44 protein-coding genes are annotated in these 47,559 nt (G+C 62.9%); 29 read left to right on the top strand and 15 right to left on the bottom strand.

Translation table 11 applies throughout. The features are described from left to right. The 3 genes from leuC to GOEFS_RS09405 form a co-directional block, all read left to right on the top strand. A partial coding sequence (leuC, locus tag GOEFS_RS09395) for a 3-isopropylmalate dehydratase large subunit (RefSeq protein ID WP_007317665.1) occupies positions 1 to 1,324 on the top strand: 1,324 nt, incomplete at its 5' end. A gap of 42 nt (positions 1,325 to 1,366) precedes the next feature. Then, positions 1,367 to 1,969 (top strand): 3-isopropylmalate dehydratase small subunit, encoded by a 603-nt coding sequence (gene leuD, locus GOEFS_RS09400; protein ID WP_007317666.1) that lies wholly within the window; start codon positions 1,367 to 1,369, stop codon positions 1,967 to 1,969. 168 nt (positions 1,970 to 2,137) lie between these two features. After that, entirely contained in the window at positions 2,138 to 2,788 is a 651-nt protein-coding gene (locus GOEFS_RS09405; RefSeq protein WP_007317667.1) for an HU family DNA-binding protein, read from the top strand. Between the two features lie 95 nt (positions 2,789 to 2,883). Here the strand turns inward: GOEFS_RS09405 and GOEFS_RS09410 are convergent, their stop codons facing one another. Genes GOEFS_RS09410 through cofC form a run of 3 tightly spaced genes read right to left on the bottom strand, consistent with a single transcriptional unit; the run spans position 2,884 to position 6,729 of the window. Further along, positions 2,884 to 3,807: an NUDIX hydrolase gene (locus GOEFS_RS09410; protein ID WP_007317668.1), complete on the bottom strand. Its 924-nt coding sequence runs from the start codon at positions 3,805 to 3,807 to the stop codon at positions 2,884 to 2,886. 26 nt (positions 3,808 to 3,833) lie between these two features. Next, a complete protein-coding gene (locus GOEFS_RS09415) occupies positions 3,834 to 6,032 on the bottom strand; it encodes an RNA degradosome polyphosphate kinase (RefSeq protein WP_007317669.1) in 2,199 nt (732 codons plus the stop codon). Positions 6,033 to 6,039: 7 nt separating this feature from the next. Then, entirely contained in the window at positions 6,040 to 6,729 is a 690-nt protein-coding gene (gene cofC / locus GOEFS_RS09420) for a 2-phospho-L-lactate guanylyltransferase (RefSeq protein WP_007317670.1), read from the bottom strand. Between the two features lie 154 nt (positions 6,730 to 6,883). Here cofC and GOEFS_RS09425 point away from each other — a divergent pair, with 154 nt between their 5' ends. After that, entirely contained in the window at positions 6,884 to 7,894 is a 1,011-nt protein-coding gene (locus GOEFS_RS09425; protein ID WP_040524845.1) for an NAD(P)H-dependent glycerol-3-phosphate dehydrogenase, read from the top strand. A gap of 73 nt (positions 7,895 to 7,967) precedes the next feature. Here GOEFS_RS09425 and GOEFS_RS09430 read toward each other — a convergent pair whose 3' ends face one another. After that, a complete protein-coding gene (locus GOEFS_RS09430; protein ID WP_040524838.1) occupies positions 7,968 to 8,942 on the bottom strand; it encodes an acyl-ACP desaturase in 975 nt (324 codons plus the stop codon). A 149-nt stretch (positions 8,943 to 9,091) separates the two neighbouring features. Then, positions 9,092 to 9,670, bottom strand: coding sequence for a DUF3515 domain-containing protein (locus GOEFS_RS09435; RefSeq protein ID WP_007317673.1), 579 nt, complete (start codon positions 9,668 to 9,670; stop codon positions 9,092 to 9,094). Positions 9,671 to 9,729: 59 nt separating this feature from the next. Between GOEFS_RS09435 and thiL the strand changes: the two genes are divergently transcribed. Then, positions 9,730 to 10,743: a thiamine-phosphate kinase gene (gene thiL / locus GOEFS_RS09440; RefSeq protein WP_245549809.1), complete on the top strand. Its 1,014-nt coding sequence runs from the start codon at positions 9,730 to 9,732 to the stop codon at positions 10,741 to 10,743. An 86-nt stretch (positions 10,744 to 10,829) separates the two neighbouring features. Here thiL and GOEFS_RS09445 read toward each other — a convergent pair whose 3' ends face one another. Continuing rightward, the gene (locus GOEFS_RS09445; protein WP_040524840.1) at positions 10,830 to 11,684 is read right to left on the bottom strand and encodes a TetR-type transcription factor C-terminal domain-containing protein; all 855 of its coding nucleotides are present in this window, start codon (positions 11,682 to 11,684) and stop codon (positions 10,830 to 10,832) included. Positions 11,685 to 11,837: 153 nt separating this feature from the next. Here GOEFS_RS09445 and GOEFS_RS09450 point away from each other — a divergent pair, with 153 nt between their 5' ends. The 3 genes from GOEFS_RS09450 to GOEFS_RS09460 are packed head-to-tail and all read left to right on the top strand — an operon-like array spanning position 11,838 to position 13,966. Continuing rightward, entirely contained in the window at positions 11,838 to 12,683 is an 846-nt protein-coding gene (locus GOEFS_RS09450) for an SDR family oxidoreductase (protein WP_007317676.1), read from the top strand. A gap of 57 nt (positions 12,684 to 12,740) precedes the next feature. Further along, positions 12,741 to 13,280 carry a gamma carbonic anhydrase family protein gene (locus GOEFS_RS09455; protein ID WP_007317677.1) on the top strand — a complete coding sequence of 180 codons (540 nt, stop codon included), beginning with the start codon at positions 12,741 to 12,743 and terminating at the stop codon, positions 13,278 to 13,280. After that, the gene (locus GOEFS_RS09460; RefSeq protein WP_007317678.1) at positions 13,277 to 13,966 is read left to right on the top strand and encodes a uracil-DNA glycosylase; all 690 of its coding nucleotides are present in this window, start codon (positions 13,277 to 13,279) and stop codon (positions 13,964 to 13,966) included. Before GOEFS_RS09455 ends, GOEFS_RS09460 begins: the two co-directional genes overlap by 4 nt. Positions 13,967 to 14,048: 82 nt before the next feature. Here the strand turns inward: GOEFS_RS09460 and GOEFS_RS09465 are convergent, their stop codons facing one another. Together GOEFS_RS09465 and rpmB are read right to left on the bottom strand one after the other, a co-directional pair. After that, positions 14,049 to 14,825, bottom strand: a complete 777-nt coding sequence (locus tag GOEFS_RS09465; protein ID WP_007317679.1) for an enoyl-CoA hydratase/isomerase family protein — start codon at positions 14,823 to 14,825, stop codon at positions 14,049 to 14,051. An 87-nt stretch (positions 14,826 to 14,912) separates the two neighbouring features. After that, positions 14,913 to 15,107 carry a 50S ribosomal protein L28 gene (gene rpmB / locus GOEFS_RS09470; RefSeq protein WP_007317680.1) on the bottom strand — a complete coding sequence of 65 codons (195 nt, stop codon included), beginning with the start codon at positions 15,105 to 15,107 and terminating at the stop codon, positions 14,913 to 14,915. A 241-nt stretch (positions 15,108 to 15,348) separates the two neighbouring features. Here rpmB and fakA point away from each other — a divergent pair, with 241 nt between their 5' ends. The 8 genes from fakA to GOEFS_RS09510 all read left to right on the top strand — a co-directional run bounded on the left by fakA (position 15,349) and on the right by GOEFS_RS09510 (position 25,663). Further along, the gene (gene fakA / locus GOEFS_RS09475; protein WP_007317681.1) at positions 15,349 to 16,998 is read left to right on the top strand and encodes a DAK2 domain-containing protein; all 1,650 of its coding nucleotides are present in this window, start codon (positions 15,349 to 15,351) and stop codon (positions 16,996 to 16,998) included. Then, positions 16,999 to 19,263, top strand: coding sequence for an ATP-dependent DNA helicase RecG (gene recG / locus GOEFS_RS09480; protein WP_007317682.1), 2,265 nt, complete (start codon positions 16,999 to 17,001; stop codon positions 19,261 to 19,263). A gap of 235 nt (positions 19,264 to 19,498) precedes the next feature. After that, positions 19,499 to 20,191: an HNH endonuclease family protein gene (locus GOEFS_RS09485; RefSeq protein WP_007317683.1), complete on the top strand. Its 693-nt coding sequence runs from the start codon at positions 19,499 to 19,501 to the stop codon at positions 20,189 to 20,191. Between the two features lie 47 nt (positions 20,192 to 20,238). After that, positions 20,239 to 20,889, top strand: coding sequence for a HEAT repeat domain-containing protein (locus GOEFS_RS09490; RefSeq protein WP_007317684.1), 651 nt, complete (start codon positions 20,239 to 20,241; stop codon positions 20,887 to 20,889). A gap of 2 nt (positions 20,890 to 20,891) precedes the next feature. Then, positions 20,892 to 21,887, top strand: coding sequence for a MerR family transcriptional regulator (locus GOEFS_RS09495; protein WP_007317685.1), 996 nt, complete (start codon positions 20,892 to 20,894; stop codon positions 21,885 to 21,887). Positions 21,888 to 21,989: 102 nt separating this feature from the next. After that, positions 21,990 to 23,318, top strand: coding sequence for a glutamate-5-semialdehyde dehydrogenase (locus tag GOEFS_RS09500; RefSeq protein ID WP_007317686.1), 1,329 nt, complete (start codon positions 21,990 to 21,992; stop codon positions 23,316 to 23,318). Continuing rightward, the gene (locus tag GOEFS_RS09505) at positions 23,318 to 24,244 is read left to right on the top strand and encodes an AAA family ATPase (RefSeq protein WP_007317687.1); all 927 of its coding nucleotides are present in this window, start codon (positions 23,318 to 23,320) and stop codon (positions 24,242 to 24,244) included. Before GOEFS_RS09500 ends, GOEFS_RS09505 begins: the two co-directional genes overlap by 1 nt. A 6-nt stretch (positions 24,245 to 24,250) precedes the next feature. Next, entirely contained in the window at positions 24,251 to 25,663 is a 1,413-nt protein-coding gene (locus GOEFS_RS09510) for a vWA domain-containing protein (RefSeq protein ID WP_007317688.1), read from the top strand. 5 nt (positions 25,664 to 25,668) lie between these two features. Here GOEFS_RS09510 and GOEFS_RS09515 read toward each other — a convergent pair whose 3' ends face one another. Next, positions 25,669 to 26,658, bottom strand: a complete 990-nt coding sequence (locus GOEFS_RS09515) for a glycerophosphodiester phosphodiesterase family protein (RefSeq protein ID WP_040524849.1) — start codon at positions 26,656 to 26,658, stop codon at positions 25,669 to 25,671. A gap of 232 nt (positions 26,659 to 26,890) precedes the next feature. Here GOEFS_RS09515 and nadD point away from each other — a divergent pair, with 232 nt between their 5' ends. From nadD to holA, 8 genes are all read left to right on the top strand, one after another. Further along, the gene (gene nadD, locus GOEFS_RS09520) at positions 26,891 to 27,562 is read left to right on the top strand and encodes a nicotinate-nucleotide adenylyltransferase (protein WP_040524841.1); all 672 of its coding nucleotides are present in this window, start codon (positions 26,891 to 26,893) and stop codon (positions 27,560 to 27,562) included. Positions 27,563 to 27,610: 48 nt separating this feature from the next. Next, complete coding sequence (rsfS, locus tag GOEFS_RS09525) at positions 27,611 to 28,009, top strand: ribosome silencing factor (protein ID WP_007317691.1); 399 nt, start codon at positions 27,611 to 27,613, stop codon at positions 28,007 to 28,009. Beyond that, positions 28,006 to 28,704: a histidine phosphatase family protein gene (locus GOEFS_RS09530; protein WP_007317692.1), complete on the top strand. Its 699-nt coding sequence runs from the start codon at positions 28,006 to 28,008 to the stop codon at positions 28,702 to 28,704. Before rsfS ends, GOEFS_RS09530 begins: the two co-directional genes overlap by 4 nt. Positions 28,705 to 28,752: 48 nt before the next feature. After that, positions 28,753 to 29,523, top strand: coding sequence for a diglucosylglycerate octanoyltransferase (octT, locus tag GOEFS_RS09535; protein WP_050949852.1), 771 nt, complete (start codon positions 28,753 to 28,755; stop codon positions 29,521 to 29,523). A gap of 21 nt (positions 29,524 to 29,544) precedes the next feature. Further along, complete coding sequence (locus tag GOEFS_RS09540) at positions 29,545 to 30,399, top strand: DegV family protein (protein ID WP_007317694.1); 855 nt, start codon at positions 29,545 to 29,547, stop codon at positions 30,397 to 30,399. Positions 30,400 to 30,503: 104 nt separating this feature from the next. Next, complete coding sequence (locus GOEFS_RS09545) at positions 30,504 to 31,466, top strand: ComEA family DNA-binding protein (protein ID WP_085949516.1); 963 nt, start codon at positions 30,504 to 30,506, stop codon at positions 31,464 to 31,466. Further along, on the top strand, positions 31,463 to 33,118 hold the full coding sequence (locus tag GOEFS_RS22835; RefSeq protein ID WP_007317696.1) for a ComEC/Rec2 family competence protein: 1,656 nt from the start codon (positions 31,463 to 31,465) through the stop codon (positions 33,116 to 33,118). Before GOEFS_RS09545 ends, GOEFS_RS22835 begins: the two co-directional genes overlap by 4 nt. After that, positions 33,000 to 33,956 carry a DNA polymerase III subunit delta gene (gene holA / locus GOEFS_RS09555; RefSeq protein ID WP_245549811.1) on the top strand — a complete coding sequence of 319 codons (957 nt, stop codon included), beginning with the start codon at positions 33,000 to 33,002 and terminating at the stop codon, positions 33,954 to 33,956. The genes GOEFS_RS22835 and holA overlap by 119 nt, the downstream gene beginning before the upstream one ends. Positions 33,957 to 34,135: 179 nt before the next feature. On the opposite strand, the gene rpsT is transcribed toward holA, so the two are convergent. Next, on the bottom strand, positions 34,136 to 34,396 hold the full coding sequence (gene rpsT / locus GOEFS_RS09560; protein WP_007317698.1) for a 30S ribosomal protein S20: 261 nt from the start codon (positions 34,394 to 34,396) through the stop codon (positions 34,136 to 34,138). A 180-nt stretch (positions 34,397 to 34,576) separates the two neighbouring features. On the opposite strand from rpsT, the gene GOEFS_RS09565 reads away from it, so the two are divergent. The 4 genes from GOEFS_RS09565 (at position 34,577) to GOEFS_RS09580 (ending at position 39,382) form a co-directional block, all read left to right on the top strand. Further along, complete coding sequence (locus GOEFS_RS09565; protein WP_040524852.1) at positions 34,577 to 35,719, top strand: hypothetical protein; 1,143 nt, start codon at positions 34,577 to 34,579, stop codon at positions 35,717 to 35,719. Positions 35,720 to 35,854: 135 nt separating this feature from the next. Then, positions 35,855 to 37,582 carry a circularly permuted type 2 ATP-grasp protein gene (locus GOEFS_RS09570; RefSeq protein WP_007317700.1) on the top strand — a complete coding sequence of 576 codons (1,728 nt, stop codon included), beginning with the start codon at positions 35,855 to 35,857 and terminating at the stop codon, positions 37,580 to 37,582. Continuing rightward, complete coding sequence (locus GOEFS_RS09575) at positions 37,569 to 38,537, top strand: alpha-E domain-containing protein (RefSeq protein ID WP_007317701.1); 969 nt, start codon at positions 37,569 to 37,571, stop codon at positions 38,535 to 38,537. The genes GOEFS_RS09570 and GOEFS_RS09575 overlap by 14 nt, the downstream gene beginning before the upstream one ends. After that, positions 38,534 to 39,382: a transglutaminase family protein gene (locus GOEFS_RS09580; RefSeq protein ID WP_007317702.1), complete on the top strand. Its 849-nt coding sequence runs from the start codon at positions 38,534 to 38,536 to the stop codon at positions 39,380 to 39,382. The genes GOEFS_RS09575 and GOEFS_RS09580 overlap by 4 nt, the downstream gene beginning before the upstream one ends. A 169-nt stretch (positions 39,383 to 39,551) precedes the next feature. On the opposite strand, the gene GOEFS_RS09585 is transcribed toward GOEFS_RS09580, so the two are convergent. The 5 genes from GOEFS_RS09585 to GOEFS_RS09605 all read right to left on the bottom strand — a co-directional run bounded on the left by GOEFS_RS09585 (position 39,552) and on the right by GOEFS_RS09605 (position 45,977). Beyond that, the gene (locus GOEFS_RS09585) at positions 39,552 to 41,129 is read right to left on the bottom strand and encodes a GMC family oxidoreductase (RefSeq protein WP_007317703.1); all 1,578 of its coding nucleotides are present in this window, start codon (positions 41,127 to 41,129) and stop codon (positions 39,552 to 39,554) included. A gap of 2 nt (positions 41,130 to 41,131) precedes the next feature. Further along, the gene (locus GOEFS_RS09590; protein WP_007317704.1) at positions 41,132 to 42,646 is read right to left on the bottom strand and encodes an aldehyde dehydrogenase family protein; all 1,515 of its coding nucleotides are present in this window, start codon (positions 42,644 to 42,646) and stop codon (positions 41,132 to 41,134) included. After that, positions 42,643 to 44,772 carry a choline BCCT transporter BetT gene (gene betT / locus GOEFS_RS09595; RefSeq protein WP_007317705.1) on the bottom strand — a complete coding sequence of 710 codons (2,130 nt, stop codon included), beginning with the start codon at positions 44,770 to 44,772 and terminating at the stop codon, positions 42,643 to 42,645. The genes GOEFS_RS09590 and betT overlap by 4 nt, the downstream gene beginning before the upstream one ends. A 128-nt stretch (positions 44,773 to 44,900) precedes the next feature. Beyond that, positions 44,901 to 45,278 carry a DUF4189 domain-containing protein gene (locus GOEFS_RS09600; RefSeq protein ID WP_040524843.1) on the bottom strand — a complete coding sequence of 126 codons (378 nt, stop codon included), beginning with the start codon at positions 45,276 to 45,278 and terminating at the stop codon, positions 44,901 to 44,903. Positions 45,279 to 45,335: 57 nt separating this feature from the next. Next, the gene (locus GOEFS_RS09605; RefSeq protein ID WP_007317707.1) at positions 45,336 to 45,977 is read right to left on the bottom strand and encodes an alpha/beta hydrolase family protein; all 642 of its coding nucleotides are present in this window, start codon (positions 45,975 to 45,977) and stop codon (positions 45,336 to 45,338) included. 43 nt (positions 45,978 to 46,020) lie between these two features. On the opposite strand from GOEFS_RS09605, the gene lepA reads away from it, so the two are divergent. Next, the coding region (gene lepA, locus GOEFS_RS09610) for a translation elongation factor 4 (protein WP_007317708.1) at positions 46,021 to 47,559 on the top strand (1,539 nt) is incomplete at its 3' end.

Below are 47,559 nucleotides of genomic sequence, written 5' to 3' on the forward strand. Positions count from 1 at the left end.
CATCGACCTTCACCTCGTCCACGAGGTGACGAGCCCGCAGGCGTTCGAAGGGCTGCGAATGGCAGGGCGGCCGGTGCGTCGCACTGACTTGACGATCGCGACCGAGGATCACAATGTCCCGACGGTTGATATCGACAAGCCGATCGCCGATCTGACCTCCCGCACTCAAGTCGAGACCTTGCGTCGCAACTGTGCGGAATTCGGGGTTCGGCTGCATCCGATGGGCGATGCCGAACAAGGCATCGTGCACGTGGTTGGCCCACAGCTCGGTCTGACTCAACCGGGTATGACGGTTGTTTGCGGCGACAGCCATACGTCGACGCATGGGGCATTCGGCGCCCTGGCGATGGGAATCGGCACATCCGAAGTTGAGCATGTTCTTGCCACGCAGACTCTTTCGTTGCGTCCCTTCAAAACTATGGCGATCAACGTCGACGGTGAGTTGCCGCCCGGTGTATCTAGTAAAGACCTGATTCTCGCCGTAATCGCGAAGATCGGTACCGGCGGCGGGCAGGGATATGTACTCGAATATCGCGGCAAAGCGATCGAGAAGCTGTCGATGGAAGCGCGAATGACCATGTGCAACATGTCCATCGAGGCTGGCGCGCGAGCCGGGATGATCGCTCCCGACCAGATAACCTACGACTTCTTGCGGGACCGCCCGCATGCGCCACAGGGACCCGAATGGGATGCCGCGGTGGCCTATTGGGACGGTCTGCGAACCGATGACGGTGCGCCATTCGACGCCGAGGTGCATATCGACGCGTCCTCGCTCACCCCCTTTGTCACCTGGGGCACCAACCCCGGGCAAGGGGCGCCGCTGGGCTCGTCGGTCCCAGATCCGGAAAAAATGGTCGATGCCAGTAATGCGTTGGCCGCCCGGAAGGCGTTGGAATATATGGATTTGACGCCGGGCGTGCCACTGCGCGACGTCGAGGTGAATACGGTGTTTGTCGGCTCTTGCACCAACGGCCGCATCGAGGACCTTCGCGTTGTCGCCGACGTGCTCAAGGGCCGCAAGGTATCTGACGATGTACGGATGCTGATCGTGCCAGGGTCGATGCGAGTGCGCGCTCAGGCAGAAGCAGAAGGGCTCGGCGAGATCTTCACGGCCGCTGGCGCGCAGTGGCGGCAGGCCGGATGCTCGATGTGTCTGGGCATGAACCCCGATCAGCTCGCTCCCGGAGATCGATGCGCATCGACGTCCAACCGCAACTTCGAGGGCAGGCAAGGAAAGGGCGGGCGAACGCATCTGGTGTCGCCGGCGGTGGCGGCCGCTACGGCGATACGCGGAAAGCTTTCCGCCCCTGCTGATCTCGGCTAACGAATTATTGACACGGTTTTCCACTCACTTCAAGGACTAATTATGGAACCCTTCGAGACTCATCAGGGCATCGGTGTTCCGCTGCGTCGCAGCAATGTCGACACCGATCAAATCATCCCGGCCGTATACCTGAAACGTGTTGCACGGACTGGATTTGAGGACGGACTGTTCGCCGGTTGGCGCTCAGATCCGGAGTTCATTCTCAACAACGAGCCGTGGAATGCGGGCTCGGTTTTGGTCGCCGGACCGGATTTCGGCACCGGGTCGTCGCGCGAACACGCCGTATGGGCGTTGATGGACTTCGGTTTTCGCGTCGTGATCTCGTCACGCTTCGCCGACATCTTTCGCGGCAACGCCGGCAAGGCTGGATTGTTAGCGGCGCAAGTAGATCAATCCGACGTCGAACTGCTATGGAAGCGGTTGGATGCCGAGCCGGGACTCGAGGTATCGGTGAGCCTCACCGATAAAACGGTCTCGGCCGGAGATCTGTTGGTGCCCTTCATGATTGACGACTACACCCGGTGGCGTCTGCTCGAAGGACTTGACGATATCGGCCTCACTTTGCGTGAGGTCGAAGCGATCTCGGAGTTCGAATCCGCGCGCCCCAAATACAAGCCGACTACCGTCGCTGAGCCCCGAATTTAGGCTCTGTCAAAGGCTTCCGGCACGCCATGCCGTAACCGCGTGGCGCGTCGGCGATTTCGACGCGGCGCGCTCTAATTGGCGTGGAAGATGGACGTTTTCAAATTTGGCGTTTACCGTGTTGTGGTAGCGAACCCAACCGCTGGGTTGCTGGAAGCTTGCGGAGGTCTCATGAACAAGGCAGAGCTCATTGATGAGCTGACCAAAAAGCTCGACACGGATCGCAAAAATGCGACCGATGCCGTCGAGCATGTCATCGACACCATCGTCCGGGCTGTGCACCGCGGCGACACGGTGACGTTGACCGGCTTTGGTGTATTCGAAAAACGTAAGCGCGCACCGCGTGTCGCCCGCAACCCGCGGACCGGCGAAACCGTGAAGGTGCGTGCCACGTCTGTACCCGCGTTCCGACCGGGTGCTCAGTTCAAGGCTGTCGTGGCCGGTAAGCAGAAGCTCACCGCCTCGGGGCCCGCGGTACGTCGCGGTGGAACCGCTGCTGCCGCACCGGCTAAGAAGGCCGCAGCGAAGAAGACTGCGGCTAAGAAGGCGGCACCGGCCAAGAAGGCGGCGCCGGCGAAGAAGACGGCTGCTAAGAAGGCCACACCGGCCAAGAAGGTAACCGCGGCTAAGAAGGCGGCACCGGCCAAGAAGGCCACGCCGGCGAAGAAGACGGCTGCTAAGAAGGCCACACCGGCCAAGAAGGTAACCGCGGCAAAGAAGGTCGCGCCAGCCAAGAAGACGGCTGCTAAGAAGGCCACACCGGCCAAGAAAGCACCCGCGAAGAAGACTGCTGCCAAGAAGGCCACTAAGCGTTCTCGGTAGTCATTCAGCCCATTCGGCCCCGACGGTCTTCCCCCGTCGGGGCCGAATTGTGTTGTCTGCGAACCTTCTGTGGATATCCGCCCGCACCAAACGACTCAGTCGGTGACCGTCGGAAGGGGAGAAGCGATATGGTCGGCGGCTACCATCGCATCGTCGGTCATCGAAACCACCCAGACGCTGCCTTTGCGATTGCGATTGGGTGCCAGGCGAACGCCGTCACGTTGTGCCCACCACTGCATGGTGGGCGGTATTACTTTGCCTTGGCTGCATACGGCGCGCACATACGAAGTGTCACAGGCCAGTTCGGTAAAGCGGTCGTGAGTCGCCGAGGGATCGGACCGATAGGCTTCTTCGGTGAGTAACTGCTCGATCGCGATCTCGGTACCGACCCGCTGCGCGAACGGCGCGACGGTTTGGATACAGCGCACGCGATCTGCCGCGTGAACCCGCTGCGCGCCAAAGGCTTCCAGGACATCAACGAGCGCCAGTGCTTGGGCGCGGCCGTTCTTGTCCAGCGGACGCAAGCGGTCGTCACCCCGATACTGTGAGCGGCGGCCGGCCTTGGCGTGCCGGATGAGCAGAAACGTATGCAGGTCAGCGGGCAAACTCGTGAACTGTGCCAAGATCTTTCGGTCTAGTCGATAGGTTAAGCGGCGCTGTGCCTTGGCTACGTCGAACCAATCGAATTCGTCCACCTCGTGGTTTGGGACGAAGTCGCCGCCTGTCGCGCGCGCCGACCAATAGTGCACTCGTTTGTTTGTGTGGTCGTTGAGCGCATACGACGCCGTCGATAGGTGACGACCGAGAACGCTGGAAAAGCCGGTCTCTTCGGCGATCTCGCGAACCGCGGTAGTGAAGATCGACTCACCGGGTTCGGCCTTGCCTTTGGGCAGTGTCCAGTCGTCGTAGCGGGGGCGGTGCACTAGGCCGATTTGAAGGCTAGAGCCGGTGATACGCCACAGCACACCACCGGCGGCCCATACGATTCGCCGTCCATCGGGGGATGTTTTCGTCGTCATCGCTGCGCGAGTCTACGGCGGCAAGGTTACGAGTTTCCAACGGCGTGGCGGCGATGGCGTGCCATCAGTTCTCGCTGATGGTCGCGAACCTCCTCGCCTTCGGCCGGCGACGCGGTCCAGTTGCCATCGGCGTTCAGAACCCAGCACCGGGTACGCGGATCCAACGCGGAGGCAAAGACATCCGAGAGTTCGGCGGTGAGGCGCTCGTCGCGCACCTGCACCATGACCTCGACTCGACGATCGAGATTGCGGTGCATCATGTCGGCAGAACCGATCCAATACTCGTTCTGCGCGCCGAAGTGCATGACCCGAGAGTGCTCCAAAAACTGCCCGAGGATGGAACGTACGGCGATATTCTCACTGACTCCGGGCATGCCTGGCCGCAGGGCACAGATACCGCGGACGACGACCTCGACCGGAACACCGTTCTGGGATGCCCGATACAACGCATCGATTACTCCTTCGTCGACAAGAGCGTTGGCCTTCAACTGAACTCGGGCGCGGTTGTCCCCGGCCCGGAATCTTTCGATCTCGGTGTTGATCCGGCTGACGATGCCTGCCCGGATGCCGGCCGGCGCGACCAGCAGGTTGCGGTATTCCTGCTTGCGTGAATAGCCGGTGAGTGTGTTGAACAGGTCGGTGAGGTCCGCGCCGATTTCTGGAGCAGCGGTGAATAGGCCGACATCTTCGTAGAGGCGCGCCGTCTTGGGATTGTAGTTACCGGTGCCGATATGGCAGTAGCGGCGGATCGTCGAACCCTCACGACGGACGACAAGGCATGTCTTGCAATGGGTTTTGAGTCCGACGAGACCGTAGACCACGTGGACACCGGCCTGTTCGAGCTGACGGGCCCACTTGATGTTGGCCTGTTCGTCGAACCGGGCCTTGATCTCGACCAGTGCGACAACCTGTTTACCGGCTCCGGCGGCGTCGACGAGTGCGTCGACGATCGGGGAGTCGCCCGACGTGCGGTAGAGAGTCTGCTTGATGGCGAGTACTTGCGGGTCCGCCGCGGCCTGTTCGATGAAGCGCTGCACACTCGTGGAGAACGAGTCATAGGGATGATGTACCAAGACATCACCCTCGCGCAGCGTCGAGAACACACTCTTAGGTGTTTCGCGTTCACCGAACGCGGGGTGGGTGACGGGCACGAACGGACGTTCTTTGAGCGCGGGGCGGTCGACCGCGTAGATCTCGAAGAGCGACGAGAGATCAAGGAGCCCAGGCACTTCGATGACGTCGCCGGGATCGACGTCGAGTTCGCGCAGCAGTAGATCGAGCATATGTTCGCTCATGTCGTCGGCGACTTCCAAGCGCACCGGCGAACCGAATCTGCGCCGCGCGAGTTCACGTTCAAGGGCCTGCAACAGGTCCTCGTCGCGGTCCTCTTCAACCTCGAAGTCGGCGTTACGGGTGATCCTGAAGGCATGGTGCTCAACGATTTCCATACCCGGGAACAGGTGCGACAGATTGGCCGCGATCAACTCTTCGAGCGGTAGGAACAGTGCCGGACGCATCGAAGCCGGGGTTTCTTCGCCCGGCAGCGTCGGGAACTCCGACGGCACAAGCTTATCGACCCGAACATAGCGTGGCATATTGTCGGGCACCTTGACTCGGGCGAAATGTTCGCCCGATTCATCCGAATCCCTAACTGTCACAGCCATATTCAGGGACAGTCCGCTGATATACGGGAATGGGTGGGCTGGGTCGACGGCTAGCGGCGTCAAGACCGGGAAGACCTGTTCGGTGAAATGCTGGACGAGCCGATTCTGCTGTGTCGAGTTGAGGTCTCCCCAGGCGACGACGTGAACGTTGTTGTCGGCCAACGCCGGTTTGACGGAGTCAAGGAAAACTCGGGCGTGGCGATTGGCGACTGTCTGCACGCGCCCGGCGATCCGGAGTAGTTGCTCACGCGGAGACAAGCCGTCCGCCGACCGTACTGACAGCCCGGTTTCGTCGCGGCGTTTGAGGCCGGCCACTCGCACCATGAAGAACTCGTCGAGGTTCGAGGAAAAGATGGCTAGGAACTTCGCGCGTTCGAGCAACGGCATCGAAGTGTCCTCGGCCAGGGCCAGCACGCGTGAATTGAAGTCCAGCCAACTCAACTCGCGATTGAGGTAGCGGTCTTCGGGAAGATCCGCGGACGCGTCGGGCAGCGGAGTCGCGGCGGGGGGAGCCCCGGGGATCGAATCGGTAGGGCGGATAGCGGTATCGTCGGGGCTCACCGGTTAATCATGACGCATCGCGTGCCCGGGCGACAGCAGAGCGTCGAGCTTGTATCCACTTCGAGGTGTGCTCACCCACACCGAGTTCAGCTGCCGCGGCCAGATCCGCGAGGGTATCCACGTCGGTTCGCAGGCCGGGCCAGTTCTGGCCGAGTGGGTCCAGGTCGACCGCGCCAGCGTTACGGTGCGCTGCTGCCGAGCCCGGACCGAATGAACTGTCCTCGGTGATGTGAGCTTGCCGCACCAGCATTGTGGTGCCGGTGCCGTCGCGGTCGGCGACGACTGCACGTGGATACGGTCGTGCCGCGGCGATCGCCGCGGCGAATTCGGCTGGGCGCACGGCGGGAATGTCGGCTTGCAGCAGCACGATCGACACGAGTTGTCGATCAGTGGTTCGGGCGGCGTCGGCGCCCAGTGCGAACGCGGCGTTGAGGGAGGAGTCACGTTCGGCGTCGGAAATATGGATTAGCCGGTGATGTCGCGCCCACGCCGCGACGTCGGCGTCGGGACTGACGACGACGACATGCTCAACACCGGCGGCGCGCACAGCATCGACGGTGTCGGCGAACATCGCGAGAACCAGTTTCTCGCGGTCGGGTACTGCATCGGTCAGCCGTGTCTTGGCGTTGGCCAGTTCTTTGACCGCCAGAACAACGGCGATCGCAGGCATACGGCCGTAGGGCGACCCGGTCTCCATGCGGTCCATCATGACGCCTGGGCGCGCGGCACGCTACGTGCGGGGCAGCGATACCGCCCGAGTCGGCATCGCCGCCACGATCGAACAGTTACTGTTGAACCGGTCAGATGTGGCGGTACTCGGTGCGGCCGAGGTCGGGTGTGAAGGAGTCGCGGTGCGAGCGGTTGTGATGGGTGCGGGATCGTGGGGGACCGCGACGGCGAAAGTCTTGGTCGACGCGGGCACTGATACTCGGATCTGGGCTCGCCGCCCCGAGGTGGCTGATCGCATCAACAGTGAGCACCGCAGTGGCTATCTTCCGGGTATCGCGCTGCCCGAGGGGTTGCGTGCGGTGTCCTCGGTGGAAGAAGCGCTCGACGGCGCCGACATCGTGGTTTGCGGCGTCCCGTCCCAGTCGTTGCGACCGAACCTCGCCGACTGGAAGCCACTCATCTCACCCGACGCGTCACTGGTATCGCTCGCCAAAGGTATTGAGACCTCAACACTGCTGCGCATGACCCAGGTAATCGGCGAGGTGACGTCATTTCCCGAAGAGCAGATCGCCGTCTTGTCCGGTCCCAACCTGGCCCGCGAGGTCGCCGAGCAACAGCCAGCCGCCACGGTAATCGCCTGCGTCGACGAAGCCCGCGCACAACTACTGCAGAATGCGTTCTCTACCAATTACTTTCGCCCGTACACCAATGTCGATGTGATCGGCTGCGAGATAGGTGGAGCGGTCAAGAATGTGATCGCACTGGCGTGCGGCATGGCGTCGGGAATCGGGTTGGGGCAGAACACCTTAGCGACCATCATCACTCGCGGACTGGCCGAAACAATCCGCCTCGGTGGCGCGGTCGGCGCCCGGATCGAGACGCTGGCTGGGCTCGCCGGAATCGGCGATCTGGTCGCGACCTGTTCGTCGCCGTTGTCGCGGAATAGAACTTTCGGCGCCCGGCTAGGCGAAGGGGCGACTCTCGCCGAGGCGCAAGAGGCGACCAACGGCCAAGTGGCCGAAGGGGTTAAGTCATGCTCCTCGGTACAGGCGTTGGCCGAGAAGCATGGTGTCGAGATGCCGCTGACAGCGGCCGTCAACAGCGTGTGCCATGACGGGCTGTCCGTCGCCGACGCGATCAGCTCGTTGCTGGGTCGAAGTACCAAACCGGAGACATACGAAGGCCGGGGATAGAAATCTCGGTATCTCGTCCACCACGGAAGACCTGCCGGGACCGGGGATTTCCCGATGTGGCGGGACTCGATGCCTATTCGCCGACGAGCGTTGCGACGTCCTCTTCGCGCTCGGCTCGCGCGCGCGTGCGGGCGGCGATCCGGGCCCGGCTCTCCTCGAATTTGAGTACATCGCGTTCGAGCTTCTCGATGTACTCGCCGAGTTCGTCAAGTGATTTACGACCTTCGGGGCCGTAATCATCACGGTCGAAGACCTTCCAGGTCTTGAGGATCGGCCGGACGACCTCGTCGAGGTGCTGACGCAGATCGTAGATGCCGTGTTTAACCATCAGGACTCCGTTGCGTCGCCAATTGGGCATCCCGGTGCCTGGCATCCCGAAGTTCTTGAGGATCTTGGTGACGGCCACGATTGATTGATCGGGCGTCAGATCGAAGGATGCGGCTGCGAGATTCCGGTAGAAGATCATGTGCAGATTCTCGTCCAGCGCAATGCGTTTGAGCATCGAGTTGGCCACGTCGTCGTTGCACACGAGACCGGTCTGTCGGTGGCTCACCCGAGTCGCGAGTTCCTGGAAGGTTACGTAGACAACCTGATCGAGCGGCCCGTTGAATTCGTCGGGCGCGTGGACGCCGCGGGTCATGTGGACCATGCGATCGTTTTCCAACTGCACCGGATCGACGCCGCGAGTCACCACCAGGTAGTCACGCATCGCGACGCCGTGGCGATTCTCTTCCGCGGTCCACCGACCGATCCAGGTGCCCCAGGCGCCGTCGAGGGTGAAGTTTTCGGCAATGGTGCGGTGATACGACGGCAGGTTATCTTCGGTGAGTAGATTCGTGATCATTGCGACGCGAGCGACTTCGGACAACTGGGACTGTTCGATATCCCAGTCCACGCCGCCCATCGCCGCGTAGTCACGCCCTTCGCTCCACGGGATGTAATCGTGCGGGTACCAATCTTTGGCGATAGAAAGATGGCGGTTCAGATTGTCCTCGACCACTGGTTCCAGCTCGGTCAGGATTTCCAGGTCGGTCATATCACGTGTCAACGGGTGCCTTTGGTAGGTAAATCATTACGCAGTCCCACGCGTCCGGGCCCCCGCGGCCGAAAAACGTACCAAGTGCGCCGTACTCACGAGTGTATGGCGCCAATCACATCTGCGCACGCACGGGGGGCCCGGCGAGTTGTGTGTCGGCGTCAGCCGAGGTCGAGCGGGGCGCGCGGCAGCGTGCGATCAATGACCCCGGATACTTCGGTGATCGCGGCGTTGCCGGCGTTGAGTGGAATCCACAACGCGACATAGGGGCGGTGGTCCACCGCCACATACGCCTGTCCGCGACCGTCGATGGTATCGGTGATAAACCACTGCACCGGGTGCACGACCTGCAGCTTCGACGACGGAGCGAGTCCGTCGGGGCGACCGACGCCGCAGCGCAAACTAATCGCCTCGCCGTCCGAGGTCGATGCCCAGCGCACCACCGAGCCGTCAACGGATTTGTCCCCATAACCGTCGAACCGTATTGGTAATGCCGTGACGAGTTTTGCGCAATCGGCACCGGTATTCGACGCCGCGACATAGGTGTCGATCGGTGAGGCATCGTCGGGTTTGAGCGCGGCGAAAGTGATGAAACCTACCAACACCATTATCGGGATGGCGACCAGGGTGGCGATCAATGCCGGATGTAATCCGGCGGGCTCCGACGGTTCGTCGGCGGCCGGTGTCGGGTCGTTCGGCTCGTCGCTAGTTGCGGACGATTTGCCAGAATCAGCACTCACGGCATATCAGTTTAGTGACCGGCGTGGTCGGGCGAATCGACGCCACTAGACTGACCGGCGTGCCGACCGGAGCTAGTGGGTCCAAATCCAGCCTGACGATCGCCGACGTCGGAGAGCGGGCACTGCTAGCGGCGATGCGCGAGGCCAGCGCAGCGATACCCGGCGCGCTCGCTGATGACATCGTGATCGGGACCGGCGACGACGCAGCCGTCCTCGCCGGCAGCCGCCCGACGGTACTCACCGTCGATACCGCGGTGCAGGACAGACATTTTCGGCTTGATTGGTCTACTCCGAAACAAATCGGAGCCCGTTCGGTAGTCGCTAGCGCGGCCGACGTGGCGGCAATGGGAGCAAGCCTGTCGGGGGTGTTGGTGTCGATTGCGATGCCGCTGACTACTCCGGTCGATCTTCTGTTGGGAATTAATGAGGGCATCATCGATCAGACCCACCAGTTGGGCGGCCGAGTACTGGGCGGTGATCTGGTGTCGGCCTCGGAGATATCGCTGTCGGTGACGAGTGTCGGCGTACTCGATGCCGCCCCGGTCACACTGTCGATGGCACGACCCGGCGATGTCTTAGCGCTCAGCGGACCACTCGGCGGCGCGGCGGCCGGTTACGCGATTCTGGCGCTGGGGGCCGACGGATTACGCAGTGGTGCAACAGAGTTCGAGCGGCAGGCGGTTGACGACGCGGTACGCGCATTCGTTCTGCCACATCCTGATCTCCGTCAGGGCGTCGTAGCGGCGGCGGCCGGAGCACACGCGATGACCGACGTTTCCGACGGTCTGGTCGAGGAACTTATCACGATGTCAGCGGCTTCTGCTGTGCGACTTGATATCTCGTCGGATTCGGTCCCGATGCCCGGATATCTCCGGGCGGTGGCCGAGATGATCGGCGAGTCGGATTTGGCTCGACGTTGGGCGCTCGCGGGGGGAGAGGATCATCAACTCTTGGCCGCATTCGACGGAGCGGTACCACCGGGATGGACCGCGATCGGGCATGCGTCGTCGGGTGATGGCGAGGTTTTCGTCGACGGTGCGCGAACCGACTTGCGCGGGTGGCAGTCGTTCTGACCTCAGCCGCTCGCGGAGATATGTCCCGAGACGAGATGAGATGCCGATATGACGTTCGTGTTATCGACGGGACTTATCCGTGCCGGTCAACTCCCCATCAGACTCATGGCGTAACCGACGTATTCGTTGGCGACATCGTCGGGGGTGAGGCGACCGCCCGGCTGCCACCAATTCGGCAGTGAGGTGCACATCGTGACTACCACGCGCGCGGCATCGCCGGGATTGACGACCTGGAATCTGCCCGCGCGCACCGCATCGGCGACGTAGCCGTCGAAGACGACCTGCTGTTGATTACGGCGTGCCGCAATGGAATTGCGGTTGTCAGGTTCGAGCGCGCGCACTTCGCTGGTGCCGATGAACCCGAGTTGCCGTCGGTAGGTGTGAAACAGCGCAAGGTTCTCTACGCTGCGGCAGAACTTGGTCACCGGATCGGTTTCCCCGGCAACGGCGGCGACCGCGCGCCATTCGAGTTCGCTCATCGTCTCCGAGAGGATCGTCATGAGGATTTCCTGTTTGCTGATGTAGTGCCCGTAGATGCCGGGGACGGAGACCCCGCACCGCGCCGAGATCTTACGCATACTCGTGCCGTGGTAGCCGACCTCTAGGAATTCGTCGAGGGCACCAAGGAGGATCGGGTCGAATTCGAGTGGGTCGTAGACCCGCCATTCGGCGGCGAGTGCCCGCGCGCTCGGCTCCGGCGGCGCGGTGATCGCGATCCCGCCTCGACCGTCGATCAGTTCGCCCGGAGTGACACCTAGGTGTCGCGCGATGATGCGCAAGCGCGGGACGCTCAATTGGGTGTGCCCGTTTTCGATCTGACTCAGCGTCGCGGGGCTGACGCCGATCATGGCCGCGAAGGCGCGTAGGGAGTGACCACGAATGAGTCGCGCGGCGCGAACCCGGGTTCCGATGATTGGGTCGGCATCGTTCGCGACAGGCATATGTTTAGGATATCTGAACATGCTGGAGGCCATCTGACCGCCTGTTCTGCAGCTATTGACATTGGATAACGGCTATTGCACAGTCGCATCGACCGAACGATCGTTAGCCAAGGTGGAAATCGCGAAGGCGAACTTGGCAGGAAGGGAGTGACTGTGACGTCACCAGATCGCCCACTCGCGGGCCGTACCTTGATCATGTCTGGCGGCAGCCGTGGAATCGGCGAGGCCATCGCACTGCGGGCCGCGCGAGCGGGAGCGAATATCGCTCTGCTCGCCAAAACTGCCGAGCCTCATCCGAAGCTGCCCGGAACTATCTTCACCGCGGCGAAGGCGATTGAAGAGGTCGGTGGCCAGGTACTGCCGATCGTCGGCGATGTTCGCGACGAAGAATCGGTGAATTCTGCTGTCGCGCAGACTGTTGAGCGCTTCGGCGGCATCGACGTGGTCGTCAACAATGCGAGCGCATTGGATCTGGCTTCGACCGAGAACATCAGTATGAAGAAATACGACCTCATGCAGGACATCAACGCCCGCGGGGCATTCATGCTCTCGAAGGCCGCGATAGGGCACCTACGTAAGTCACCGAACGCGCATATCCTCACGCTTTCCCCGCCGCTTACCCTGGATCCGAAATGGTTCGCCAATATTGGGACTGCCTATACCATTTCCAAATTCTCGATGACGCTGGTGACGATCGGCCTGGCAGCTGAGCTGGCAACTGACGGTATCGCGGCGAACTCCTTGTGGCCGCGCACGACGATCGACACCGCGGCGGTGCGCAACGTTCTATCCGCCGACCTCGTGTCGCGCAGCCGCACCGTCGACATCGTGGCCGACGCGGCGATGAGCATCATCACCAAGCCGGCGTCGACTGCGACCGGTCAGTGCTATATCGACGACGAAGTGCTCGCGGCCGAAGGCGTCACCGACTTCACTCAATATCAGGTGTCGTCATCGGAGACCGATCTTGAACTCGACTTCTGGATGGAGTGGAACTGACTTGGTGATCTCGGGGTTGCTGGGTAGGCCGCGACGTCGGCGCGCTATCTTGCCCCAATGGCGATATATGCACTCGGCGAGCTTGAGCCGACCCTGGGCAATGACGTATATGTACACCCCGACGCCACCGTCATCGGCAATGTCACGCTCGGCGACGGCGCCTCGGTGTGGCCCGGCGCGGTTCTGCGCGGCGACTACGGGACTATCTCGATCGGTGCACGGACCAATATCCAGGATGGAACTGTAATCCATTGCACACCAATTGATCCCACGACGATCGGTGCCGGCTGCGTCGTCGGGCACAACGCCCATATCGAGGGGTCGACCATCGGCGACAACTGCCTCATCGCTTCGGGGTCGGTAGTCCTCAACGGTTCGGTTATCGGCTCCGGGGCGGTCGTCGGTGCCGGGGCGGTAGTGCCGTTCAAGTTCGAGGTGCCTTCGCGCGCAATGGCATTGGGTGTCCCGGCCAAGGTCCGCGCTGGGTTTGAGGTGCCCGAGGACCACGTCGAACTCAACGTCGAAATGTATTACCACAATGCCCAGTACTACCGGACCGCACTTCGTCGGCTCGATGAACCGGATACACGCGCATGACCGGCGGGGCTAAGTCGCTCTCCGAACTCTTGGATCCGGGCTGGGCGCAGGCGCTCGAGCCGGTAGCGCCGCTCATCGCCGAGATGGGTCAGTTTCTGCGGGCGGAGATCGCCGAGGGGCGTGGCTACCTGCCCACCGGGGCGAATGTACTGCGCGCATTCACCGCGCCATTCGACGACGTGCGAGTGCTGATCGTCGGACAAGATCCCTACCCGACGCCGGGACATGCTGTGGGACTGAGCTTTTCGGTGGCGCCGGATGTGTCACCGATCCCGCGTTCGCTAGTCAATATTTACTCCGAGTACCGCGACGACCTCGGTTATCCCGCGCCGGCCAACGGCGATCTGACACCATGGGCCGACGCCGGTGTACTGCTGCTCAACCGCGTCCTCACCGTGGGGCCGGGCGCCCCGGCGTCGCACCGTGGCAAAGGTTGGGAGGCGGTCACCGAATGTGCGATCAAAGCGCTGGTTGCCCGTGACGCCGCGCCGCTCGTCGCGATCCTCTGGGGCAACGATGCGCGAAACCTCAAGGCGTGGCTGCCTGATGTCCCCGTCATCGAGTCGGCTCACCCATCGCCACTGTCGGCCTCGCGCGGCTTCTTCGGGTCCAAGCCGTTCAGTCGAGCGAACGAGGCGCTCGAGGAACTGGGCGCCGAACCGGTTGACTGGAGACTGCCGAGTTGATCGACGATTGACTGAAAACTGCCACCCTGGGCTTGTCGAGGGAGAATTTCCCTCGGTCGGTCTCAGCGCGCAGGTTCCAGGGTTAGAACCGAGCGCGCCGCTTCTCCACAAAGGCGTTGACGCCTTCGATGCCCTCCGGCCGCGACGAGAGTGTCGAGATGCTGGCACCCTCCGCGATCAACTGTTCGGGCAGTGAACGAGTCGCACCATCCTGGATCAGTGCGACGGTCGCCGCCAATGCGGCGGCCGGCCCGGTCGCGAGTTCGGTCGCGATCTCCTGTGCGTGGCTCTCCACAGCATCGTCGTCGACGATCTCCGACAGCAAGCCGATGGCGAGCGCTTCTTCGGCGTCGATGACTTTGTTGGTGAGAATGATGTGCCGGGCGCGTGCGGCGCCGACGATGCGGGGCAGCATCCAGGTCATCCCGCCGTCGGGACTTAAGCCGATCGCGGTGTAGGCCGGGCGCATCTTTGTCGACGCCCCGCCGATCGCGATGGTCGCGTGTGTAACGACACTCATGCCGGCCCCGGCGGCCCAACCCTTCACCGCGGCGACGACAGGCAGCCGCGATTCGTGGAGAGCGTTGATGAACGCGTGAAAATTGTCGGCGAGATCACGCAAAAATACCGCGCGGTCATCGGCTGCGGCAAAGGACCGCACATCTCCACCCGCGCAGAAGTTGCCGCCTCGGCCGACAAGTACGACGACGGCTGCGTCACGTTCGCCGCGAGCCACCTGTCGCAACGCGGCGGCGCCCTCGGTCAGACCCTGCCGGTTGAGCGAGGTGCCCTTTTCGGTGGTCGAAATGGCGATAGTCAGCACGCGACCGCTCTGGCTGACGAATTCTGCGGAGGTCATGAATCGACACTATCGGTCCCCGAATAACAAGAACCCGCCGGGCCGTGGCCAAGCGGGTTCTCGAATGTTCTTGCGCGGTGCGCGTTCTCAGGCGTTCAGGGCGGTCTTGCCGGCCTTGAGGCATGAGGTGCACACGTTCTTACGCTTGCGGTTACCGGGCGCAACTTCGACACGCACAGACTGGATGTTTGGGTTCCAGCGGCGGTTGGTGCGCCGGTGCGAGTGCGAAACCGACTTGCCGAAGCCGGGGCCCTTGCCGCAAATGTCACAAACGGCAGCCATATCGAACTCCCTCAATCGTTGGAAACTGGTCTTGTTGGGCCCGTGGATAGCTCCCGCCGAAACTGGCGTAACCGTCATGATGGTCGGCAAATGCAGACACACCACCCCACAAGGCAACCCTGCAAGGATAGCGGGCGACGGTAATGGAACCAAATCCAGCGCTGTCGTGCCTGGCGGGTAATCTCTGTCACTAATGTCACCCACCGGTCCCGTGCCACCCGCATCTGCCGCTACAGCCGCCATGAATCCGCAGTTGTTGCGCGACTGGGCACGCGCGAGCGCCGACGGGCTCAGCGCTCTGCGCGGGGAGATCAACGATCTCAACGTCTTCCCGATTCCCGACTCGGATACCGGCAGCAACATGGTCTTCACGATGACCGCCGCTGCGGACGCCGCCGAGGAGACCGATGAGTCAGCATCGGTGGCCCAGGTGGCACGGGCTATCGCCGACGCCGCGGTCGCCAACGCGCGTGGCAATTCCGGCATTATCTTGTCGCAAGTTTTGGTGGGGCTCGCCGACGCCGCCGATCTCGCCACCAGCGACGCCGACCAAACCTTCAATCGACTGTGGTCGACCGGTCTGCGGCTGGCGTCACTTGCGGCGGTGCGCGCGGTGAGCGAGCCGCGCGAGGGAACCGTGCTCACGGTGTTGCGGGTCGCGGCGCAGACCGCGGCCGAATACCAACCCGCCTCGGCTGCCGATCAGGCCCGTGCCGTCGCCGACGACAGCGCCGAAGCGCTCGAACACACTCCGGAGCAACTCGCCGAGCTAGCCCATGCCGGCGTGGTGGATGCCGGTGGCCGCGGACTACTGGCTTTGCTGGATTCGATGGTGTTGGTGCTCACCGGCGTCTCCAACAAACGGCGTCCCTACCGCGGCATTCTCGTCGGTGGCGGCGATCTCACCGGCCACGACTTTGATGAGCCGTGTGGCACCGACAGTGAGATGGACTTCGAGGTGATGTACTGCCTCGACAGTTCGGCCGGTGAACGGATCGGCCGACTCCGCGACTATCTCAACGAGATAGGCGACTCGGTTGTCATCGTCGGCGACAGTTCCGAATCGGGCGAGCGCTTCTCGGTACATGTGCACACCAGCGAGCCGGGGAAGGCGGTCGAGGCCGGCACCGTCGTCGGACAGATGTCCGATGTGCGCATCACCTGTTTCGCGCTCGACGCACTGCGTGCGCAGCCGGACGGAAACGAGCCACCGCCCAGACATCGCCGCGCAGTGGTCGTCGCGGTGAAAGGTGATGGGGCAGAAGAACTTTTCAGCGAAGCCGGTGCGGCGATCGTGCGCGCTGACGACGGGGTTACCGCGAGCGTGTTCGCCGACGCTATTCGTGTCGCCGACGCCGCACACGTCATCGTGATGGCCAATGGCGTTCTGCCGGCTCAAGAGTTGGTCAGCGTTGCCGCGGAGGCTCGGTCGAGTCAGCGATCAGTCGTCTTCATCCCGACGCTGTCGATGGTGCAGTGTCTGTCGGCGCTGGCCGTGCACGATTCTTCCGAGAGCCCCGACGCTGACGCATACGCGATGGCCGAGGCGGCCGCGGCTACTCGTTGGGGATCGGTGGTGGTGTCCAAGCGGCGAATGATGACGCTCGCCGGACTCTGCGACGTCGGTGATCTGCTCGGCTTCATCGGCTCGGACGCTCTGGTCATCGGCTCTGATCCGCTGGCCGCGACGACCGCGCTGGTTGATCTGCTCTTGGCAACCGGCGGCGAATTGATGACTGTTCTCGCGGGTGGTGGACTCCGCGAAACAGACTCCGGGGCAACGGTTCTGGACGGGTTGACCGCTCATCTTCGTGACCGTCACCCGGGCGTCGAACTCGCTGTCTACGAGGCGGGACAACAAGACCAGGTGCTGCAGGTTGGGGTCGAGTAAGTGGCCGACACCGTCCGTCTGACCGATCCGTTGGCGTCGGTGATCAATCCGGCCACCGCGCAAGGTCTAGCCGACCTAGGCGTCCATACCGTCGGGCAATTGCTGCGACATGCGCCGCGACGCTACGTTCGGCGAGGGCAGGTCAGTTCCGAACGGCTGATGCCCGAACCGGGTGAGTGGATCACCGTCGTCGGTAGGGTGACGCGAGCCGAGTTCATCACGATGCGCAGGCGTCACGGAAAGTTCCTGAAAGTCGTTGTGGCAGATGATCGTCAGACCTACGACGTTAGCTTCTTCAACTCCAACTACCTCATCAAGCGGCTTAAGCCGGGCACCAGGGTGATGCTCGCCGGCTCGGTGAAGTACTACAACAATCGGATTCAGTTGGCGCATCCGGCGCATGTGCCGCTACCTGACGGTGACGTGGGTTTCGAGGAGGTGACCGGCCCGGACATGTTGGCGCAGGCGCTGGGCATCGACCCGACTCTGGTCCAAGGCGACGCGGGTACGCAATTCCTCGCCGACTTGGACCGGTCCATCCTGCCGATGTATCCAGCCAGCCAGAAAGTCCAAACCTGGCAGATCTGGGCAACGATCCGTGACTTGCTGAGCCGCGTTGAGCAAGTGCCAGAGGCGCTTTCAGACGAACAGCGATCCGAACGTGGTTTGATCACGCTTGACGATGCTCTCTGGAAGGTGCATTTGCCCGATGTCGACGCCGATGTCGAGGCGGCGCAGCAGCGGCTGAAGTTCGACGAAGCGTTCGCGATGCAGCTGGTACTGGCGCAACGTCGTGCGGTCGGGCGGATCGAATCCGCACCGCCGTGTCCGCATGTCGATGGCGGTCTGGAAGACGCTCTGCGCGAACGGCTTCCATTCACGTTGACCGAGGGACAGGAGATTGTCGCCGCGGAAATCGGCGATGACTTGGCGGGCACGTCGCCGATGAGTCGGTTGCTGCAAGGAGAGGTGGGCTCGGGTAAAACCTTGGTCGCGCTGCTGGCCATGTTGCGGGTAGTAGACAACGGCCACCAGTGTGTGCTGCTCGCGCCGACCGAAGTTCTTGCCGCACAGCACCATCGAACGATTCTGTCGATGCTCGGCAGCCTCGGTCGCGCGGGCCAGTTGAGTGCGGCCGATGGTGCGACCGCGGTCGCGTTGTTGACCGGTTCGATGCGTACGGCGGCCAAGCGACAGGTCCTGTTGGATATCGTGACCGGTGACGCGGGCTTAGTCATCGGTACGCATGCGTTGCTGGAAGATCATGTCGACTTCTTCGACCTCGCGCTGGTGGTGGTCGACGAGCAGCATCGATTTGGTGTCGAGCAACGAGATAGCCTGCGTAGCAAGGCAGTTGAGGGGATGAGCCCGCATCACCTGGTGATGACGGCGACACCGATTCCGCGCACCGTGGCGATGACGGTATTCGGCGACCTGGAGACGTCGGTTCTGATGGAGCTGCCACGAGGTCGTCAGCCGATCACCACCAACGTTGTACCGCTGGGCAATGAACGGTGGATGGAGCGGGCGTGGGCGCGCGCCGCGGAAGAGATCGACAAGGGCCGTCAGGTATATGTGGTCTGTTCTCGGATCGGCGACGAGGAGAGCAAGGCTAAGAGCAAAGGCAAGAGTCGATCGGGCGGTGAGGATGAGCCGCAGACGATTTCGGTCCTGGATATGTACCAGATGCTGAGCACCGGGCCACTTGCCGATCGTCGGATCGGTGTATTGCATGGGCGGCTCCCGGCCGACGAGAAGGCCGAGGTGATGGACGAGTTCACTTCGGGCGCATTGGATTTGGTCGTGTCGACGACGGTGATTGAGGTCGGCGTGGACGTGCCGAACGCGACGATGATGGTCATTATCGACGCCGATCGATTTGGCGTGAGCCAACTCCATCAGTTGCGGGGTCGTATCGGTCGCGGACAGTGGCCTGGTTTGTGTTTGCTGGTGTCGGGGGCGGCAGAGGTCTCGCAGGCGCGTGAACGACTGAACGCGGTCGCGGCATCGACGGACGGTTTCGAGCTGGCGCGGGTCGACCTCGAACAGCGCCGTGAAGGTGATGTGCTCGGCGAGCTGCAGTCGGGCGGAACGTCATCGCTGCATTTTCTGTCACTACTCGACGACGTGGAGGTGATCTCCGATGCGCGTGACTTGGCCGAGCAGATTGTCGCGCAGGACCTATCGCTCGCCAATCACTTGGGTGCCGCGAGGCTGATCGACGACATCCTGGCGCCGCGGTTGGAGTATTTGGATAAGACGTGAGTGGGGGAGTTGGGCGCGAAGGTTCACCTCCTTTATCGGAGTTCACCTCCCGATTAGACGAGGTAAACACGAGGAATCGAGGTGAATTTGCCCTTCCCGACGGAACCGAATGGCACCCTCACTACGTCTGATCCCTATGGAACTCGCCGCGGCCCAATCGATTCGTCATTGGCTACGACGTCGAGCGCGGCGTCGGCGCTGGCGGCGCGAGCGAGGACGTAGCCGGTCGAGGCCGATGACCATCCGAGCATGGTTCGGGGTATGGGTATTCGCAGCTTCCGCGATCATCGTCGCTGCCGGGCTGCTCGTCTCGACACTCGAATCGCCGTCGATGCAATCGCGAAATATGTTGGCACAGTTGGCAAAGATCCCGGTCCTCGCGCAGCGGCCACCTCATCGCGACGACTACGACCGCTCCGCGTTCGGTATAGCGTGGAGCGATCAGACCGACGTTGCCGATGCGGGTAATGGCTGCGATACCCGTAACGACATTTTGGCCCGCGACTTGACTGATATCCGGACCGGCGCGACGTCGGGGTGTGCGCGAGCGGTCATTTCGGGTGAGCTGAGAAGTCCGTATACCGGTGGCTTCGTGGCCTTTCGACGTGGCCGCAACTCCACTGACATCCAGATAGACCACATAGTGCCGCTCTCGTTCGCGTGGGATATGGGTGCCAACAACTGGTCCGCGGCGCAGCGCGCCAATCTCGCCAACGATCCGGCCAACCTGGTCGCTGTCGACGGTCCGTCGAATATGGCCAAAGGTGATCAAGAACCTGGGCGATGGATGCCGCCGGCTGAGGCGTTTCGGTGCCAATACGCGACGCAGTTCGTGGTCGTCGTAGGTGCCTATCGTCTGTACCTCGACGTTCGGTCGCGAGATGTACTGGCGCGGGTATTACGGACCTGCTTTCGGCGCGATACTTGACCTTCGCACGGTGTCAACCGATCCCATTGTGGAGAAAGGAGATTGGAATGGATATGAATCAAACGTCGCCCACGGACGTGACCAGGGCTCTGAGTGCGGCCGATGCGCCGGTGCGCCTGCGCGCCGCTTTGCAGATCGGTACGAGCGCAGATCCGGCTACAATCGCCGATCTCATCGACAGGTGCGCGGTTGAATCCGATTTCTTCGTGCGTGACATGTTGACCTGGGCACTCTGCCGCCTGTCTGCCGACATCACCGTGCCCCCGCTGATCGGCGAACTCAACTCGCCGAAATCGCAGGCGCGCAGCCAAGCGCTGCATACACTGTCGAAGATCGGTGACCGACGAGCGTGGCCAGCGGTCTCCGCGCTGGTACACGACACCGACGATGAGGTCGCGCGCAGTGCGTGGCGGGCGGCAGTGGCACTCGTGCCGAGCGGTTACGAGGCGGCACTGGCACACGATATGGCGTCCGAATTGGGAAGAGGAGACCGGGAGATGGCACTGAGTTTGAGTCGAGCGTTGGTAGCGCTCGGCGACGCCGCCGTCGCGGCGCTCGATACCGCCGCGAGCGATGCCGACCCAGCGGTGTCGGCACACGCCGTTGCGACGCAACGGCTTTGGGACGATCCAGAAGGCGGATTTACCCTGTCGACCCAGATCGCTAAGCGCGTGGCGGCGACGGGTACGAGTTCGTAGCCATGCTCATCGGTGAGGTTTCCCGTCACAGCGGCGTCAGTGCTCGCATGCTCCGACACTACGACTCGGTTGGCTTAGTGCGGCCCACCGGTCGGACGTCGGGCGGCTATCGCGAATACTCCGCCGACGACATCCGCAGGCTCTTCCATGTGGAGAGCCTGCGGACCCTCGGACTGTCGCTCTCCGATGTGAAGCGAGCTCTCGACGAACCCGATTTCGCGCCAGCCGATCTGGTGACCGAACTAATCGTGCACACCCGCGCCCGCATCGTTGCCGAGCAGGAACTGCTGGCCAACCTCGAGCGGGTCGACGCCGCCGAACCGTCAGAATGGGCCGACGTATTGCGTATTGTCTCGATGCTTGCCGCGCTCGGCTCGGATTCGGCCGGCCGCCGTCAACAAGCTGTTCTCACCGCCGATGCCGAATCAGCGCTGCCCGCCTCGGCGCTAGTCGACGCGCTCCTTGTCGAGGACAACCCCAACGTGGCTGGCGCGCTGCGCTGGGCATTGGGCCGCTCAACCGGTGACGCCTCGGCGTCATTGGCAGCGGCGCTCGCCTCACCCGACACGACGATCCGGGGCCGAGCGATCGCCGCCGTCGACGCATTAGCCGACCACGAAGCGGTGCGAGTTCTGAAGATCGCGCTGACTGATCACGACATCGACATCGCCGACCGTGCCGCATTAGGGCTCGGACGTCGGGGTGCGCTCGACGCGGTGTCCTCATTGCTGGCAATGATCGTCGCTGGGCGGCGTGACGTCGAAGCAGCCGAAGTCCTTGGCGCACTCGACGAATTGTCGGCCGGCGCGGACATCATCGCCGCTGTTCGTGAGGCAATCAGCAGCCAAAGCGCGCAGCCGGAACGCTTGCGTCTCACACAGGCGTTGGCTGAGTTCCCGGGGGACGCCGCCGTTTCGACACTCGATCAATTGACTGGCGACCTCGACCAGAAGATCGCGGCCACCGCCGCCGCGATTCTGCGCAGTCGAGCCAACTGAATCGGGTTGCACCACAACGTCGGTCTCGGCCAACGGAATACCGTTATCGCGCGCGCGTTAGCCTAGAAAGATCTGTTCACGCAGCTTTGAGGCGAGGAATCAATGAGCGCACCCACCGTCGGACCGGAGACGGCCGATGATATCGACGGAACCGACATTACGGCGACGGTGATCGCGCAGGCTACAGCCGCGCGTACGTCGGCGCGTGACTTGGCCCGATTGTCGACCGCTGATAAGAATGCGGCGCTGCTCGCAGTCGCCGAAGCGATCGAATCCGAGCGTGACTCGATCCTGGCCGCCAACGCCAGCGACATCGAGCGAGCCGAGGCGGCCGGTACCGAGTCGAGCTTGCTCGACCGCTTGCGGCTCACCGCTGACCGTGTCACTGGAATTGCCAACGGGCTGCGCCAGGTGGCGTCGCTGGCCGATCCGATCGGCGAAGTGATCGCGGGGAAGACCCTGCCCAACGGTCTGCGACTGCGCCAGGTACGGGTGCCGCTTGGTGTCGTCGGCATCGTCTACGAGGCACGGCCGAACGTGACGGTCGATGCTTTCGGTATCGCCTTCAAGTCCGGTAACGCGGTGTTGTTGCGCGGGTCGTCTTCGGCCGCCCAATCCAACGCCGAACTGGTCCGAATCATTCGCCACACGCTTACCGCTCGAAAGATCGCTGCCGATGCGGTCGCTCTATTGCCCGCCCAGGATCGGTCCAGCGTCACCGCGCTCATCACCGCGCGAGGACTCGTTGACGTCGTGATTCCGCGCGGTGGCGCTGGCCTCATCAACGCCGTCGTCGCCAACGCGACGGTCCCGACGATCGAGACCGGGACCGGCAATTGCCACGTGTATGTCCACGCCGACGCCGACCTCGACGTGGCCACCAGGGTCATCGTCAATTCCAAGACTCGACGTCCCAGCGTCTGCAATACGGCAGAGACCGTGTTGATCGACGCCGCGATCGCCGCCGAAGCGGTGCCGCGGATTATCTCGGTGCTCCAGGCCGAAGGCGTGATCATTCACGGCGACGAGGCCCTGCTGGATTCGACTCGCTCGCTGGCGATCGGGGAGCAGGCGTTGATTCCCGCGACCGATGTCGACTGGGGCGACGAATACCTGTCGCTCGATATCGCAATGAAGACCGTTACGGATCTCGATGCGGCAGTCGCGCATATCGACCGGTGGGGCACTGGGCATACTGAGGCCATCGTTACCCGAGATTTGGCTGCCGCTACCGAATTCACCGATCGGGTCGATGCTGCCGCCGTCATGGTTAACGCGTCCACCGCGTTCACCGACGGGGAACAATTCGGGTTTGGTGCCGAGATCGGCATCTCCACTCAGAAATTGCATGCCCGAGGTCCGATGGGATTGTCCGAGTTGACGTCGACGAAATGGATTGTGTGGGGCGATGGACAGGTACGGCCAGTCTGATGAGTGATCACAAGGCTCCGTCATTCGAAAGTGCTCCGATCGTCTCGACTTTCGGCGACATCGCCGATGTCACAACACGATTGGAAGCAACGGGTTATCTCGCCGACGACGCGACGGCGACCGCGGCCTTCCTCGCCGACCGGCTCGGCAAGCCGCTGCTCATCGAGGGACCGGCGGGTGTCGGCAAAACCGAACTCGCACGCGCACTTTCGCTTGCCACCGGCGCCGAGCTGGTGCGGCTGCAGTGTTACGAGGGGATCGATGAGGCTCGGGCCCTTTACGAGTGGAATCACGCCAAACAGATCCTCGCGATCCAGGCCAGCGACAACCGTGACTGGTCCGAGACCAAGGCGGATATCTTCTCCGAAGAGTTCCTACTCCCACGTCCGCTACTCACCGCGATCTCCCGCACCGAACCGACGGTGCTGCTTATCGACGAGGTCGATAAAGCCGACGTCGACATCGAGGGCCTATTGCTGGAAATACTCAGTGATTTCGCGGTCAGTATCCCGGAGATGGGTACCGTCACGGCGACCCGGCGCCCCATCGTGATTCTCACGTCGAATGCGACCCGCGAACTTTCCGAGGCGCTGAAACGACGCTGTCTGTACCTGTTCATCGATTTCCCGGATCCGGTGCGGGAGAGGGCGATTCTCGCATCGCGCGTTCCCGAGCTGTCGTCGGCGCTGGCCGCCGAAATCGTACGGGTCATCGGGGTGTTGCGAACACTGGACATTCGGAAGAAGCCGTCGGTCGCCGAGACCATCGACTGGGGAAATACATTGTTGCAGTTGGGTGCTGACGGTTCCGATCGGAAGTTGACGTCGGGCAAACTCGATGATGGACTGATCGCGCGGACGCTCGGGGTGGTGCTCAAACACCGCCCCGACCTGAAAACCGCGCTGACCGAACTCAAACTCGGCTGATCAGTCGTGTCGACTACTGCATCACATCCCCTCGCCGAACATCTCACCGGCTTCGTCGAGGAGTTGCGTCGGCGCGGTATGGCGATCGGACCATCGCAACTAATCGATGCCGGTCAGGCGACTGAGGTCTTGGACCTGTTGAACCGCAATAGTTTTCGCGAGGGTCTGGCGGCGACACTGCTGCGCGACCAGACACATCGGGTGGTCTTCGACAAGACCTTCGATCTCTGGTTTCCGCTGGGCGTCGGAGCGCGCAGTGCGGCAACTGAGATCCCGCGTGACGATGATGGCGCCGTTGATATCTCGGCGCTACGTGAAATGCTGGCAGAGGTACTGGCCGACGATTCACCGGAGGCCCAGGCCCAGCAGGCCGCGTTGGTCGCGATGATCGTCGACGAGGTCGGGTCCTACGAATCGGCTCGGGGACAGGCATTTTCGGCATATCAAGCGCTGTCGGCGGTGAGCCCGCAGACGCTGATCGCGTCCATCGCAGCCGCGATGGCGGCCGGCGATGCACCCGAGCAGGGGAGGGCGGGCACACAGCCGATGTACCGCCGCGCCGCTGCTGATCGCGTCGCGCAATTGCGCGGGGAGATTGAGAGTGAAACGCAACGTCGGATGGCATTGCGCAACGGCCGTGACCGTGTCGCCGATTACGCGGTGCCAAAGCTCCCCGAGCATACGAATTTTCTGTCCGCGGGAGCAAAGGACCTCGCCGAGATTCGCCGCACGGTCGCTCCGTTGGCGCGACTTCTGGCCTCCCGCTTGGAGATCCGGCGCCGTCGGGCGCATCGGGGCGCCGTCGATGTGCGAAAGACATTGCGCGCGTCCATGTCTACCGGCGGTGTGCCGATTAATCTGAGCCATCGTAAGCCTCGTCCCGGACGACCCGAGCTGGTCATCATCTGCGATGTTTCCGGGTCGGTTGCCGGATTCTCCCAGTTCACCCTGCAATTGGTCTACGCACTTCGGCAGCAATTCGCCAAGGTCCGGGTATTCGCCTTCGTCGATACCGTCGACGAGGTGACCGACTACTTCGATCGCGGTAACAGCGACGAGCGGTTCGGTGAAGTGATGACCGCGATGATCACGCAGGCGCGGATCAGTACGCGGGACGGGCATTCGGATTACGGAAACATGTTGCGCGGCTTTGCCGAAGAGTATCTGGACTCCCTGACTCATCGCGGTGCGTTGCTCATCCTCGGCGATGCCCGCAACAACTATCACCACCCGCGTACCGAAAGCCTGCGGGATCTGACCGAACGAGTCCGCCACGCCTACTGGCTGAACCCCGAAGAGAAGAGCAACTGGGGTGGCGGCGATTCCGAAGCAGACGAGTATGCCGAGGTCATCGAGATGCACGAATGCCGCACGGCCAGTCAACTGGGCAAGGTCATCGCGGACTTGTTGCCGGTCTGAGTTCGTTAATACTTGCGGGGCAACACCATTCCGCGCTTAGCCATCAACGCCCGCAACTTCGTCGGGTAGTCGGTGATGATGCCATCGGCCCCGGCGTTGATCTGTGCGGTCATCACGTCTTCGTCGTTGATGGTCCACGGGATCACTTTGAGTCCGGCCGCGTGGGCGCGACGAATGAACGGGGCGTCGGCGACTAGGCGGAAACCGCGGTCGGAGGTGGTCTGACCGGACGGGTTGGAGTAGCCGGGCGAGAGGATCGACGCACCGACCTGCTTAGCTCCGGCTATCGGATCACCGTGTACCGCAGCATAATTGACCGGACCGAGCCACGCCGAGTTCGGCTTCCACGTGGTCTCGTCCCACAGCGCGACAGTCTTGATAGACGGGTCGGCGAGTTTCACCAGTGGCAGGGAACGCCAATCGAAACTCTGGATCGTGGCATTGGGTTTGCGATGCAGAACTCGTTGCGCGGAACGCAATTCGTTGAGGATGACCGCGACGAATTCGATCGGCGTCGCCGAGTCCGCACGCTTCTCGGCCTCGATCTTGGTTTCGATATTGAACCCGACGTTCCGCGCACCTAACCGGCCCGCGAGGGCGAAAACCTCAGCGAGAGTTGCGATTCGATTTCCGGCGACCGGATGTGCGGTGGGAAACTTCTCCAGCACCTTGGCGCATACAAGCGTTTCCAACTGGGCCAGCGTGAGATCGTGCACCAGTTTGCCGACGTAGGGGAATTGCGGGTCGCCGGGTCGTGCTGGTTTGGTGTCGGCGCATTTGTCGGCCTGGATTTTTGGATCGTGCCACACGAGCGGCTGGTGATCGCGGGACACCACGATGTCGAGTTCGAGGGTGCTGACCCCGAGGCGTAGCGCCGCGGCAAATCCGGCCAGAGATTCTTCGGTGTGCTCGCCGCGACCGCCGCGATGCGCTTGCAAGTCAAGCACCCGACCGGCGCTCAGACCCGGTGCCGCGGACGCCGCGCCAGCGCCCACGTCGAGCAGCGCCGTACCGGCGGTGATCGTCGCGACAGCACAGATGATGGTCAGTAGGGAACGCAGACGAGTGATTCTCACGAGGCCGAACGATAGGGGGCGCCATCTGTACCGGCAACCGGGAGAACGGTCACTGCCCGAAGATGTCAGATGTTGTTCACCGCTGCGTCGTACAAGGCGTGGCGACGGTGGGAAAACGGCCGCATTGAGTGTCCGAGTAATGTCAGCTCTCATGTCAGGAGCCAGACGGCGTCGCATCGGTGTCATGGGTGGGACCTTCGATCCGATTCACAACGGGCATCTCGTCGCCGCGAGCGAGGTGGCCCACCGCTTCGAGCTGGACGAAGTGATCTTTGTGCCAACCGGACGACCCTGGCAGAAGAGCCAGCGTGAGAAGGTTCCGGGCCGGCGGCCGGTGAGTCCAGCCGAAGATCGGTATCTCATGACGGTGATCGCGACGGCGTCAAATCCACAGTTCAGTGTCAGTCGAGTGGATATTGACCGCAAGGGTGACACCTACACCGTCGATACGTTGCGTGATTTGCGTGCGGTACTTCCCGATGCCGAGTTGTTCTTCATCACCGGAGCAGACGCCTTGGAGTCGATCCTCTCGTGGCAGGACTGGGAGGGTCTGTTCGAACTGGCGCACTTCGTCGGTGTCAGTCGCCCCGGTTACGAACTGAACGCGACACACCTGGCCGCGCATCTGGAAGCGCTCCCGCCCGATACCCTGCAGATGTTGGAGATTCCGGCGCTGGCGATCTCGTCGACCGATTGTCGCGAGCGTGCTCGCGCCGGGCGGCCCGTCTGGTACCTGGTGCCCGACGGCGTCGTGCAGTACGTCAACAAGCGACAGCTTTACCGGCCACCCCGTGCATCTTCGCCCGGTGTGTCAGCACCGTAGGTGCACCCGCTACCGGCGTCACAACGCCGGTCAACCGAAAGGAGTCGCGTGACAGCTTCACCAGAGGCGCTGGAGATGGCACGGGTCGCCGCATTGGCAGCCGTCGACAAACTCGCCCACGAAGTGACCGTCATCGATGTGTCCGAGCAGCTCGTCATCACCGACGCGTTCGTCATCGGGTCCGCGGACAATGAACGTCAGGTCAACGCGATTGTCGATGAAGTCGAAGACAAGCTGCGCGAGGCGGGCCACAAGCCGGTACGCCGTGAAGGGGCTCGCGAGGGGCGTTGGTCGCTACTCGACTACACCGATGTCGTGGTGCATATCTTCCACGCCGACGAGCGCGAGTTCTACGCGCTGGAGCGGCTGTGGAAAGACTGCCCGGTGGTCGAGGTGCCGGGCCTTGAGCAGGCTGCTGAATCGGACGCGGCGGGTGAGGACGTATGAGCGGCGGGCCCGACGAGCACGACACCAGCGTTGAGCGGTTGACCCCGGTGGTGCGTCGCCTAATTCTGTTGCGCCACGGGCAGACCGAGTTCAATGCGGACAGTCGGATGCAGGGGCAACTCGACACCGAACTATCGCCGGTCGGCGAGGATCAGGCGCGTCGGGCGGCCGCCGCGTTGGCGGTACGCACCCCGCGCGCTATTTGGTCGTCGGATCTACAGCGCGCCCGGCTGACCGCGGAGGAATTGTCGTCGGCGACCGGTGTCCCGCTGACCATCGATGATCGGCTGCGTGAGACGTACCTCGGCGAGTGGCAGGGCAAGACGCATGTCGACGTCGACGCGGCGTTGCCCGGTGCACGACGTACCTGGCGTGATGACGCGACGTGGGCGCCGCCGGGTGGCGAGAGTCGGGTTAACGTCGCAACGCGGGCAACCCCCGTTGTCGCGGATCTCCTTGCGGTACTTCCTGATTGGGGGTCGGGAGATTCGCCGGAGGCTCCGGTGGTACTGGTCGCCCACGGTGGTGTGATTGCCGCGATGACGGCGTCGCTATTGGGCCTGCCACAAGCGAATTGGTCGGTCTTCGGCGGTCTCGCCAACACCGGCTGGGTTCAATTGAGCGGTCACAGCTTCGACGGTGAGCCGCCCGTCTGGCGACTCGATGTATGGAACGCGACGGCGGAGGGCGTGTAGATAGTGCCCAGTGTGGCGGGCGCCGGGAGCGGGGCGAGCGGGCCCAGTGTGGCGGGCGCCGGGAGCGAAGCGAGCGGGCCCGATTTTGCAGCCGCCGGCAGCATCGTCGTCTTATCGGATTCGCTGGCGTATTACGGTCCGAAAGGCGGCTTGGCCGCCGACGACCCGTCCATCTGGCCCAATAGGGTCGGGGCCGCGGTGGGGCGCCGGGTTGAGTTGTTCGGCCGGATCGGCTGGACCACGCGTGATGTGTGGTGGGCGCTTACCCAGGACCCGCGTATCTGGGCGGCGCTACCCACCGCCGATGTCGTGGTACTCGCGATCGGCGGAATGGACAGTCTTCCGTCACCGCTGCCAACCGCGCTGCGTGAACAGATCCGCTACCTGCGACCGTCGCGATTGCGGGCCGCGGTGCGTGACGCATATGGCTGGCTTCAGCCTCGGCTTTCGCCGTTGGGCTGGCCGATGGCGCTACCGCCCCGCATCACCGTCGAGTACCTGGAGAAGGTGCGCGGTGCGATTTCGCAATTGCGTCCGGACCTGCCGATTGTGGTCTGCCTGCCATCGACGCATATCAGTCCGTATTACGGCAGAGTGCACGCCGGTCGGGTACCGACAACGGCTGCGATGCGGCGGTGGGCGGCCGACCATGACCTGGTCACCGTCGATTTCTATCCGACGACCCGGGACGCTTTCGCCGATCCGGCTTCGGGGATGAATCCCGACGGTATCCACTGGGGCATCAAGTGTCACGCCGCGATCGCCGAGGTAACCGTGCCCGCTGTGTCGTCGGTATTGGCTGACCGTCGGGTCGGCTGACCCACCGACTAATCTGAACGGGTGCCAGTTGTCGTCGTCACAGATTCCTCCGCGCGGTTGCCGCAATCACTCGTCGAGCGGTACCGGATCAAACAGGTTCCGTTGCATCTGACGGTCAACGGCGTCGATTACCGCGAAGGCGTCGACGATATCCCCGATGACATTGTGACCACGCCGGGTGTGACGACGTCGGGAGCGATCCCTAATGACTTGGAGACGGCGTTCGGCGAGGCGATCGACGAGAGCGACGGCGACGGCGTGGTAGCCGTCCATATGTCCCGTCGACTGTCGGGCACATGGAGTGCCGCGCGGTTGGCCGCCGAACAGTATTCGGGGCAGGTTCGGGTCGTGGATTCGAGGTCTGTGGGTCTGGCGGTGGGGTTTGCGGCGCTCGCCGCGGCGCAGGCCGCGGCCGCCGGTGGCGACCGGGATCGCGTGTATGAGGAGGCGATCCGGGAATCGGCGATTGTCGAATCGTTAATGGCCGTGCAGAATTTGGAGAATCTGCGCAACAGTGGGCGGATGAGCGCGGCGAGCAAACTATTGGGCTCCGCGCTGTCCATCAAACCGATCCTGCATACCGTTGATGGGTCGCTGGTGCTGCGCGAGCGGCATCGAACCTTCTCCAAGGCTCTGGCGAAGATGCTCGATGCCGCGGTCGAGGTGTCCAAGGGCACCGAGATCACCTTGGGTATCCAGCATTGCCAGGCACCCGACCTCGCCGAAGACGTGCGCGCCAAACTTGCCGAACGCATCCGCAAGATCACCTCGACGGTCGTCGTGGATCTGGGACCGATTCTGGGCTGCCATGTGGGACGAGGTGCGGTGGGTGTGGTGATCGGGTCACGCTTGGAACCGTTGACAATCGACGAGTAACCGTATTCGCCACGGGTTGTCCACAGTCCTAGGTTGTGCACAGGGCGCTGAGATTCGAGGCCGCGAATGTCTGATCGGTCGGCCCGCATCTTTACGGTGTCGTCATGGGGAGGAACGAACAGCTTCGTGAGTCGTCGCTGAGTCGACTCGGGCCGGTGTATCAGCGGCCCGGGATGCCGAATGACGACCAACCGGAATCCGTCGAATCCCGCCCTGATGATGAGTCTTCGGGACGGTTTGGGATCGGTGCGTTGCCGTCATGGCTTGCGCCGCAAGAAGATTCCGAGGATCTATCACCGGATTCGGTCCGGGATTTACTCGACGGTGACGATCCCGATCGGCTCGTGGTCAGCGACGACCACCTGCCACATCGAGTACTACCAGCGCCACCGGCTGCGCTGGCGCTGGTAGTTGTCGGGATACTCGCGGTCGTCGTCGCCGCAGTCGTGATGGTACGCAATACGCCCGCCGACATTGGGCCGGTCAACTTCCCGTCGTCGGCCGGTCCAACCGCGTCGCGTGTTCCTCTTTCTACGAAAGTTGCCGGCGAGCAGTCGGCTCCGTCGTCGGCGACGACGGCGAGGTTGGTGATCAGTGTCGTCGGGTTGGTTCATCGACCGGGCCTGGTACACCTTCGGCCCCAGGCGCGTATCGCTGATGCTCTGGCGGCGGCCGGTGGCCCGCGACCCGGAGCAGATCTGTTGTCGCTCAATCTCGCTCGTCCCCTTCACGACGGCGATCAGATCATCGTCGGATTCAGCGGCGACGGTAATCGTCGCGCGATGCGCAGTGCGGTCATCGCCGCTGACGAGGCCGGCCTGCCAGGTCCGGGTGGGCAGCCCGTACCGGAAGCCGACCTGCCGAGCGGGGCGTCCGGCAAGGTGGATTTGAACACCGCCACGGCGGCTCAGCTCGATGCGCTGCCCGGGGTAGGGCCGGTTACCGCAGCCGCGATTATTGAGTGGCGCAACCGAAATGGCCGATTTACCTCGGTCGATCAACTCGCGGAAGTCGAGGGTATTGGGCCGGGGCGACTGGCCAAGCTACGCGACAAGGTGACCGTATGACGCCGAGTGTGGGGACAACGGCATTGTCGTCCAACGACTTTCGGTTGATCCCACCGGCGCTTGGATGTTGGGCCATAACTGCGGTGGCACTGTTGCTACCCTCGCCTGTCACCCTATGGCTGGTGATTGGCTGCGTGGCGTTATGTGTCATGTTCGTTGGAAGGGCTGTCGTAGTCGCGGAGCGTTGGCCGGTGACCGCGATGATTATCGCGACCGCGGGATTGGCCGCGGGCGTTGGCAGCGTGTTGCTACTACGGATCGGTGTTGTTGAACATCACCGGCTGGGTGCCGAGATCGGTCACCGTACAACGGTGGTCGTGGCGGTGACCGACGACCCGCAATGGTTGGCCCCCAACGGTTCTCGGCTTCGTGTCCGGGTCTCGGTGTGGGCCGTCGGGCGCGACGGCGCTGGCCATCCGCGTCGCGTTCGATCGGCCGACGCCGTCGTTTTCGTAAGCGGTGCACTCCGTGGTGACTGGGCGATAGTCTCACCCGGTCAGCGGCTCGAAGCAGTTGTCGCAGTGCGTGCTCCACCCGGACATGACCTGACGGTCGCCACACTCAACGCGACGTCGGCGCCGACGATGCTCGACGCTGGACCGGCCTATCTTCAAGTGTCGGCGGCGATACGTTGGCGCTTCGCGCAAGTCGCTCAGCGGGCATTACCGAGCGAACAAGCCGGTCTGCTCCCCGGCTTGGTCCTTGGTGACACCTCCGGCGTCGACGATGCCGTGCGTGACGACTTTCGGGCCGCGAGTCTGTCGCATCTGCTCGCAGTATCTGGCGCGAATTTCGCGTTGATCACCGGCGCGGCGATTCTATTGGTCGCGTTCGCAGGCGCGGGTCCACGCACCACCGCGATCATCGGCATAGTAGTGATCGTCGGCTTCGCCGTTGTGGTCCGGCCGTCGCCGAGTGTAGTGCGCGCGGCGGGGATGGGGATCGTTGGCGTACTCGCATTGATGATGTCTCGACGCTCGCATGCGATGCCGGCGTTGGGCACGGCCATCATCGTCGCGCTGTTGTGGTGGCCGTCGATGGCGCTCGATGCCGGCTTTGCGATGTCCGTTGCTGCCTCGGCCGCGTTGATCGCGTGCGGTGGTCCATGCGCGGAATGGCTTCGCGCCCATCGGATTCCTAACGGACTGGCTCAGGTGTTGGCGATGGCGGTGATCGCTCAGTTGGCAACCGCACCGGTTGTGGCCATGATTAGTGGCCGCTTCAGCGTGGTCGGCGTGCTGGCCAATATCGTTGTCGCGCCGGTTCTGGGCCTGATCAGTGTCTTCGGCGCGATCGCGGCAGTTGCCGCGTCATGCGGTCCGGTCGGCCAGATATGTGCGGAGCTCGTGATCCGAGCGCTGGAGCCGGAGTTGTGGTGGATGCTCGCGTGCGCGCGGACATTGGGTAACCAGGGGTGGGGCGCAATTCCGGTTCCCGACGGTATGGTCGGCGCGCTGCTGGTGGCCGTATTGAGTGCGGCCATCGCCGGACTCGTCAGGGGTCTCTGGCAGCATAGGCGGGGTGGTAGACCGCTTGCACCTCTTGCTCGGCGACGACGACTTTCTCGCTGGACGGGTAATCAGTTCCGTGACGGACCAAGCCAGCAGAGAAGCGGGCGAGCAGGTGCCGGTCACCCGGATCCGGGCGGGTGAGGTCACCGAACACGAATTGGCCGAACTGCTGAGCCCGTCCCTCTTCGCCGAAGAACGCATCATTGTGCTGGAGGCCGCGGCCGAAGCTGGAAAAGAACCGGCCGCGTTGATCGCATCGACGGCTACGCAACTGCCCGAGGGGGTCACCCTGTTGGTGATGCATAACGGCGGTGGCCGTGCGAAGTCGATGGCACCGGCGTTGCGGAAGGCAGGGGCCGTCGAACACGACTGCGTCGCGCCGAGATGGCCATCGGACCGGGTGAAGTTCGTCGCGCAGGAATTCCGGAACCTGAACGTGAAGGTATCGTCCACGGTCGCCGAGCAATTGACGCAGAGTGTCGGCGGTGAGTTGCGCGAACTGGCCGCGGCCTGCAGCCAGTTGGTTGCCGACACTGGCGGCAAGATCGACGCGGCCGCGGTGACGCTCTATTACTCCGGACGGCCGGAGGTGACTGGCTTCGAGATCGCCGACCAGACTGTCACTGGGAATCGTGCTGGTGCGCAGGAGTCACTCGCGTGGGCGATTCATCATGGCGTGCCACGGGTACTGCTTGCTGACGCTCTGGCCGAGGCGGTGCACGGTATCGCCCGTGTGCGGTCGTTGGGATCGGTTGACCAGTACTCGGCGGCGTCGGAACTTGGTATGCCGCCGACTCGGGTCAAGAAGCTGCAGGCGCAGGCCCGCGCCTGGGATTCGGACTCGATCGCCAGCGCCTTGGTGGTGGTGGCTCAGCTCAACGCCGACGTGAAAGGCCAAGCTGCCGACGCCGACTTCAGTCTGGAGCACGCTGTCGCCCAGATCGCTGAGTTGCGGCCGAGTCGCGACCGGCGCGGGTAGACGGGGTGTATCAAGTGAGAACGAAAACAAACCGGTCCCGATAGACCGCGCAGATGCTCCAGCCGCATCCATGCCGCTGATTGGGGGGACCATCCGGGCGGCAATGCCGACGCCAAAACCCCGTGTGACTGCGTGGGAGTCACACGGGGTAGCGGGAAAAGCTTGTGTCGAGCGCTATTTCAGAGCTTGTTGACGGCGATGGCCATCGCCGACTTCTTGTTGGCAGCCTGGTTCGGGTGGATAACACCCTTGGAGGCTGCCTTGTCGAGCTGACGGCTGGTGCTGGTCAGCAGGGTAGCGGCGGCGTCCTTGTCGCCGGAGGCAACGGCCTCGCGGAAGGTGCGGATCGCGGTACGCAGGGTCGACCGCGCCGACTGATTGCGACGTCGGGCCGCCTCGTTGGTGCGGATCCGCTTAACCTGCGACTTGATATTTGCCACGCGTTTCTACCCTTTTCGTATTGCTCGTGATGAGTGCTACTGATACGAACCCGCACGGCTATGCCGGAGTTCGACGGTCAGCGGTCTACTTTACCTCGTGAGCGCGTAGCGCCCAAATCGGCGATGAGCGACGGTGGACGCCGAATATTTTCGCTCATCGTGATCGCTATGGTTGACACCATGTCTGCGGTCTATGTGCACGTCGGTCTACCTAAAACCGGGACTACCCATCTGCAGGACCGGCTGTGGCGTAACCGCGATATCGCACTTCGGTCTGCCGGTTTGCTCTATCCGGGTAATGCTATCGATGATCACTTCCACGCGGCCGTACATTTGCAGCCCGAACGCTATCTCGATTGGGTCGACCCGGCGCATGCCTCGGTATGGCCGACGATGATCGCGCAGATGCGCGGTTGGTCGGGGAACTCGCTGCTTTCGCACGAGTTATTCGCCACTGCTACTGCCGAACATGTCGAACGGCTGGTAGCCGATCTGTCCTTCGCGGACGAGATTCACGTGGTGGCGACCGTGCGGGATCTGGCACGGCAACTGCCGTCGGTCTGGCAGGAGAATGTCAAGAATCAACGTCGGGCCACACTCGACGAATTCGTAGCGCGGGTCGCCGCCCACGTCGACGACCCAACTCTGTCGGTCGGCGAGGAGGGGCCCTTCTGGGAGTTTCAGGACTATCTGACGATTCTGAAACGCTGGGAGAAATTCGTACCCGCGCGCCGGATCCATGTCGTCACGGTGCCGTCGAAAGGGTGCGGCGGGACGACACTGTGGGAACGGTTCCTGGCCGCATTGCATGTTGATCCTGCCCAACTGACCAAGACGGTGCCGACATCGAATGCGTCGTTGTCGGCCGCGCAGAGCGAATTCCTGCGGCAACTCAACGACCGGTTGCAGCCTGACGCGATCGAGTGGGCGCGTTACGAGCGGGTGGTCAAGGGACAGTTGATCGGCGACATCCTCTTCGCGGAGCCAGTCGGCAGACCCGCGGAACTTGCTCAACCGCAACGCAATTGGGCCGCGCAACACTCGGCGTCGATGATCGCGAGGTTGGCCGCGGCGGGATACGACATTGTCGGGTCACTCGATGATCTGACGGTATCGACGTCGGCTTCGGTCGACGGAGATGCCGAGACCACCGACGCCGACGTCGTCGGGGTGGCACTGGACACCATCGCCGAACTGGTCAAGCGGGCACCGATGCCGCGCGTGCGGCCGCGTTGGGAGACTAAGGCGCGGAACGTCGTTAGACGGGGACAGCGTAAAGCGATTGCCGCGCTCGGTCGGGACCGGCCGAAATCTGCACTCTGAACCCCGGCCGGGGGACTGGGCCCGTCGCCGCAGGCTCACCGCGCGGTTTTCAGTTATCCAAATCCCGAATGTTACGACACCTGGCCGTAATCTATTCGCAATGCGCGCCGCCTGACTTTGTTGCACGATGAACCGATGAACGCCGCGATCGCACAGGACACCAGGACCAAGAACGCAGCGAAGCGATCGAAATCTGGCGGTGACAAGGACAAGTCGTCGAAGGACAAAGCATCGCGGGACGACTCCGACGCGGCAGAGATCTTCGCGGCATACGCGGCACAAACGCCGCGCGCTTCGACGGCGTATGACGAGATGTTCGATGCGTCGGGTGGTGTACGCGCACCCTATCGCGGTGTTTTTCGGGCGATGGCAGCCAGTGACAGCGGCGATATTCAGGCGAGAGTCGACGCACTCGGTCGCGCCTTCATCGATCAGGGCATCACCTTTTCGCTGTCCGGCAAGGAACGGCCGTTCCCGCTCGACGTCCTGCCTCGGGTGCTGTCCGCAGCCGAGTGGGCGAAGCTGGAAACCGGTATCGCACAACGCGTTACCGCGTTGGAGATGTTCCTCGACGACGTCTACGGCGACCAGCAAATCCTGCGCGACGGCGTGGTGCCCAAACGACTTGTGGTGTCCTGCGAGCACTTTCATCGGCAGGCCGCCAATATGCGGCCGCCGAACGGCGTGCGTATCCACGTGGCTGGTATCGACCTCATTCGGGACGAGAAGGGCGAGTTCCGGGTTCTCGAAGACAACGTGCGGTCCCCGTCGGGAGTGTCCTATGTGATGACCAATCGTCGGACGATGGCCCGGGTCTTCCCAGATCTGTTCTCCTCCTACCGAGTTCGTCCGGTTGCCGACTATCCCGGTCATCTTCTTCGTGCCCTGCGCAAGGCCGCGGTGGTCAACGAGTCGGACCCGACCGTCGTCGTGCTGACCCCCGGCGTCGCCAATTCCGCATACTTCGAGCATTCACTGCTGGCCAGACAAATGGGCGTCGAATTGGTCGAGGGGCGCGACCTGTTCTGCCGCGACAACGTGGTCTACATGCGCACCACCGACGGGGAACAGCGGGTCGACGTGATCTACCGACGGATCGACGACGAATTCCTCGACCCGATGCAGTTCCGTCCCGATTCGATGCTGGGCGTGGCGGGGTTGGTCAACGCGGCGCGTGCCGGCAACGTCGTGATCTCCAGCGCGCTGGGAAACGGTGTCGCCGACGACAAGCTGATTTACACCTACGTCCCCGAGATCATCGAGTATTACCTCGGCGAGAAACCGTCCCTGTCGAACGTCGACACGCTGCGCTGCTGGCTGGATCCCGAATGCGAGGAAGTACTGGATCGCATCGACGAGTTGGTGGTTAAGCCGGTCGACGGGTCCGGCGGGTACGGAATTGTCTTCGGTCCAGACGCCACTAAGGATGAGCTCGCCACGATGACCCGCAAGATCCGCGCCAATCCGCGCGGCTGGATCGCGCAACCGGTGGTGCAACTGTCGACGACGCCGACCAAGATCGGCGACGCTCTGGTGCCGCGGCATATCGATCTGCGGCCATTCGCGGTCAACGACGGTGACTCGATCTGGGTACTGCCCGGCGGGCTCACCCGGGTCGCATTGCCCGAAGGGTCGCTGGTGGTGAACTCCAGTCAGGGCGGCGGTTCAAAGGACACCTGGGTGTTGGCATCGCGGACGGCGCCGAAGGAGGCGCAGCACGATGGCGACGAAGTGGTGGCCGAGTCGGCGGTGAAACAACCTACGCCGGCGGCATCGGGACCGGATCTGTCGAACATGCAACAGCAGCAACAACAGCAGCAACAGAGTTCGCGGTCGGGAGGTCAGTGCCATGTTGGCGCGTAACGCCGAATCGCTCTACTGGATCGGTCGCTATGTCGAGCGGGCCGATGATATCGCCCGGATACTCGACGTGGTCGTACATCAACTTCTGGAAGAGCCGACGACCGATCCGAACCGCGCTGCACGATTGGTGCTGCAAGTACTCGGATTCGATCCCACGACGTCGGATGGCTGGGACGTCTGGTCGTTGGCGGAGTACGTCGCCTACGATCGCGGCGTCACCGGATCGATCGCCGACCTCATCGCTTCGGCGCGCGAAAATGCCCGTGGCGCAAGGGAAGTCACATCGAGTGAGATGTGGGAATGTCTGAACAGTACCTACAACGGGCTGTCCGACGCGGAGCGTCGAGCGCGGCGGCTCGGCCCGCACGAGTTTCTGGCCTATGTCAAAGACCGAGCGGCGATGTTCGCAGGCCTGGCTGATGCGACCCTGTCCCACGACGACGGCTATCGCTACCTGTTGGTCGGTCGGTCGGTGGAACGTGTCGATATGACGGTGCGCATGTTGCTCTCCCGCGCGGGCGATCGGAACAGTTCGCCGTCGTGGGTGAGCGTGCTGGTCTCGGCTGGGGCACATGACACTTACTTGAGAACCTATCGAGGTCTACTCGACGCCGATCACGTGGTGGAGTTCATGGTGCTCGACCGATTGTTCCCCCGGTCGGTCTTCCACGCGTTGCGCGTTGCCGAGATTAATCTCGCCGAACTGGAGAAGCGGCCGAGCCGGGTTGGTGAGCAATCCAAGGCGCTGCTGATGCTGGGCCGGGCTCGAAGTTCGCTGGAATTTCTGGAGCCTGGACTGTTGCTGGTGGATCTGGAGTCCCGGCTCCTCGATATTCAAGCGATGTGCCGGGAAGTAAGTGAAGCCATTTCCGCCGACAATTTCCATGTATCGCAATATGTTTCCTGGGCCGACGCCAATGCGCGGCCGTCTATCGCCACACAGGAGTCTCGATGACAGCGCGCCTGCGAATCGTGCATGCCACCGGATTCGCCTACAACGGCCCGGTCACCTCGTCATTCAACGAAGCGCGACTTACACCGCGAAATGACCATCGCCAGAACGTGATCGTCGACCGCGTCGAGACGGCTCCCGCCTCGCGTCAGTATCGCTACACCGACTACTGGGGCACCATCGTCACTGCCTTCGACCTTCACGCGCCACACGAAGAGCTCGAAGTGTCGGGCACCTCGGTGGTCGAGACCGAGAACGAGAACATTCCCGATGTCGCGGCGGCAACCGAGTGGGAAGAATTGCGCGGCGACTATGTCCTCGACCGATACGACGAAATGCTCACGCCCACAACGTATGTGCCGAAGAATCGGACGCTCGCGTCAGCCGCTAAGAAGTTGGCGAAAGGACGCACACCGGCCGAAGCTGTTCTCGCGGTCGCCCAGTGGGTACACGCTGAGATGGACTACGTACCGGGCACCACGGGCGTGCACACCACTGCCGTCGAAGCGTGGAAGGAACGCAAAGGTGTCTGTCAGGACTACGCGCATCTGACCCTGGTGCTGCTGCGCAGTCTCGGCATTCCGGCCCGGTATGTGTCGGGATATCTGCATCCGCGCTCGGTTGCCGAAATCGGCGAAGCCGTCGAAGGTGAGAGTCACGCGTGGGTGGAGGCATGGACCGGCGCGTGGTGGGGAATCGATCCGACCAACAACAAGCACATCACCGAGTTACATATCGGCGTCGGAGTGGGGCGGGACTATTCGGATGTACCACCACTTAAGGGGATCTACACCGGCGCCGGAGCATCGGATCTTGATGTGGTAGTTGAGATTACGCGGCTGGCGTGAGGCGGCGATGAAGTTAGCCGGTCGCCTGTCATCGGGAAAATCGTCCGAATAGTTGCCGGGCAAGGGCATATTGCCCTCGCCAGCCAACTATTCGGACGAATTTCACGGGTCGGGGGTGACGGGGGCGTCGGGCGCGGACCCGACGCCGAGCTGATCCCGCGACTATCGCCTATGCCCAGTCCGCCTTGATCAATTCCGCGCACCGTTCGCCCACGAGCATCACGGTGATATTGGGATTGACTGTGGTGTGCTCGGGAAAAACCGAGGCGTCGGCTACCCGTAGCCCGCGGGTGCCCTTCACCCGCAACTGGGGATCGAGCGGGGAGAGCGGGTCGTCGGGCGCGCCCATCCGAACCGAACCGGCCGGGTGATAGACGGTGTTATGCGTCCGGCGGATGTAGTCGGCCAACTCGGCGTCGGTGGTTGCCTCCGGTCCGGGATACAGTTCACGCGCAACCCATTCGGATAGTGGTGGCGCGGAGGCGATTTCGCGGGCCTTGCGAATACCCGCGATCATCACCCGCATATCGTGGCCTTCCGCGTCGGTGAAATAGCGAGGATCGACACGCGGCTTATCCCGGAAGTCGCGAGAGCGCAGCCGCACGGTCCCTCGTGAACGAGCGTGTGTCACATTGGGAGTCAGACAGAAGGTGTTCTCCGACGTCGGATAACCCTGCCGCAGAGTATGCATATCGAACGGCACACTGCCGTAGTGCATCATCAGGTCCGGGCGGTCGAGGCCGTCGACCGTGGTGGTGAAGACGCCGATCTCCCACCACTGAGTGGATTCGGTGACCATCGGCCGCGCGGCCTCGAACCCGATGACCCCTTCGGGGTGATCTTGTAGATGTTCGCCGACGCCGGGGGAATCCACGAGTACGTCGATTCCGTTCTCGCGCAGATGTTCTGCCGGTCCGATACCGCTGAGCATCAGTAGTTTGGGTGAGTCGATCGCGCCGGTCGACAGGATGATCTCACGGGCGGCTGTCAGCGTGGTCGTGCGGCCGAAGGCGTTGTCGGTGATATCGACCCCGACCGCGCGCGGCGTTGCTGCGTCGTCGAAAAGGATTCGCTTGCACCATGATCCGGTACGGATAGTCAGATTCGGGCGTTCAAGGATGGGATGGAGGTAGCTGACCGACGACGACGCGCGAACGCCATCGGCGCGACGATTGATCTGAAAGAAGTTGGCGCCGTTGGTCACCGTCGTATTCGCATTGAACGCCGCGCGGGGGATACCGACCGACTCGCACGCGTCGAGCAGGGCGACCCCGCACGGATCACGTGGCTCGACGGTCATCAGATTCACCGGACCGTTGCGCCCGTGGTGATCACCGGGTGCGTCGTTCGTCTCGATCCGCTGATAGAGCCGATAGACGTCGTCGGCTCCCCAGCCGGTGGCTCCATGATCGTCGCGCCAGGAGTCCAGATCCTCTCTCGGTGCCCAGAAGGCGATGCAGCTGTTGTGAGAACTGCAGCCGCCCAACACTTTAGCGCGCGCATGTCGCATGAAGGAGTTGCCATTCTCCTGGGGTTCGATCGGATAATCCCAGTCGTAGCCGGATTCCAGGAGGTTCATCCATTGGTCGAGCCGCAGGATGGCATCGTCGTCGACGTCACTGGGACCGGCCTCGACCAGGCACACGCGTACCGACGTGTCCTCCGAGAGCCGTGCGGCGATCGCCGCACCGGCAGACCCGCCGCCGATGATGACGTAGTCGTATTCGGTGGAAGTATCAGTGCTCATACTCAGTCCTCCCGGTTCGCGAACCAGCCGGTGACGGCGGGGCGCAGATTCTCGTAGACATGTTTTGCTTCGCGGTACTCGGCAAGACCGGCCGGCCCCAATTCGCGTCCGATACCCGAAGCGCCGAATCCGCCCCATTCCGCCTGGGGCAGATACGGTCCGAAGTCATTGACCCACACCGTGCCGTGGCGTAGCCGTGCGGCGACTCGTCGGGCGCGCGCGCTGTCCGAGGACCACACCGCTCCGGCGAGACCGTATTCGGTGTCGTTGGCGATGGCCACGGCCTCGTCTTCGTCGGTGAAGGTTTCGACGGTGACGGTCGGGCCGAATGCTTCGTCGTGGACGCAATCCATTTCGCGAGTGGCGTGATCGATTACGGTCGGCTCGTAGAAGAAGCCGTCGTCGAGCGACCCCGACCCAGCATCACCAGTGGCGAAGCGTCCGCCGATAGCGATCAGCGCTCCCTGTTCTCGGGCCCGTTCGACATATGTGTGCACTTTGTCGCGATGAGCGGCCGAGATCAGCGGACCGGTCTCGGTGCCTTCGGCGAAGGGGAGGCCGAGACGAATTCCGTTGGCCCGCCGTACTAACTCGGCCACGAATCGGTCCCGGGCCGATTCTTCGACGATGAGCCTGGCACCCGCCGAGCACACCTGGCCCGAATGCAGGAACGCGGCATTGAGGGCGTTGTCGACACTGGCGGCCAGTCGTTCGGGCGTATCGCACGCGTCAGCGAAAACCACGTTGGGATTCTTGCCGCCCAGTTCGAGAGCAACCTTCTTGACTGTCGATGCGGCGGCCGCCGCGATGACTCGACCGGTAACCAAACCGCCGGTGAAGGAGACCAGGTCGACGTCGATGTGCGACGAGAGTGGAGCTCCGGCAACGGCTCCCGCGCCCAGCACCAGGTTGGCGACCCCCGGTGGCAACCCTACCGCCTCGAGTACTTCCATCAACAGGATCGCGGTGTGCGGAGTCAGCTCGGCCGGCTTGAGGACGAAGGTATTTCCCGCGACGAGTGCGGGCGCGACCTTCCACGCGGCCTGGAGTAGCGGGTAGTTCCACGGGGTGATGAGGCCGCACACGCCAACTGGTTCATAGACGATGCGGGAATCGATATCGGGTGACCCGGCGTCGACGATCCTTCCGCTCTCGGCGACGGCCAGCTTCGCGAAATAACGGAAGCAGGCGGCGATGTCCGCCATGTCAATCTCTGACTCCGACAGGCGTTTTCCGGTGTCAAGTGTCTCGGCCCGCGCGAAATCGTCTCGACGGGAATCGATCTCGTCGGCGACCCGGAGCAGCAACGCGCTGCGTTCCCCCGTCGATGTGCGTGGCCACGGACCGTCGTCGAAAGCGTGTCTAGCTGCCGCGATGGCGGCTTCGGTATCGGCGGCACTGCCCTCGTCGACTATGCCGACCAACGATCCGTCTGCGGGACAGCGGATTTCGCGGGTACCGCCGTCGGCGGCGGTACGCCACAGGCCGTCGATGAAGAGTGTGCCCGTTGCGGTCATGGGGTGGTTACTCCTTCGTCTAGGTCGTCGAGGTTGTCGCGGTCAAGGCCGGACGAGTCGCGAGAATCCGATTGTGTCCGGCGTAGATGGAGATATCCCAGGTGTCGCTCGTATTGGTCCAAGATGTCGCCGATGACCTGTTCCACCGTATAGCCGTTGAGCGAATAGCCTTGTGCGCCCTCGGTGAGATACACCTCGCAACGGAAGTAGCGATCGGTGGCACGGCTGGTGCGAACGGCGTAGGTCGGCGCGATCGATGAGATGGCGCCGACCGAGTATTCGAAGACCGGCTCGCCCGCGAGGTCGATCGTCAGTTTTGGCGTGGGAAGGCCGTTCTCGTCGACGTCGGTGCTGACCGATGCCTCGACGCCGGAGTTTCGCAATTCGTCGGCGACCGTCATCATCGACTGTGTCACAGTCGATTTCAAGAACTTCTCGGTGGCGTTCGCGCCCGGATACTGCAACGTCGCGAGTAGTCTGCGCCGCCACAGGGCGCCGTCGCCACCAGACGGGCGTCCCGCCGCGATCGCTTTGGGAAGGGCGGCGCGAAAACTGTCGGTCTTCACGGTTTCCTGCCGCAGCGCGCGTAGTAGTGCGAGGCCGACCAGAGCGAGCACGAATGAGAACGGCAATCCCATGATGATGGTCGCCTTCTGCAAGGTAAGGATCGATCCTTCGGCTCCCGCGAAAAGCATGGCGAGAGTCAGGAGGCCGATGGCACACGACCAGAAGATGCGGTTGGCTTTGCTGCAGTCTTCCAACGGGTCCCGCAGGCGCGAGGTGAAGTTGCCCATTACCAGGGCACCCGAATCGGCACTCGTCACGTAGTACAGCAACCCGGTGATGGTGGCGATGCCCAGAAGAAGTGGTGCACCAGGGTACTTCTCGAGGAGGTCGTAGAAGCCCTGCTCAGGTTTGGTAGCGGTGGTATTCGCGAAATCCTTATCGCCACGGGCGACTTCGAGGGCACTGTTACCGAAGATCGATACCCAAAGCAGGATGAAGCCGAACGGCACCGTGAGGACGCCGGCGACGAACTGCCGGACGGTGCGGCCACGCGAGATTCGGGCGAGGAACAGTCCGACGAATGGAGTCCACGCCACCCACCACGCCCAGAAGAACAGAGTCCACGAGTTGAGCCATTCGGTTGGCGCGTCCCACGCCATCGTGTTCAACGTTCGATCGGCGAAGGTCGACACATAGTCGCCGGTGTTCATCACGAGTGCGTTGAGCAAGAAGGAGGTCTTTCCGGTCACCAAGATGTAGACCAGAAGAACAAGGGACAGAATGACATTCAGCTCGGAGAGGCGTCGGATACCTTTGTCGACACCCGACGTCGCCGACGCGGTCGCGATGATCACCGACAATACGATCAGGCCGATCTGGGTCGCCTTTCCCTGCGACATGCCGAACATCTCGTGCAAGCCATATGCCAGTTGAACGATTCCGATGCCCAGCGACGTCGCGATACCGAAGATGGTGCCGAGTACCGCCGCCACGTCGATGGTGTCGCCGACCGCGCCGTTGACTCGTTTTCCGATGATCGGGTACAGCACGGAGCGGATCGTCAGCGGCAGGTTCTTCCGAAACGCGAAGTACGCCAACGCCGCACCCATAAGCGCGTACATCGCCCAGCCGCTGATGCCGTAGTGAAACAGCGTCCAGGTCACCGCGTCGGCCGCGGCCGCGTTGGTTTCTCCCGGTCCGACCGGCGGATTGAGATACTGAGTCACCGGTTCGGCGACCGAGAAGAACATCAGATCGATCCCGATACCGGCCGCGAACAGCATTGCCGTCCAGGTGAAAAGGCTGTACTCCGGACGTGATTCGTCGGGGCCGAGGCGGATCTTCCCGTACCGGCTCATCGCGACGAACAGTACGACGGCGACTATCGCGGTGGCCAACAAGAAGTACCACCATCCGAACCACTCGGTGATGAAGGTGACGACGTTGGTGATTACGCGGTCGGCCGAACCCGGGGCGATCAGTGCCCATACGGCCAGGGCCAGGACAATCGCGGCCGCGATGAGAAAGACGCGCGGATTGACCGACTGCCAGCCTCGGCTCAGGCCTCCTCGGTCGGACTGTGGCGGATGATCGACTGTCGGTACTTCGACATCACTCATGAACTTCGACGTTACAAGAGCACGACATGCCTTACTGCCCGGTTGGGGCGGATGGGTTCGGCGATCGATCTGCTACGGAACGAATCGCACCGGTGGCCCGGGAAGTTGTGATCGCTCGCAGGATTTGGTCAGCGGGTCGTGCAGGCATATGCCGCGACGATCCCGCGGCCCGGTACACGACTCAGCGCGGCTCGTTCGGCGGCTCGGCGCGTCGGGTAGCCCCGTGACTGGCCCGAATGCCGACCGTCTCGCGAATAGGCGACCGCGCCACAGGAGTTGTAGAAGGTGAAATACCCGCAGTGCGCGCCACAACGGCGTACCACGGCATTCCGGGCGGCGGGTTCGCTGCCATAGTCGACCGCGGTGGCGGTGTTTCCATCCCAGTCATAGGCGATGGCGCCCCAGTTGTAGGGGGCGGCCTGGGCTGGGGTGGCAACCAATGTTGTCGCACCAACCGCGGTAATGGCTGCGATTCCGAATGTGGCGAGTAAACGTCGAGTGGTCATGTTCGACACCGTAAGTCACCGATTCACCTGGTGAAAGCCAACTATCGTTCGCGCGAATTACATGCCGATCAGCAGGTCCAGCGCGGCATCGACGGCCAATTGGGCGACATTGGTACGCGCTGGGTTGAGACTGTGCGGCGCCTTGACGGTCACAATCTGCGATTGGGCATCGATCAACTTCGTCGCTTCCCGTAGCTCGTCGGAGGACGCGAATGGGTCGCTACTGCCGTGGATCACCAGCGTCGGCACGGTGATGGACGGTAAGTGCTCGGTCCGCAGTCGATCCGGTTTGCCCGGCGGGTGCAGTGGATAAGAGCTGAGAAAGAGACCTGCGGCGAGCGAGGCGTCGTCGGCGATCAGCATCGATGCCTGACGGCCACCGTAGGAATGCCCGCCGACGATCAGTGGTCCATCCGACAAACTGCCGAATAGTGCGCACGCCGCCGCGATTCCGGCTCGATCAGCCGCCGCCGTCGATGGGCTCGGCGGTCCCTTCGGCCGGCGTTGCCGGTAGGGCAGATCAATTCGGGCTACGGCCACGCCTCGCGACACGAACTCGTCGGCATAGGCGCGCAGGATCGCGGCGTCTCGGTTGCCGCCCGCGCCGTGCGCCAGAACGACCGTTGCCAGCGCGGTGGTAGCGGGGCGATGAACGCTGGCAACCACACCGTCGTCGACGACCTCTTCGAGTTCAGCCACGGGTCCACCCTAAACAGTCCGGAAACGTCGTCGGGCGCTGCTCGTGACAAAATGGACCCCGACGCCGCTGGAGGAGTTCCAGCCATACGAGGGAGCAGCAGAGATTTCCAGTTTCGCCGATACGACGTTCACCGATCCAGACCGGATCCGGAACTTTTGCATCATCGCGCACATCGACCACGGAAAATCCACGCTGGCCGACCGGATGCTGCAGCTCACCGGGGTGGTGGAGGAGCGTGCCATGCGTGCCCAATACCTCGACCGGATGGATATCGAACGCGAACGCGGCATCACCATCAAGGCGCAGAACGTTCGGCTGCCGTGGCAAGTGACTGACGCCGACGGGGCTACCACCGACTATGTGATGCACCTGATCGACACCCCGGGGCACGTCGACTTCACCTATGAGGTCAGCCGTGCTCTCGAAGCCTGTGAGGGTGCGGTCCTGCTCGTCGATGCCGCGCAGGGCATTGAAGCGCAAACACTCGCCAATCTGTATCTGGCGATGGAGAACGACCTCACAATTATCCCGGTCCTCAACAAAATTGACCTACCGGCCGCCGACCCCGATCGCTACGCCGGCGAAATCGCGCACATCATCGGCTGTGAGCCCGACGAGGTGCTGCGGGTCTCGGGCAAGACCGGCGCCGGCGTGGCCGAATTGCTCGACGCCGTGGTGGCTCAGATACCCGCGCCCGTCGGTGATTCCGACGCCCCCGCTCGGGCGATGATCTTCGATTCCGTTTACGACACCTATCGCGGCGTCGTCACCTATGTGCGAGTCGTCGACGGCAAGATCGTCCCGCGCGAGAAAATCAAGATGATGTCGACCGGTGCGACGCACGAACTGCTCGAAGTCGGCATCGTCTCGCCGGAGCCGAAACCCACCAAAGGGCTGGGCGTCGGTGAAGTCGGCTATCTCATCACCGGTGTCAAGGATGTGCGGCAGTCGAAGGTCGGTGACACGGTGACCACCGCGCGCAATGGCGCGGAGCAAGCACTCACCGGGTATCGGGAGCCGCAGCCGATGGTCTTCTCGGGCCTGTATCCCCTGGACGGTTCGGACTATCCAGTGTTGCGCGAAGCGTTGGAGAAGCTGCAACTCAACGACGCCGCACTGACCTTTGAGCCGGAAACGTCTGTGGCACTTGGCTTTGGCTTCCGGTGCGGCTTCCTCGGACTACTGCATATGGAGATCACTCGCGAACGGCTGGAGCGTGAGTTCGGTCTTAATCTCATCTCCACCGCGCCCAACGTCGTGTACCGGGTGGTGATGGACGACGGCACCGAACATATAGTCACCAACCCATCCGATTGGCCGGACGGTAAATCGAGGGAAATTTGGGAGCCGATTACCAAGAGCACGGTGATCGCTCCGAGTGAATTCGTCGGCGCGATTATGGAACTGTGCCAGTCGCGACGCGGCGAACTCGGTGGCATGGACTATCTTTCGGAAACCCGCGTCGAACTTCGATACACGCTGCCGATGGCGGAAATCATCTTCGACTTCTTCGACGCGCTGAAGTCGCGGACCCGCGGGTATGCCAGCCTCGACTACGAAGAGTCCGGCGAGGCCCAAGCC

The organism is Gordonia effusa NBRC 100432, from assembly GCF_000241305.1.
Classification (GTDB): Bacteria; Actinomycetota; Actinomycetes; order Mycobacteriales; family Mycobacteriaceae; genus Gordonia; species Gordonia effusa.

Bases quoted from the DNA above. Each gene is read 5' to 3' on its own strand.
- leuD (WP_007317666.1), top strand. From the start codon at position 1,367: ATGGAACCCTTCGAGACTCATCAGGGCATCGGTGTTCCGCTGCGTCGC.
- GOEFS_RS09405 (WP_007317667.1), top strand. From the start codon at position 2,138: ATGAACAAGGCAGAGCTCATTGATGAGCTGACCAAAAAGCTCGACACG.
- GOEFS_RS09410 (WP_007317668.1), bottom strand. From the start codon at position 3,807: ATGACGACGAAAACATCCCCCGATGGACGGCGAATCGTATGGGCCGCC.
- cofC (WP_007317670.1), bottom strand. From the start codon at position 6,729: ATGGAGACCGGGTCGCCCTACGGCCGTATGCCTGCGATCGCCGTTGTT.
- GOEFS_RS09445 (WP_040524840.1), bottom strand. From the start codon at position 11,684: ATGCCTGTCGCGAACGATGCCGACCCAATCATCGGAACCCGGGTTCGC.
- GOEFS_RS09455 (WP_007317677.1), top strand. From the start codon at position 12,741: ATGGCGATATATGCACTCGGCGAGCTTGAGCCGACCCTGGGCAATGAC.
- GOEFS_RS09460 (WP_007317678.1), top strand. From the start codon at position 13,277: ATGACCGGCGGGGCTAAGTCGCTCTCCGAACTCTTGGATCCGGGCTGG.
- GOEFS_RS09465 (WP_007317679.1), bottom strand. From the start codon at position 14,825: ATGACCTCCGCAGAATTCGTCAGCCAGAGCGGTCGCGTGCTGACTATC.
- rpmB (WP_007317680.1), bottom strand. From the start codon at position 15,107: ATGGCTGCCGTTTGTGACATTTGCGGCAAGGGCCCCGGCTTCGGCAAG.
- fakA (WP_007317681.1), top strand. From the start codon at position 15,349: ATGAATCCGCAGTTGTTGCGCGACTGGGCACGCGCGAGCGCCGACGGG.
- GOEFS_RS09485 (WP_007317683.1), top strand. From the start codon at position 19,499: ATGACCATCCGAGCATGGTTCGGGGTATGGGTATTCGCAGCTTCCGCG.
- GOEFS_RS09490 (WP_007317684.1), top strand. From the start codon at position 20,239: ATGGATATGAATCAAACGTCGCCCACGGACGTGACCAGGGCTCTGAGT.
- GOEFS_RS09495 (WP_007317685.1), top strand. From the start codon at position 20,892: ATGCTCATCGGTGAGGTTTCCCGTCACAGCGGCGTCAGTGCTCGCATG.
- GOEFS_RS09500 (WP_007317686.1), top strand. From the start codon at position 21,990: ATGAGCGCACCCACCGTCGGACCGGAGACGGCCGATGATATCGACGGA.
- GOEFS_RS09505 (WP_007317687.1), top strand. From the start codon at position 23,318: ATGAGTGATCACAAGGCTCCGTCATTCGAAAGTGCTCCGATCGTCTCG.
- nadD (WP_040524841.1), top strand. From the start codon at position 26,891: ATGTCAGGAGCCAGACGGCGTCGCATCGGTGTCATGGGTGGGACCTTC.
- GOEFS_RS09530 (WP_007317692.1), top strand. From the start codon at position 28,006: ATGAGCGGCGGGCCCGACGAGCACGACACCAGCGTTGAGCGGTTGACC.
- GOEFS_RS09545 (WP_085949516.1), top strand. From the start codon at position 30,504: ATGGGGAGGAACGAACAGCTTCGTGAGTCGTCGCTGAGTCGACTCGGG.
- GOEFS_RS22835 (WP_007317696.1), top strand. From the start codon at position 31,463: ATGACGCCGAGTGTGGGGACAACGGCATTGTCGTCCAACGACTTTCGG.
- GOEFS_RS09565 (WP_040524852.1), top strand. From the start codon at position 34,577: ATGTCTGCGGTCTATGTGCACGTCGGTCTACCTAAAACCGGGACTACC.
- GOEFS_RS09570 (WP_007317700.1), top strand. From the start codon at position 35,855: ATGAACGCCGCGATCGCACAGGACACCAGGACCAAGAACGCAGCGAAG.
- GOEFS_RS09575 (WP_007317701.1), top strand. From the start codon at position 37,569: ATGTTGGCGCGTAACGCCGAATCGCTCTACTGGATCGGTCGCTATGTC.
- GOEFS_RS09580 (WP_007317702.1), top strand. From the start codon at position 38,534: ATGACAGCGCGCCTGCGAATCGTGCATGCCACCGGATTCGCCTACAAC.
- GOEFS_RS09585 (WP_007317703.1), bottom strand. From the start codon at position 41,129: ATGAGCACTGATACTTCCACCGAATACGACTACGTCATCATCGGCGGC.
- GOEFS_RS09590 (WP_007317704.1), bottom strand. From the start codon at position 42,646: ATGACCGCAACGGGCACACTCTTCATCGACGGCCTGTGGCGTACCGCC.
- betT (WP_007317705.1), bottom strand. From the start codon at position 44,772: ATGAGTGATGTCGAAGTACCGACAGTCGATCATCCGCCACAGTCCGAC.
- GOEFS_RS09600 (WP_040524843.1), bottom strand. From the start codon at position 45,278: ATGACCACTCGACGTTTACTCGCCACATTCGGAATCGCAGCCATTACC.